The 54,200-nt window shown below is 72.1% G+C and carries 56 protein-coding genes and 1 riboswitch; of the genes, 31 read left to right on the forward strand and 25 right to left on the reverse strand.

All coding sequences use genetic code 11. The annotated features are described in order from the left end of the window. Positions 1–183: 183 nt before the first annotated feature. From ACIPEP_RS04055 to ACIPEP_RS04065, 3 genes are read right to left on the reverse strand one after another with little or no spacing between them, the layout of a single operon-like run. Positions 184–855, reverse strand: a complete 672-nt coding sequence (locus ACIPEP_RS04055; protein ID WP_217642545.1) for a methionine ABC transporter permease — start codon at positions 853–855, stop codon at positions 184–186. Further along, positions 852–1,892, reverse strand: coding sequence for a methionine ABC transporter ATP-binding protein (locus ACIPEP_RS04060; protein WP_071294557.1), 1,041 nt, complete (start codon positions 1,890–1,892; stop codon positions 852–854). The genes ACIPEP_RS04055 and ACIPEP_RS04060 overlap by 4 nt, the downstream gene beginning before the upstream one ends. Further along, entirely contained in the window at positions 1,892–2,842 is a 951-nt protein-coding gene (locus tag ACIPEP_RS04065) for a MetQ/NlpA family ABC transporter substrate-binding protein (RefSeq protein ID WP_402716572.1), read from the reverse strand. Before ACIPEP_RS04065 ends, ACIPEP_RS04060 begins: the two co-directional genes overlap by 1 nt. Positions 2,843–2,985: 143 nt before the next feature. Between ACIPEP_RS04065 and ACIPEP_RS04070 the strand changes: the two genes are divergently transcribed. Continuing rightward, positions 2,986–3,474 (forward strand): 2'-5' RNA ligase family protein, encoded by a 489-nt coding sequence (locus ACIPEP_RS04070; RefSeq protein ID WP_402716573.1) that lies wholly within the window; start codon positions 2,986–2,988, stop codon positions 3,472–3,474. 50 nt (positions 3,475–3,524) lie between these two features. On the opposite strand, the gene ACIPEP_RS04075 is transcribed toward ACIPEP_RS04070, so the two are convergent. The 3 genes from ACIPEP_RS04075 to ACIPEP_RS04085 all read right to left on the reverse strand — a co-directional run bounded on the left by ACIPEP_RS04075 (position 3,525) and on the right by ACIPEP_RS04085 (position 6,686). Then, the gene (locus ACIPEP_RS04075; RefSeq protein ID WP_402716574.1) at positions 3,525–4,772 is read right to left on the reverse strand and encodes a D-arabinono-1,4-lactone oxidase; all 1,248 of its coding nucleotides are present in this window, start codon (positions 4,770–4,772) and stop codon (positions 3,525–3,527) included. Between the two features lie 43 nt (positions 4,773–4,815). Continuing rightward, the gene (locus ACIPEP_RS04080; protein ID WP_402716575.1) at positions 4,816–6,294 is read right to left on the reverse strand and encodes an MDR family MFS transporter; all 1,479 of its coding nucleotides are present in this window, start codon (positions 6,292–6,294) and stop codon (positions 4,816–4,818) included. A gap of 128 nt (positions 6,295–6,422) precedes the next feature. Next, positions 6,423–6,686 carry an acylphosphatase gene (locus ACIPEP_RS04085; RefSeq protein ID WP_083403155.1) on the reverse strand — a complete coding sequence of 88 codons (264 nt, stop codon included), beginning with the start codon at positions 6,684–6,686 and terminating at the stop codon, positions 6,423–6,425. A gap of 122 nt (positions 6,687–6,808) precedes the next feature. On the opposite strand from ACIPEP_RS04085, the gene ACIPEP_RS04090 reads away from it, so the two are divergent. From ACIPEP_RS04090 to ACIPEP_RS04120, 7 genes are all read left to right on the forward strand, one after another. Further along, entirely contained in the window at positions 6,809–7,507 is a 699-nt protein-coding gene (locus ACIPEP_RS04090) for an NrtR DNA-binding winged helix domain-containing protein (RefSeq protein ID WP_070418308.1), read from the forward strand. A 16-nt stretch (positions 7,508–7,523) separates the two neighbouring features. Beyond that, positions 7,524–8,795: a quinolinate synthase NadA gene (gene nadA / locus ACIPEP_RS04095; RefSeq protein WP_071294552.1), complete on the forward strand. Its 1,272-nt coding sequence runs from the start codon at positions 7,524–7,526 to the stop codon at positions 8,793–8,795. Positions 8,796–8,797: 2 nt separating this feature from the next. Beyond that, positions 8,798–10,417 (forward strand): L-aspartate oxidase, encoded by a 1,620-nt coding sequence (nadB, locus tag ACIPEP_RS04100; RefSeq protein WP_402716576.1) that lies wholly within the window; start codon positions 8,798–8,800, stop codon positions 10,415–10,417. Then, a complete protein-coding gene (gene nadC / locus ACIPEP_RS04105) occupies positions 10,414–11,292 on the forward strand; it encodes a carboxylating nicotinate-nucleotide diphosphorylase (RefSeq protein WP_092386263.1) in 879 nt (292 codons plus the stop codon). Before nadB ends, nadC begins: the two co-directional genes overlap by 4 nt. A 1-nt stretch (position 11,293) precedes the next feature. Beyond that, entirely contained in the window at positions 11,294–12,433 is a 1,140-nt protein-coding gene (locus ACIPEP_RS04110) for a cysteine desulfurase family protein (protein ID WP_402716577.1), read from the forward strand. 90 nt (positions 12,434–12,523) lie between these two features. Then, on the forward strand, positions 12,524–12,790 hold the full coding sequence (locus ACIPEP_RS04115) for a hypothetical protein (protein ID WP_070418313.1): 267 nt from the start codon (positions 12,524–12,526) through the stop codon (positions 12,788–12,790). Between the two features lie 245 nt (positions 12,791–13,035). Continuing rightward, positions 13,036–13,326, forward strand: a complete 291-nt coding sequence (locus ACIPEP_RS04120) for a hypothetical protein (RefSeq protein WP_402716578.1) — start codon at positions 13,036–13,038, stop codon at positions 13,324–13,326. Between the two features lie 21 nt (positions 13,327–13,347). Here ACIPEP_RS04120 and ACIPEP_RS04125 read toward each other — a convergent pair whose 3' ends face one another. Next, positions 13,348–13,809 (reverse strand): MSMEG_6728 family protein, encoded by a 462-nt coding sequence (locus tag ACIPEP_RS04125; protein ID WP_071294546.1) that lies wholly within the window; start codon positions 13,807–13,809, stop codon positions 13,348–13,350. An 88-nt stretch (positions 13,810–13,897) separates the two neighbouring features. Between ACIPEP_RS04125 and ACIPEP_RS04130 the strand changes: the two genes are divergently transcribed. Beyond that, the gene (locus ACIPEP_RS04130) at positions 13,898–14,494 is read left to right on the forward strand and encodes an NAD(P)H-dependent oxidoreductase (protein WP_309886340.1); all 597 of its coding nucleotides are present in this window, start codon (positions 13,898–13,900) and stop codon (positions 14,492–14,494) included. Between the two features lie 35 nt (positions 14,495–14,529). On the opposite strand, the gene ACIPEP_RS04135 is transcribed toward ACIPEP_RS04130, so the two are convergent. Further along, on the reverse strand, positions 14,530–15,582 hold the full coding sequence (locus ACIPEP_RS04135) for a Gfo/Idh/MocA family oxidoreductase (RefSeq protein ID WP_402716579.1): 1,053 nt from the start codon (positions 15,580–15,582) through the stop codon (positions 14,530–14,532). A gap of 96 nt (positions 15,583–15,678) precedes the next feature. Beyond that, positions 15,679–16,122, reverse strand: a complete 444-nt coding sequence (aroQ, locus tag ACIPEP_RS04140) for a type II 3-dehydroquinate dehydratase (RefSeq protein ID WP_070418316.1) — start codon at positions 16,120–16,122, stop codon at positions 15,679–15,681. Positions 16,123–16,261: 139 nt separating this feature from the next. On the opposite strand from aroQ, the gene ACIPEP_RS04145 reads away from it, so the two are divergent. Both ACIPEP_RS04145 and ACIPEP_RS04150 read left to right on the forward strand, forming a co-directional pair. After that, a complete protein-coding gene (locus ACIPEP_RS04145; RefSeq protein ID WP_071294544.1) occupies positions 16,262–17,932 on the forward strand; it encodes a sodium:solute symporter family protein in 1,671 nt (556 codons plus the stop codon). A 30-nt stretch (positions 17,933–17,962) separates the two neighbouring features. Continuing rightward, a complete protein-coding gene (locus ACIPEP_RS04150; RefSeq protein ID WP_071294543.1) occupies positions 17,963–18,292 on the forward strand; it encodes a hypothetical protein in 330 nt (109 codons plus the stop codon). A gap of 196 nt (positions 18,293–18,488) precedes the next feature. On the opposite strand, the gene ACIPEP_RS04155 is transcribed toward ACIPEP_RS04150, so the two are convergent. Beyond that, complete coding sequence (locus ACIPEP_RS04155; protein WP_402716580.1) at positions 18,489–19,019, reverse strand: DUF3800 domain-containing protein; 531 nt, start codon at positions 19,017–19,019, stop codon at positions 18,489–18,491. A 96-nt stretch (positions 19,020–19,115) separates the two neighbouring features. Between ACIPEP_RS04155 and ACIPEP_RS04160 the strand changes: the two genes are divergently transcribed. Genes ACIPEP_RS04160 through ACIPEP_RS04170 form a run of 3 tightly spaced genes read left to right on the forward strand, consistent with a single transcriptional unit; the run spans position 19,116 to position 21,050 of the window. Continuing rightward, positions 19,116–19,532, forward strand: coding sequence for a VOC family protein (locus ACIPEP_RS04160; RefSeq protein ID WP_071296396.1), 417 nt, complete (start codon positions 19,116–19,118; stop codon positions 19,530–19,532). A gap of 52 nt (positions 19,533–19,584) precedes the next feature. Next, positions 19,585–20,202, forward strand: a complete 618-nt coding sequence (locus ACIPEP_RS04165) for a DNA-3-methyladenine glycosylase I (RefSeq protein ID WP_402716581.1) — start codon at positions 19,585–19,587, stop codon at positions 20,200–20,202. Between the two features lie 38 nt (positions 20,203–20,240). Continuing rightward, the gene (locus ACIPEP_RS04170) at positions 20,241–21,050 is read left to right on the forward strand and encodes a DJ-1/PfpI family protein (RefSeq protein ID WP_402716582.1); all 810 of its coding nucleotides are present in this window, start codon (positions 20,241–20,243) and stop codon (positions 21,048–21,050) included. Position 21,051: 1 nt separating this feature from the next. On the opposite strand, the gene ACIPEP_RS04175 is transcribed toward ACIPEP_RS04170, so the two are convergent. Both ACIPEP_RS04175 and ACIPEP_RS04180 read right to left on the reverse strand, forming a co-directional pair. Next, positions 21,052–21,522: a GNAT family N-acetyltransferase gene (locus ACIPEP_RS04175; protein ID WP_229086311.1), complete on the reverse strand. Its 471-nt coding sequence runs from the start codon at positions 21,520–21,522 to the stop codon at positions 21,052–21,054. Beyond that, complete coding sequence (locus ACIPEP_RS04180) at positions 21,519–22,280, reverse strand: LysR family transcriptional regulator substrate-binding protein (protein WP_181015095.1); 762 nt, start codon at positions 22,278–22,280, stop codon at positions 21,519–21,521. The genes ACIPEP_RS04175 and ACIPEP_RS04180 overlap by 4 nt, the downstream gene beginning before the upstream one ends. A gap of 33 nt (positions 22,281–22,313) precedes the next feature. On the opposite strand from ACIPEP_RS04180, the gene ACIPEP_RS04185 reads away from it, so the two are divergent. Beyond that, positions 22,314–22,703, forward strand: coding sequence for a DUF5997 family protein (locus ACIPEP_RS04185; RefSeq protein WP_070418322.1), 390 nt, complete (start codon positions 22,314–22,316; stop codon positions 22,701–22,703). A gap of 37 nt (positions 22,704–22,740) precedes the next feature. Next, positions 22,741–23,247, forward strand: coding sequence for a hypothetical protein (locus ACIPEP_RS04190; protein ID WP_071296394.1), 507 nt, complete (start codon positions 22,741–22,743; stop codon positions 23,245–23,247). On the opposite strand, the gene ACIPEP_RS04195 is transcribed toward ACIPEP_RS04190, so the two are convergent. Together ACIPEP_RS04195 and ACIPEP_RS04200 are read right to left on the reverse strand one after the other, a co-directional pair. Then, positions 23,248–23,658 carry a phage holin family protein gene (locus ACIPEP_RS04195; RefSeq protein ID WP_402716583.1) on the reverse strand — a complete coding sequence of 137 codons (411 nt, stop codon included), beginning with the start codon at positions 23,656–23,658 and terminating at the stop codon, positions 23,248–23,250. A 316-nt stretch (positions 23,659–23,974) separates the two neighbouring features. Further along, positions 23,975–25,450, reverse strand: a complete 1,476-nt coding sequence (locus tag ACIPEP_RS04200; RefSeq protein WP_229086316.1) for an MFS transporter — start codon at positions 25,448–25,450, stop codon at positions 23,975–23,977. Between the two features lie 110 nt (positions 25,451–25,560). On the opposite strand from ACIPEP_RS04200, the gene ACIPEP_RS04205 reads away from it, so the two are divergent. Then, positions 25,561–26,127 (forward strand): TetR/AcrR family transcriptional regulator, encoded by a 567-nt coding sequence (locus tag ACIPEP_RS04205; protein WP_071296392.1) that lies wholly within the window; start codon positions 25,561–25,563, stop codon positions 26,125–26,127. Positions 26,128–26,136: 9 nt separating this feature from the next. Continuing rightward, complete coding sequence (locus ACIPEP_RS04210) at positions 26,137–26,664, forward strand: Lrp/AsnC family transcriptional regulator (RefSeq protein WP_070418327.1); 528 nt, start codon at positions 26,137–26,139, stop codon at positions 26,662–26,664. 1 nt (position 26,665) lies between these two features. On the opposite strand, the gene ACIPEP_RS04215 is transcribed toward ACIPEP_RS04210, so the two are convergent. Continuing rightward, positions 26,666–27,097, reverse strand: a complete 432-nt coding sequence (locus ACIPEP_RS04215; protein WP_070418328.1) for a GNAT family N-acetyltransferase — start codon at positions 27,095–27,097, stop codon at positions 26,666–26,668. A 111-nt stretch (positions 27,098–27,208) separates the two neighbouring features. Between ACIPEP_RS04215 and ACIPEP_RS04220 the strand changes: the two genes are divergently transcribed. From ACIPEP_RS04220 to ribH, 7 genes are all read left to right on the forward strand, one after another. Then, positions 27,209–28,555, forward strand: coding sequence for a hypothetical protein (locus ACIPEP_RS04220; RefSeq protein ID WP_402716584.1), 1,347 nt, complete (start codon positions 27,209–27,211; stop codon positions 28,553–28,555). A gap of 90 nt (positions 28,556–28,645) precedes the next feature. After that, positions 28,646–30,262, forward strand: a complete 1,617-nt coding sequence (locus ACIPEP_RS04225; protein ID WP_402716585.1) for a hypothetical protein — start codon at positions 28,646–28,648, stop codon at positions 30,260–30,262. A 185-nt stretch (positions 30,263–30,447) separates the two neighbouring features. Next, positions 30,448–31,761 (forward strand): alpha/beta hydrolase, encoded by a 1,314-nt coding sequence (locus ACIPEP_RS04230; RefSeq protein ID WP_402716586.1) that lies wholly within the window; start codon positions 30,448–30,450, stop codon positions 31,759–31,761. Further along, on the forward strand, positions 31,758–34,181 hold the full coding sequence (locus tag ACIPEP_RS04235; RefSeq protein WP_402716587.1) for a bifunctional lysylphosphatidylglycerol flippase/synthetase MprF: 2,424 nt from the start codon (positions 31,758–31,760) through the stop codon (positions 34,179–34,181). The genes ACIPEP_RS04230 and ACIPEP_RS04235 overlap by 4 nt, the downstream gene beginning before the upstream one ends. Positions 34,182–34,378: 197 nt before the next feature. Then, positions 34,379–34,513: riboswitch (FMN riboswitch) on the forward strand. A 91-nt stretch (positions 34,514–34,604) separates the two neighbouring features. Then, entirely contained in the window at positions 34,605–35,306 is a 702-nt protein-coding gene (locus tag ACIPEP_RS04240; RefSeq protein WP_071303619.1) for a riboflavin synthase, read from the forward strand. After that, a complete protein-coding gene (ribB, locus tag ACIPEP_RS04245; RefSeq protein ID WP_309780060.1) occupies positions 35,306–36,058 on the forward strand; it encodes a 3,4-dihydroxy-2-butanone-4-phosphate synthase in 753 nt (250 codons plus the stop codon). Before ACIPEP_RS04240 ends, ribB begins: the two co-directional genes overlap by 1 nt. Then, positions 36,055–36,534, forward strand: a complete 480-nt coding sequence (gene ribH / locus ACIPEP_RS04250) for a 6,7-dimethyl-8-ribityllumazine synthase (protein ID WP_070418333.1) — start codon at positions 36,055–36,057, stop codon at positions 36,532–36,534. Before ribB ends, ribH begins: the two co-directional genes overlap by 4 nt. A gap of 173 nt (positions 36,535–36,707) precedes the next feature. Here ribH and ACIPEP_RS04255 read toward each other — a convergent pair whose 3' ends face one another. From ACIPEP_RS04255 to ACIPEP_RS04275, 5 genes are all read right to left on the reverse strand, one after another. Then, complete coding sequence (locus ACIPEP_RS04255) at positions 36,708–36,878, reverse strand: hypothetical protein (RefSeq protein WP_156794867.1); 171 nt, start codon at positions 36,876–36,878, stop codon at positions 36,708–36,710. A gap of 66 nt (positions 36,879–36,944) precedes the next feature. Further along, positions 36,945–37,493, reverse strand: coding sequence for a TetR/AcrR family transcriptional regulator (locus ACIPEP_RS04260; protein ID WP_070418334.1), 549 nt, complete (start codon positions 37,491–37,493; stop codon positions 36,945–36,947). Between the two features lie 125 nt (positions 37,494–37,618). Then, positions 37,619–38,542 carry a carbohydrate ABC transporter permease gene (locus ACIPEP_RS04265; protein ID WP_083295259.1) on the reverse strand — a complete coding sequence of 308 codons (924 nt, stop codon included), beginning with the start codon at positions 38,540–38,542 and terminating at the stop codon, positions 37,619–37,621. Then, the gene (locus tag ACIPEP_RS04270; RefSeq protein WP_402716588.1) at positions 38,539–39,579 is read right to left on the reverse strand and encodes a carbohydrate ABC transporter permease; all 1,041 of its coding nucleotides are present in this window, start codon (positions 39,577–39,579) and stop codon (positions 38,539–38,541) included. Before ACIPEP_RS04270 ends, ACIPEP_RS04265 begins: the two co-directional genes overlap by 4 nt. Beyond that, positions 39,576–40,877 (reverse strand): extracellular solute-binding protein, encoded by a 1,302-nt coding sequence (locus ACIPEP_RS04275; RefSeq protein ID WP_402716589.1) that lies wholly within the window; start codon positions 40,875–40,877, stop codon positions 39,576–39,578. Before ACIPEP_RS04275 ends, ACIPEP_RS04270 begins: the two co-directional genes overlap by 4 nt. 183 nt (positions 40,878–41,060) lie before the next feature. Here ACIPEP_RS04275 and ACIPEP_RS04280 point away from each other — a divergent pair, with 183 nt between their 5' ends. The 5 genes from ACIPEP_RS04280 to ACIPEP_RS04300 all read left to right on the forward strand — a co-directional run bounded on the left by ACIPEP_RS04280 (position 41,061) and on the right by ACIPEP_RS04300 (position 47,413). Beyond that, positions 41,061–43,121: an aldo/keto reductase gene (locus ACIPEP_RS04280; RefSeq protein ID WP_402716590.1), complete on the forward strand. Its 2,061-nt coding sequence runs from the start codon at positions 41,061–41,063 to the stop codon at positions 43,119–43,121. Next, entirely contained in the window at positions 43,100–44,122 is a 1,023-nt protein-coding gene (locus ACIPEP_RS04285; RefSeq protein ID WP_402716591.1) for a LacI family DNA-binding transcriptional regulator, read from the forward strand. Before ACIPEP_RS04280 ends, ACIPEP_RS04285 begins: the two co-directional genes overlap by 22 nt. A gap of 220 nt (positions 44,123–44,342) precedes the next feature. After that, positions 44,343–45,866 carry an MFS transporter gene (locus tag ACIPEP_RS04290; RefSeq protein WP_402716592.1) on the forward strand — a complete coding sequence of 508 codons (1,524 nt, stop codon included), beginning with the start codon at positions 44,343–44,345 and terminating at the stop codon, positions 45,864–45,866. A gap of 378 nt (positions 45,867–46,244) precedes the next feature. After that, positions 46,245–46,754, forward strand: coding sequence for a flavin reductase family protein (locus tag ACIPEP_RS04295; protein ID WP_070418339.1), 510 nt, complete (start codon positions 46,245–46,247; stop codon positions 46,752–46,754). Positions 46,755–46,798: 44 nt separating this feature from the next. Further along, positions 46,799–47,413: a superoxide dismutase gene (locus ACIPEP_RS04300; protein ID WP_402716593.1), complete on the forward strand. Its 615-nt coding sequence runs from the start codon at positions 46,799–46,801 to the stop codon at positions 47,411–47,413. Between the two features lie 100 nt (positions 47,414–47,513). Here the strand turns inward: ACIPEP_RS04300 and ACIPEP_RS04305 are convergent, their stop codons facing one another. Continuing rightward, positions 47,514–48,089 (reverse strand): hypothetical protein, encoded by a 576-nt coding sequence (locus ACIPEP_RS04305; protein ID WP_402716594.1) that lies wholly within the window; start codon positions 48,087–48,089, stop codon positions 47,514–47,516. 160 nt (positions 48,090–48,249) lie between these two features. On the opposite strand from ACIPEP_RS04305, the gene ACIPEP_RS04310 reads away from it, so the two are divergent. After that, on the forward strand, positions 48,250–49,224 hold the full coding sequence (locus ACIPEP_RS04310) for a carbohydrate kinase family protein (protein WP_139202090.1): 975 nt from the start codon (positions 48,250–48,252) through the stop codon (positions 49,222–49,224). Positions 49,225–49,275: 51 nt separating this feature from the next. Here the strand turns inward: ACIPEP_RS04310 and ACIPEP_RS04315 are convergent, their stop codons facing one another. The 4 genes from ACIPEP_RS04315 to ACIPEP_RS04330 all read right to left on the reverse strand — a co-directional run bounded on the left by ACIPEP_RS04315 (position 49,276) and on the right by ACIPEP_RS04330 (position 53,659). After that, on the reverse strand, positions 49,276–50,751 hold the full coding sequence (locus ACIPEP_RS04315) for a serine hydrolase domain-containing protein (RefSeq protein ID WP_402716595.1): 1,476 nt from the start codon (positions 50,749–50,751) through the stop codon (positions 49,276–49,278). Next, positions 50,748–52,097, reverse strand: coding sequence for a cryptochrome/photolyase family protein (locus ACIPEP_RS04320; protein ID WP_402716596.1), 1,350 nt, complete (start codon positions 52,095–52,097; stop codon positions 50,748–50,750). The genes ACIPEP_RS04315 and ACIPEP_RS04320 overlap by 4 nt, the downstream gene beginning before the upstream one ends. Continuing rightward, entirely contained in the window at positions 52,094–52,606 is a 513-nt protein-coding gene (locus tag ACIPEP_RS04325; protein WP_229086351.1) for a MarR family winged helix-turn-helix transcriptional regulator, read from the reverse strand. Before ACIPEP_RS04325 ends, ACIPEP_RS04320 begins: the two co-directional genes overlap by 4 nt. Positions 52,607–52,888: 282 nt before the next feature. Next, positions 52,889–53,659 carry a winged helix-turn-helix domain-containing protein gene (locus ACIPEP_RS04330; RefSeq protein ID WP_070418345.1) on the reverse strand — a complete coding sequence of 257 codons (771 nt, stop codon included), beginning with the start codon at positions 53,657–53,659 and terminating at the stop codon, positions 52,889–52,891. Positions 53,660–54,200: the final 541 nt, after the last annotated feature.

Consider the following 54,200-nt stretch of genomic DNA (forward strand, 5'->3'; position numbering starts at 1 on the left):
CGGGGGGGGGGGGGGGGGGCGGCGGGGGCGGGGGGGGGGGCCCCCCCCGCGGGGGGGGGGGGGGGGCCGGGGGGGGGCGCCCCCGGCCCCCGGGGGCCCCCCCGGGGGGGGGGGGGGGGGGGGGGGGGGCCCCCCCCCCCCGCCTCCTGGCGGTCGCCTTCCGGGTGCCCGGACGCGCGCGCGTCAGCGACGCAGGGTCGCCCGCGCCAGCCGGTTGCCGATGAACTGGCCGAGCTGCACGATGATGACGATCGCCGCCACCGACACGTACACGATCCACCAGTCGTACCGCTGCGACCCGTACGTGATCGCGTACTCGCCGAGCCCACCGCCACCGATCAACGCCCCCTGCGCCGTCATGTCGACGATGCCGATGTAGATGAACGTGTAGCCGAGGATGAGCGGTCCGAGGCCCTCGGGGATGAGGACCGTGAGCAGGATCGACAGCGGGTGCGCTCCCGATGCCCGAGCCGCCTCGACGACGCCGGGGTCCACCGACAGCAGGTTCTGCTCGACGATCCGGGACACCGCGAACGACGCCGCGAGCGAGATCGCGAAGGTCACCGCGGGGACGCCGATCGTGGTCTGCACGACCACGCGGGAGAGCGGGGCGATCGCCGCCAGGAAGATCACGAACGGGATCGGCCGGACGAGGTTCACGACCACGTTGATGATCGTGTACGCGGCCCGGTTCCCGAGCAGGTTGCCCGGGCGGGTGGCGTACAGCGCGAGGCCGAGCGCCAGGCCGATGATGCCGGCGATGACGAGCGACACCAGGGACATCACGATCGTGTCGCGGATGGACGCGACGAAGACGTCGAACGTGTCGATCACGCTCTGGAACGAGTTGTTCACGCTGCGCCCTCCTCGTCGGTGGTGATGCGCGCGGCACGGAGGGCCGCGACGGCAGCGTCGATCTCGGACGGACGGGCCGCGGTCAGCTCGTAGGTGAGCGACCCGATCCGGCGTTCCCGGATCTCGCCGACCCCGCCGTAGACGAGCTCGGCGGTCACCCCGGCGGAGCGGAAGACCTGGTCGATGCGGTTCTGCAGCCCGGCCTCGTCGGTGATCTGGACCGTGACGAGGCGACCGGGGTGCCGTTCGCGCAGCCGTGCGACGGTCTCCGCCGAGGGCCGGTCGTGCAGGGCGGTCCGGACGAAGCGCTGGGCCGCGCCGGTCTGCGGGTTCGCGAACACGTCGTAGACGTCCCCGACCTCGACGACGCGCCCCTGCTCCATGACGGCGACGCGGTCGGCGATCTGTCGGACGGCGTCCATCTCGTGCGTGATGACGATGATCGTGACGCCGAGCTCCTTGTTCACCCGGCGGAGGAGCCCGAGGACCTCGGACGTGGTCTCGGGGTCGAGCGCGCTGGTCGCCTCGTCGGCGAGGAGCAGGTCGGGCGACGCCGCGAGCGCCCGGGCGATCCCGACGCGCTGCTTCTGCCCACCGGAGAGCTGCTCGGGGTAGGCGTACGCGCGGTCGAGGAGCCCGACGAAGTCGAGCAGCTCGGCGACCCGGCGGTCCCGTTCCTCCTTCGGCACGCCCGCGACCTTGAGCGGGTACGCGACGTTGCCGGCGATGGTGCGGGACCGGAAGAGGTTGAACTGCTGGAAGATCATCCCGATGTTGCGCCGTGCCGTCCGGCGGTCCCGCTCGGGCAGCGCCGTGAGCTCGTTGCCGGCGACCGTCACCGACCCGGACGAGGGCAGTTCGAGCGCGTTGACGAGCCGGACGAGCGTGGACTTGCCGGCACCGGAGTACCCGATGACGCCGAGGACCTCTCCCTGGTGCACGTCCAGGGAGACGTCCTCGACGGCCACCACGGTCTCGCCGGTGTCGGCGCGGCGGTAGTGCTTCGAGACGCCGCGGAGTTCGACGAGGACCGGCACTACTGCTTGGCCGCCTTCGCGTCCTGCTCGACCTTCGCGAGCTCCTCTTGCAAGGTGGACGCGCTCTCGTCACGGCTGACCGCCTCGGGCAGGTCCTTCTTGAAGACCTTCTGCACGGACTCGTCCTGGAAGAGCTTCGCGAGGTCGAGGTAGGTCGTGTTGTCCTTGTCGGCGTTGCGCACGGCGAAGACGTTGACGTACGGTGCCGCGCTCGCGCTCGAGGGGTCGTCCTGGTAGATCGCGTCGGAGATCGGCAGGCCGGCGGCGGTGGCGTAGTTGTTGTTCACCACGGCGGCCGCGACCGAGCCCTGCTGCAGGGCGTTCGCCGTCTGCGAGGCGTTCAGCGGCTGGACGTCGACCTTCGACGACTCGATGTCGGTGGTCGTCGAGAAGGCCGACCCGCCGTCCTTGAGCGTGACGAGCTTCGCCGCCTGCAGGATGAGCAGCGCGCGGGCCTGGTTGATCGAGTCGTCCGGGATCGCGACCTTGGCGCCCTCGGGCAGGTCGGCGACGTCGTCGTACTTCGTCGCGTAGAGCGGCAGCGGGTAGACGGCCGTCGAGCCGATCGGCTGCAGGTCGTCGTTCGAGGTGACGTTGTAGTCGGCGAGGTACTGGATGTGCTGGAACTGGTTGAGGTCCAGCTGCTTGTCCTTGAGCGCCGGGTTCGGCAGCGAGTAGTCCGAGAAGTTCGTCAGCTTGACCGTCACGTTGAGCTTCGACTTCGCGAGCTTCGTGTAGGTGCTCCAGTAGGAGAGCGACTTGTCCGCGACGCCGATCGTGACGGTCTTCGGCGAACCACCGGCGGCAGCGCCGTCGTCGGACCCGCCGGAGCGGACGGCGCCGACGATGAGGGCGACGACGATCGCGACGACGACCACCGCGGCGGCGATGATCCAGCCGATCGGGCGCTTGCCCTTCGGCTTCTCGGGCAGAGCGGGTGCAGCGGACATGACGGAGCTCCTCGTGGGCAGTGCTGTGGGGGTCCGCGGTGGTCCGCGGCGTGCAGTCGAGTGTGACGGGCAGCCCGGCACGGTGCGAGTTCCGTTCCGCCGTGTTACATCCCTGTCACACGGTTCATTGGTTCACTCGGTACGTGCGCAGTCTCGAACTCGTCCTCGATCCGTCGTCGGACGCCGCCGTGCGCGCCGCGTGGGACGCGCTGGTCCGTGCGGACCTGCCGAGCCTCGGACGGTCGGACACCAACAGCCCCCACGTCACGCTGGCCGCGGGCGACGACCTCCGGATCCCGAGCGGGTTCGACGTGCCGGTGCCGTCGCGGCTCCGGCTCGGTGGCGTCCTGCTGTTCCCCGCGGGACCCGGGCGCTCGGTGCTCGCCCGCGCGGTGGTCGTCGACCCAGCGCTCGCCGCGTTCCACGAGGCGGTGCACCGGGCGTCCCCGGGGGGCGTCGAGACCACGTCGCCGGGCGCGTGGTCGCCGCACCTGACGTTCGCGCGACGGGTCCGGGACGAGGACCTCGGTGCGGCCGTCGCGGCGCTCCGCGGGACTCCGCTCCCCGATCTCGTGGTCGGTGGCGTGCGGTTCTGGGACGGAGAGTCCAGGACCGTCACGTCGATCGGGTGACGCGGGCACGGCTCACGTCCGCGTCGTGACTATGGCCCAGGAGGCGCGGCTCACGTCCCCAGGACCCGCTCGCCGAACGACGACGCGAACGTCCGCTCCGGGTCGGCCGCCGCGACCAGGTCGCGGAAGTCGGCCAGCCGCGGGTACAGCCCGGCGATGGCGGCCGCGTCGAGGGAGCTCATCTTGCCCCAGTGCGGTCGTCCGTCGAACGGTGCGAGGAGCGCCTCGAGGTCCGGGAGCAACGCGGCCACCTCGACCGGGTGCTTCTGCCACGTGAACGCGATGCAGAGCACGTCCTCGCCCTGCGTCGGGCTCAACCAGAACGGGTCCGCCGCCATCGTGCGGAGCTCGCAGACGTGCAGGTGCGGCTGGATGCGGGCGGCCATGGTCCGGACGGCGTCGAGCGCCGCACCCGCGTGCCGGAGCGGGACGAAGTGCTCGCTCTGCACCTCGGAGCCGTGGCTCGGCACGGAGTCGATCGGGAAGTGCGGCAGCCGGTCCCACCACGGCCCGACCGAGCCGTCCCGGGCGGTGTGGTGTCCGTCGCCGGGCGAGCCGGGCAGCCGGGGCGCGCCGAACAGCTCGTCCGGGACGGCCACGTCGTCGTCGCCGTCCGGCACGCGCGACTTCAGCAGGACCTCGCTCACCGTGTCGCCGAACACCGTGTACGAGCAGACGGACGTCGCAGCGGCGTGGACCTCGGCGACGTGGGCGGTGAAGGTGTCCCACGGGATCGGCCCGTAGGTGTCCTGGCGCATCCGGTAGCTCGGCTCGACGTCGAGCGTGACCCGGGTGAGGACGCCGAGCAGGCCGAGGTGGAGCACGGCGCCGTCGAACGCCGGGTCGTCGCGGTCGATCGTCCGTGCGGACCCGTCGGGCCCGAGCACCTCGAACGACCGGACCGCGGTGCTCAGCGACCCGAGTGCGGTGCCGGAACCGTGTGTACCGGTCGCGATGGCGCCGGCGATCGAGATGTGGGGGAGCGACCCCGTGTTGTGCAGCGCGAACCCGGCGCGGTCGATCTCGGGCGCGACGACGCCGTAGCGGGTACCGGCGCCCATCGTGACCGTCCGCCGCACGGCGTCGACTGCGAGGTCGGTCGGGATCCCGGTGAGGTCGAGCAGCACGCCGGGGGCGTCCGGCGCGTCGTTGAACGAGTGCCGGGTGCCGAGACCGTGCACCCGGGGGGACCGGGCGACGATCTCGGCGGCCTCGTCGATCGACGACGGGCGGAGGACCCGTTCGGCCGTGTATGTGACCGTGCCGGACCAGTTCAGCTCGCTCGTCGTCGACCGCATGACGCCCACGATGCCACGCGCGCCCCGGCGCGTGCGGTTCCGGTCAGTGCATCGACGGTGCGGGGGCACCGTCCGGGGTCGCCGGGCGACGCACGAGGGAGCACATCACGATCCCGAACAGCGAGATCACCGCGCCGACGAGGAACGCCGTCCGCACGCCGGAGGCCGTGGCCTCGGCGAGGCCCGCGGCGCCGCTGCCGGCCGCCGCACCCGAGGCACCGATGGTGAGGAGCGTGACGAACAGCGCCGTGCCGGCGGCTCCGGCCAGCTGCTGCGCCGTGCCGAGGACCGCGCTGCCGTGCGAGTAGAGCTTCGGGGGCAGCCCGCCGAGCGCCGCGGTGAACAGCGGCGTGAAGGTGAGGGCGAGCCCGATGCTCAGGACGACGTGGGCGCCGAGCACGAACCACACGCTGGTGTCGACGCCGACGGTCGAGAGCGCCCAGAGGACGGCGCTGACGATGATCGAGCCCGGGATGAGCAGCACCCGCGGACCACGGCGGTCGTAGACGCGACCGACGATCGGGGACAGCAGGCCCATGATGAGGCCGCCGGGCAGCAGGAGCAGGCCCACGTTCAGGACGTCGAGCCCGAGGACCCGCTCGAGGTAGATCGGCAGCAGGATCAGCGTGCCGAACATCGCCATGAAGCTCAGGCCCATCGCGACGATCGGGACGGTGAAGCCCTTCGTCTGGAAGGTGCGGAGGTCGAGCAGGGCGCGGTCCGCACGCTGCAGCCAGGTCTGCCGGAACACGAACAGGGCGAGGGCGAGGGCGCCGACGACGAGGGAGACGATCGGCACGAGCGGCCCGGTGGTGCCGGCCTCGCCGATGCTCGAGAGGCCGTAGACGATGCCGCCGAACGCGAAGGCGGACAGCACGACCGAGAGCACGTCGAGCGGGGCCTTGCGGGGCGTCGACACGTTGCGGACCTTGACCATGCCGAGGATCAGCGCGGCGATGGCGATGGGCAGCACGAAGCCGAAGAGCCAGCGCCACGAGAAGGCGTTGAGGATGAGGCCGGAGATGGTCGGACCGATCGCCGGGGCGACGGAGATGACGATCGAGATGTTGCCCATCACACGGCCTCGGTGCGCCGGTTCGATGAGCGTGAGGACCGTCGTCATGAGCAGCGGCATCATGATCGCCGTCCCGCTGGCCTGCACGATGCGCCCGAGCAGCAGCATCGAGAACCCGGGCGCGAGCAGCGCGATCAGGGTGCCGGCCGAGAACAGGCTCATCGCCCAGACGAACACCGGCCGGGTGTTGAAGCGCTGGAGCAGGAACCCGGTGATCGGGATGACGACCGCCATGGTGAGCAGGAAGCCCGTGGTGAGCCACTGCCCGGTCGCGGCGCTGATGTCGAGGTCGTCCATGAGCCGCGGGAGCGCGACACCCATGATCGTCTCGTTGAGGATCACGACGAACGCCGAGACGAGCAGCAGCCCGATCACGAGTCGGGTCTCGCCGGCGGAGGGCTGCGCGACGCTCCCGGTGCGGGGTGCGGAATCGACGGCCTGGGTCATGCGGGGCTCCTGGTGGATCACGACTGGTGGAACGAGGGGGCGCCATGGGCGCAGACAGGGCAACCGCCTGAGTGGATTCGATTATTCCGCTTCGGTCCGACATCCGTCGACGTCGGGCGGCGACCGGGTCAGTGCAGGATCGCGAAGCCGTCGACGTCGCCGTGCGGCACCACCGCGCGGCAGGTCACGTCCGTGACCTCGGCAGACGGCGGGCCGGTCCGGATGAACGTCATCAGGGCGTCGACCGCGGGGGCCGGACCCTCGGCCTCGACCTCCACCGTGCCGTCGAACAGGTTCCGGGCGTACCCGGCGAGCTCGAGCCCGTCGGCCTTCCGTGCGGTCCAGTACCGGAAACCGACCCCCTGGACCGTCCCCGACACGACGGCGTGCATCCTCGTCACCGTAGTCATGCGGCTCAATGTAGGCGCGCGGTCCGACCAGGAGTTTTCGACGCTGTTTCCGTCTCGTGAAACCCGGTGATAGTGTCATCCCAACCCGAACACTTCGAGTCATCATGACACTTACTCCCGAGCTCCCCATCCGCGTCGCGGTCTCCACCGTGATCGTGGCGCTGCGCCCGCACCCGGACACCGGGGCACCGGCGCTGTGGATGCCGCTCGTGCGTCGGGTTGCCGAACCGTACGAGGGGGCGTGGGCGCTCCCGGGCGGTTGGGTGCGGCCGGACGAGGGGCTCGAGGACTCCGCCGCGGCCCGCCTCCGCGAGACCACGAACGTGCAGCCGCGCTACCTCGAGCAGCTCTACGCCTTCGGCGACGTCGACCGCTCGCCGAGCCGCGTCGTGTCGATCGTGTACTGGGCACTCGTCCACCCGGACGAGGCGAGTTCGGTCCCCGACGACTGGAACGTGCGGTGGTTCCTCGCCGACGAACACCCGCCGCTCGCCTTCGACCACGACCGGATCGTCGCGTACGCGCTCTGGCGGCTCCGCAACAAGATGTCGTACTCCCGGATCGCCCAGGCGTTCCTGGGGGACCGGTTCACCCTCGCCGAACTCCGCGGGGTGTACGAGGCGGTGCTCGGGCGTGCGCTCGACCCCGCGAACTTCCGTCGCCAGGTCGAGAAGACCGACGCGATCCTGCCGACGGACGAGACCACGAGCGGGGACCGGCACCGGCCGGCCCGGCTGTACCGCTCGAACCCCGACCTGGCCTACGCGGACAACGGTCCGCTGCAGCAGGGCAAGAAGCCGTAGAACCGAAGGAACACCCGTGTCCATCGCCACCACCATCGAACTGATCTCCAACGGTCAGGCCGCCGGCAGCACCTGCACGCCCGACCTGGCGATGCCGACGTGGGACTTCGACTCCCGGCCCGGCTACGGCCCCGGCTCGTCGATGTCGGACGTCATCCCGACCTCGGCGCCCCGGCAGGGCGTCATCCCGGACGAGTACCGGAACGCCCCGGACGACGAGCTGCACGAACGCATCGAGCGGGCGAAGGCCACCCTCGGCGACCGCGTCGTGGTCCTCGGGCACTTCTACCAGCGCGACGAGGTCGTGCGGCACGCGGACTTCCTCGGCGACTCGTTCCAGCTCGCGAACGCCGCGCTGACGAAGCCCGACGCCGAGGCCATCGTGTTCTGCGGCGTGCACTTCATGGCCGAGACCGCGGACATCCTCGCCCGCGACGACCAGCGCGTGATCCTGCCGAACCTCGCCGCGGGCTGCTCGATGGCCGACATGGCCGACATCGACAGCGTCGAGGCGGCGTGGGCCGAGCTCGAGCAGGTCTACGGCACCGAGCCCGACGCCGACGGCCGCGTGCCGGTCATCCCCGTCACGTACATGAACTCCGCCGCCGACCTCAAGGCGTTCTGCGGGCGGCACGGCGGCATCGTGTGCACGTCGTCGAACGCCGCGACCGTCCTCGAGTGGGCGTTCGAGCGGGGGCAGCGCGTGCTCTTCTTCCCCGATCAGCACCTCGGCCGGAACACCGCCAAGGCGATGGGCATCAGCACCGACCTCATGCCGATGTGGAACCCGCGGAAGCCCCTCGGCGGCAACGACGAGCAGACCCTGCAGGACGCCAGGGTCGTCCTCTGGCACGGCTTCTGCTCGGTGCACCGCCGCTTCACCGTCGACCAGATCGACCAGGCCCGTCGCGAGCACCCCGGCGTGCAGGTCATCGTGCACCCCGAGTGCCCGATGGCCGTCGTCGACGCCGCCGACCACGCCGGCAGCACCGACCTCATCCGGAAGACCGTCGCGGCCGCCACCGAACCGACCACGTTCGCGATCGGCACCGAGATCAACATGGTGAACCGGCTCGCCGCCGAGTACCCGCAGCACACGATCTTCTGCCTCGACCCCGTGGTGTGCCCCTGCTCGACGATGTACCGGATCCACCCCGGCTACCTCGCCTGGGTCCTCGAGGCGCTCGTGCGCGGCGAGGTCCTCAACGAGATCGTCGTGCCGGCCGACGTCCAGGCCGACGCCAAGGTCGCCCTTGAACGCATGCTCGCCGCCCGACCCACGGTCTGACCGTGCACGTCGTCATCGTCGGCTCCGGCATCGCCGGACTCACCGCAGCGATCCGCGCGAGTGCCCGTCACGACGTCACCCTGGTGACGAAGGGCGCGCTCGCCGACGGCGCGACGGCGTACGCGCAGGGAGGCGTCGCCGTCGCGCTCGGCGCCGACGACTCCGCCTCGCTCCACCAGGCGGACACCCACGTGGCGGCAGCGGGCAGCGCCGACGCCCGCGCCGTCGAGGTGCTCTGCACCGACGGCCCCGCGCGGGTGCGGGACCTGCTGTCGCTCGGCGTCCCCTTCGACCGCACCACCGACCCGACGAGCCTAGACCGGTACGGCGACGACCTGGCCCGCGGGCGCGAGGCAGCGCACGGCCGGTGGCGCGTCGTGCACGCCGACGGCGACGCGACCGGGGCCGCCATCGAGCGCACCCTCATCGCCGCCCTGCACCGCCGGCACGTCACCATCCTCGAACGGACCTGCCTCGTCGACCTCGTGGTCCGGGACGGCTCGGTCGTCGGGGTCGACGTCCTCGACCTCCTCGGCGAACCCCGGCGGATCGACGCGGACGCCGTCGTGCTCGCGTCCGGTGGCGCCGGACACCTGTTCCGCGAGACCACCAACCCGCTCGTCGCGACGGGCGACGGGCAGGCAGCCGCCTGGCGTGCCGGTGCCGTGCTGGCCGACCTCGAGTTCGTGCAGTTCCACCCGACCCGCCTCGCGGTCCCCGGCGGCGGGCTCGTCTCCGAGGCGGTCCGCGGCGAGGGAGCGGTGCTCCGTGACGCACGAGGGCACCGCTTCATGGTGGACGTCCACCCCGACGCCGAGCTCGCCCCCCGCGACGTCGTCGCCCGGGGCATCGCGGCCGCCGTCCGGGAGCAGGACGGAGGGCCCGTGCTCCTCGACGCGACCGGCCTCGACCCCGCCTTCCTCGTCCGGCGCTTCCCCGGGCTCACCCGCGCCACCCGGTCCGCCGGCTTCGACTGGACCCGCGAGGGCGTCCCCGTCTCCCCGGCCGCGCACTACTCGATGGGCGGGGTCGCCACCGACGCCGAGGGACGGACGAGCCTGCCCGGCCTCCTCGCGATCGGCGAGGTCGCCTGCACGGGCGTCCACGGCGCCAACCGGCTCGCGTCGAACTCGCTGCTCGAAGGACTCGTCTTCGCGGTCCGCGCAGCGGACGCGCTCGACGTGCCGCGACCCGGCAGACTCCGCCTGCGCGGCGACGCGGGTCTCCCCGTCACCAGCGTGCCGAGTGCGACCGACGTGATCCGCGCCTCCCGTCCCCTGCTGCCAGGAGGCGCGGCTCGACCCACCGACGCCGCCGACGTCCGCCAGGCGGTCCAGTCCGTCATGACGGACCGGGTCGGGCTCCTCCGCGACGCGAGTGGTCTCGCGAGCGCACGACGTGACCTGGCCGCCCTCGTCGCGCCCGAGCCGACCGGCGTCCGCGACCTCGAGGACCGGGCACTGCTCGACCTCGCCCGGGTCACGGTGCTCGCCGCCGAGGCCCGGACCGAGTCCCGTGGGGCCCACGCCCGCACCGACCACCCCGACACCGATCCAGCAGCCCCCGCGTCGACCGCGTGGGTCGCCCAGCACGCCACCGTCCCGCAGGAGGTACCCGCATGACCGTCGACCCCGGAACGATCCCCCCGCACGCCCTCCGACGCGTCATCGACACCGCGCTCGAGGAGGACGCCCCCTGGGGCGACGTCACGAGCGAGACGCTCATCCCCGCAGACGCCACGGCGACCGCGACCCTGGCGGCGCGCGAGCCCGGCGTCCTCAGCGGGGGCGACGTGTTCGTCGCCGTGATGCACGCGGTCGACCCGACGATCGACGCGGTCCTGCACGTGCCGGACGGCAGCCGGTTCACCGCGGGCGACGTCCTCGCGACCGTGAGCGGTCCCGCCCGGTCGGTCCTCCGTGCCGAGCGGGTCGCACTGAACCTCGCCCAGCGGATGTCCGGCATCGCCACGGCGACCGCGACCTACGTGGCGGCCGTCGCCGGCACCCGTGCCCGGATCGTCGACACCCGCAAGACCACGCCCGGTCTGCGGGCACTGGAGCGGTACGCCGTGCGGTGCGGCGGCGGGCACAACCACCGGACCTCGCTGTCCGACGCCGTGCTCGCGAAGGACAACCACCTCGCCGTGCTCCTCGCCGGCGGTATCGGCATCGGGGACGCGATCGCCGCGGCCCGCGAGCGGCTCGGGCACACCGTCCACCTCGAGGTCGAGGTGGACCGCATCGACCAGATCGAGCCCGTCGTGGCGGCCGGCGTCGACACGATCATGCTCGACAACTTCACCACCGACCAGCTCGAGGCCGGCATCCAGGTCGTCGCCGGGCGAGCCCTCGTCGAGGCCTCCGGCGGGGTGTCCCTCGACACCGTCGCCGCGATCGCCGCCACCGGTGTCGACGTGATCTCCGTCGGGGCGCTCACCCACTCGGCGCGGGCGCTCGACCTCGGGCTCGACGTCGACGTGGCCGTCGGCGTCTGACGTGTTCTACCTGGACCGCGCGGCCACGACGCCCGTGCGCCGCGAGGTGCTCGAGGCGATGTGGCCGTACCTCACCGGGACCTTCGGCAACCCGTCCTCCACGCACGGGGTCGGCGACGCCGCAGCCCGGGGCCTCGCCGACGCCCGCGCCACCGTCGCCGCGGTGCTCGGGTGCCGCCCGGCCGAGGTCGTGTTCACCACCGGCGGGACCGAGGGTGCGAACACCGCCGTGAAGGGCATCGCCCTGGCGTCCCCGCGCGGTCGCCACGTCGTCACCAGCGCGATCGAACACGAGGCGGTGCTCGAGAGCTGCCGGTACCTCGAACGGTTCCACGGGTTCGACGTCACGGTCCTGCCGGTCGACCGCGACGGTGTCGTCGCCCCGGACGTCCTCGCGGCAGCAGTCCGACCCGACACCACCCTCGTCTCGATCGCGCACGCCGACAACGAGATCGGGACGGTGCAGGACGTGCCGGCGCTCGCCGCGGTCGCCCACGCCGTCGGGGCCCGGTTCCACACCGACGCCGTCCAGTCGGCGCCGTGGCTCCCGGTCGGGCTCGACGTGCTCGGCGTCGACGCGGTGTCGGTGTCCGGGCACAAGCTCGGCGCACCGAAGGGCACCGGCGTGCTCGCCGTCCGGTCCGGCGTGGCGCTCGAACCGCTGCTGCACGGTGGGGGACAGGAGCGGGGGAGACGCTCCGGCACCGAGGACGTCGCGGGTGCCGTCGGCGTCGCCACGGCCTTCGCGCTCGTCGCCGCGGGCCGGGACGACGCGGCCCGGACCGCGACCGCCACCCGGGACGCCGTGCTCGACGGGGTGCTCCGGTCGGTGCCCGGGGCGTTCGTCACCGGGTCGCGGACGTCGCGGCTGCCCGGCCACGCGTCGTTCTGCTTCCCCGGGGTGAACGGCGAGACGGTCCTGCTCGAGCTCGAGGAGCGCGACGTCGTGTCGTCGTCCGGGAGCGCCTGCGCTGCCGGCAGCACCGAGGCCTCGCACGTGCTCACGGCGCTCGGCCTGTCCGACGAGGTCGCCCGGACGGCGCTGCGCCTGACGTTCGACGCCGGCCTGACCGCGGCGGACGTCCCGGTGGTCGTCGATGCCGTCGCCGCAGCCGTCGCGACCGTCCGCGCCCTCGCCTGACGTCTGACAAGGGTGTACTAGACGTTCTACTCCATGAGTGGGGTCGTGTCCCCCCTTTTGCGGACCGGCGAAGTGCGCCAGAGTGTTCACATGGCAAACGCGATGACGACTCGGGTCCGGCAGGAGGACCACTTCCGGGCGGTCCAGCTCCTCCCTGCACCCGCGACCGTCCTCGCGCTCGTCCTGGCCGCGCAGCACGACCTCGGCACCGCCCCGCTCGGGCTCATCGCCGTCGTCGGAGCACTGGCGACCATCGGGAGTGCCCTGCTCCCCATGGTCCGACCCGCCGCGGCCCGACGGTCGATGCCCGCACCGACCGAGACGGACCGGTACCGAGAGGACACCGAACACCCTTGAGGACCAGCACCGTCGAGTCCGACCCCTGCGGACTCGCCGGTGCGACGAGCCGGACCAGGTTCCCTGACCTGCGTCCGGCGCGGGGCACGACACCCCCTGATTCGTCGTGCTCCGCAGCACCTGTGACCCGTCGTGGGCGCGGGCGTCGCTTCCCCTGTGCGATGCCCGAACCCCCTGTGCCCACGGCGGGTCCCGGTGCGCTGCTCCGCGCCCACGAGCCCGGGCCCTCGCACTAGCGTGGGACCGTGCCCTCCTACCGTGTGACCCTCGCCGTCGGAGCGCTCGCAACCGGCACCGCCCCGGACGCCGTGCTCCCCGAGGCCGCCCGGCTCGTCGCCGAGCTCGTGGTGGTCGAGGCGCGGGACGTCCGGCTGCTGCGCGGGGTCCCGTGCGCAGTGGTCCGGTTCGAGTCGCCGTCGGACGACGTGGCCGATGCCGTCGCCGAGCACGCGGCCACCGGGCTGCGAGCGACGGCCGAGGTGCTGTCCGTCGTCGTCACCCGCCGTGACGGCGGTCGCTGGACCCCGATCGCCTGAGGCGACGAGGAGGACGCGTCGTCAGCGCGGCACCGGCGCGACGGTCCCCGGCCAGACGTAGTCGAGGTCGTCCGGCACGTCGGGGAACAGCGGCCGGTAGTGCTCCGGCGCCTTCTGCACGAGCTTCGACCGGTGCGAGCGGTGCACGGCGGGGTCCGCGTTCCACGACGGCACCGGGTAGTCGGCCCGCTCGTACGCGTCGAGGTCCTCGGGGACGAGCGCGAGGTCGGCGAGGGTCTTCTCCAGACAGGTGTCGGCGTACCCGCGGTCGGTCCACGCGCGGCACGTGGCCTGCTGGTACGCCATCAGCGCCGGTCGGTACCCACGCCACATCGCCACGACGGGGTGGTGCTGCCAGCCGTAGTCCGGCAGCGTCAGTGCCCGCATCACCTGCAGCGTCTCGACCCGTTGCTTGCCGAGCCGCCGGTCGTCGAGCACCTCGGCCGAGGCGCGGAAGTCCGGGTAGGGCAAGAACGTCTGCATGGCGCGGACGGTACGCGGCGGCGCTGGAACCCGACACATGCCGTCACACGCCGACCGACGGGAGTCCCGGCGTGTGAGCATCGAGCACATGAGCGGAGAACTCGTCGTCGGCGTCAGTGGCAGCCCCTCGGACCCCTCGCGGACGTCTACCCTGGTGGCTGCGACGGTGGCGCGCCTCGGGCAGGAGATCGACGACGCCCGCACCGAGACCGTCGAGATCGGGCCGCTGCTCGCCGACCTCGGCGCGGCACCGTCCCGCGAGGCGATGTCGGACCGCACGCGACGCGCACTCGAGACGGTCGAGGCGGCGGACGTCCTCGTCGTCGGCAGCCCGGCGTTCCGCGCCGCGTACTCCGGTGCGTTCAAGCTCTTCTTCGACTGGATCGGGCAGTACGACCTCGTCGACACCCCGGTGCTGCTCACCGCGACCGGCGGGAGCGATCGGCACGCCCTGCTCGTCGAGCACCAGATGCGGCCGCTGTTCGGCTTCTTCCAGTCGACGACGCTGCCGATCGGCGTCTTCGGCAACGAGCGGGACTTCGCCAAGCGCGAGGGCGGCTACGACATCGCGAACGTCGACCTCGAGCTCCGCATCGACCAGGCCGTGCAGCGGGCGCTCCCGATCATCCGCGGGGGCTTCGCCACCGCTGCCACCACCGAGGTCCGGCGCCCCGCCGACTTCTGATCCGGAGCCCGCCGTGCGGCGGCGCAGCGCACGCGTCAGGGCGCGGGGACCGCGATCGTCTCGCCCGATGCCGCCGAGCGACGCGCTGCGTCGAGGACGTCCACCACGTGCACGGCGTCATCCGCGGGCACCGGCACCGGCCCGAGTCCCCGGACCGCACGCGCGAACCGCTCGTAGTAGTCCGTGTACGAGCTCTGCGACGACGGGACCTCGACCGACCCCGCCGCCGTCGTGAGCGTCCCGCCGGCCGGCTCGACGCCCCACCCGGGACGGTCGTCGGCCGGTGCGTGCCCCGCGACCGCGGCCTGCGCCTGCACGTCGGTGCTCGAGGCCTCGTACGTCCCGTCGACCCCGTCCACGCGCAGGCGACGAGCGCCCAGCCAGCCCGCCTTGTTCGACGTCAGGACGGACTCCACGCCGGAGCCGTGCGTCGCCGTCAGGGTGAACCCGGCATCGATGTCGCCGTCCTGGTCGCGTCCGAGCGCGCGGGCGTCCCGGACGTCGAGCGTGCACGACACCAGCACGATCGATCCGAACAGCGACACCGCCTGGTCGACCAGGTGCGACCCGATGTCCGAGAGCACGCCGCCCCCGACGTCGGTCGCGATGCCCTCGCGTTCGACCAGGTCGAACCGCGACCAGAACCGCAGCGGCGTGCCGACCCGTCCGTCCTCGAGGACCCCGCGCAGCGTCACGAGGTCGGTGTCCCACCGGCGGTTGTGGAAGGGCGCGATGACGACCCCGGCCTGCGCGGCGGCGTCGCGGAGCTCGCGTGCGGTCGACGGATCGGGTGCGAACGGCTTGTCCGCGACCACGGCGACGCCGGCCGCGACCGCTTCGAGCACGAGGCCGCGCCGGGTCGACGGGGGAGTGGTGATCACGACGGCGTCGACCCCGGCCGCCAGCAGGTCGCCGAGCGAGTCGTGCACGGGGACGCCGGGCAGGTCGGACGCGAGCTGTTCCCGCTTGTCGGACGAGCGGGCCACGACGCCCACCAGGTCGGTCCCCTCGGCGTCCGTCAGGAACGGCCGGTGGAAGGCCCGCCCGCCGATGCCGTAGCCGACGAGCCCGATGCGCACTTTGTCCATACATAAGAACATAGCGCGCGATGCCCACGGACGGAACGTTCCAGCGCTCGGACAGGAGGCGCGGTGCAGGCCCGACCCGCGCCTCCTGGACCCGACTCAGCCGAGCAGGGACGCGACGTGCGCGACCGCCAGGCGGTAGCCGTCCGCACCGGCGCCGGCGATGACGGCCGTCGCGGCCGTCGCGACGTGGTCGACGTGCCGGAACGGCTCCCGCTTCCACGTGTTCGAGAGGTGCACCTCGACGACCGGCACCGACAGCGCCTCGACCGCGTCGTGCAGCGCGACCGAGGTGTGGGCGTACGCGGCGGGGTTGATCACCACGCCCACGAAGTCGTCGAGTGCCTCGTGCAGCCACTCGACGAGCTCGCCCTCGCGGTTCGTCTGCCGGAAGTCCGCCTCGAGCTCGTGCACCGCGGCCTCGGTGTGCACGATCGCCTCGATCTCGGCGAGCGTCACCGTGCCGTACTGGTCCGGGTCGCGCCGTCCGAGGATGTCGAGGTTCGGGCCGTTGAGGACGAGGATGCGCGGCTGCTCGGTCATGGCAGGAGCCTACCGAGCGCCCGCAGTCGCATTGCGGGTGCGATGCATACCTCGGCTATGTGAACGGTCACAAATCGGTGTAACGTTCCCGTCCGGGTCGGCGGAGTTGTCGATCGCAACACACTGACGTGGAGTTTGAATGGTTCTCGCTGCAGCGAACAACGGGATCCGGCTCGATCTGGGCTGGGTCGACTACCTGATGATCATCGTGTACTTCGCGGTCGTCATCGGGATCGGTTTCACCGCCCGGAAGCAGGTCCGGACGAGCATGGACTTCTTCCTGTCGGGCCGCTCGATGCCCGCGTGGATCACGGGCCTCGCGTTCGTGTCCGCGAACCTCGGTGCGACCGAGATCCTCGGCATGGCCGCCAACGGTGCCCAGATCGGCATGGCGACCCTGCACTACTACCTGGTCGGTGCCGTACCGGCCATGGTGTTCCTCGGGCTCGTGATGATGCCCTTCTACTACGGGTCCAAGGTCCGCAGCGTGCCGGAGTTCATGCTCCGCCGCTTCGGCAAGGCCCCGCACCTGGTGAACTCGATCGCGTTCGCGGTGTCGAACGTGCTCATCGCCGGCATCAACCTCTACGCCATGGCCATCGTCATCGAGGCGATGCTCGGCTGGCCGGAGTGGCTCGCGATCATCGTGTCCGCGGGCTTCGTGCTCGTCTACATCACCCTCGGCGGGCTCTCCAGCGCGATCTACAACGAGGTCATGCAGTTCTTCGTGATCATCGCCGGCCTCATCCCGCTGACGATCGTCGGTCTGCACCGCGTCGGGGGCTGGAGCGGCCTCTCGAAGGCAATCACCGAGACCCAGGGCGTGCAGCACCTGCAGGCGTGGGCCGGCACCGGCTTCGGCGACGTCACGAACCCGATCGGTGCGAACTGGCTCGCGATCGTGCTCGGCCTCGGGTTCGTCCTCGGCTTCGGCTACTGGACGACGAACTTCACCGAGGTGCAGCGCGCGTTCTCGGCGAAGAACATGTCCGCCGCCCGCCGCACCCCGCTCATCGCCGCGATCCCGAAGCTCTTCATCCCCGCGATCGTCGTCATCCCCGGCCTCATCGCCGCCGCCGTCGTGGGCAACCAGTTCGCCTCGGGTGCCCTCGACTACAACGACGCGATCCCGAAGCTCATCCAGATGTACCTGCCGACCGGTGTGCTCGGCGTCGCGGTCACGGGCCTGCTCGCCTCGTTCATGGCGGGTATGGCGGCGAACGTGTCGTCGTTCAACACCGTCTTCACGTACGACATCTGGCAGCGCTACATCAAGCCGAACATGCCCGACGTGCACTACCTGAAGACCGGGCGCTGGGTCACCGTCGTCGGCGTGCTCGTCGGCATCGCGACCGCGTTCATCGCCGCGCAGGCGTCGAACATCATGACGTACATGCAGACGCTGTTCTCGTTCTTCAACGCGCCGCTGTTCGCCGTGTTCATCCTCGGGCTGCTCTGGAAGCGGATGACCACCGCCGGTGCGCTGTGGGGCTACATCCTCGGCATCGTGACGCCGACGATCACGTGGATCGCGTACCTCGTCAACCCGGACCTGTTCGCCACCGCGACCGCCGAGACGCTCTACGGCGCGATCATCTCGTTCGTCACCGTGCTCGTCGTCGGGTTCGTCGTGTCGATGGTCACGAAGCCGAAGGACGAGAAGGAGCTCGGCGGGCTGGTGTACGGCGTCGGCAAGATCGACCTGCACAGCGACTCCGTCGCGACCGACACCGCCTGGTACCGCTCCCCGGCGCTGCTCGGCACCGTCGCACTGATCCTGTGCGTCGTCCTGTACCTCCCGTTCCTCTAGGCCCGCGAAGACCCGCGAAGGAGATCTCCCATGAGCGACACCAACACCGCCATGACCGAGGAGCAGAAGGCCGCCCTCGTCCGCTCCACCCGCCGACTCGACCTGCGTCGCATCCTCGGTGGCCTGTTCGTCCTGTACGGCGTCATCGTGACCATCGTCGGCATCGTGCACTGGAACACCGACCCCGAGAAGACCGGTGGCATCCACATCAACCTGTGGGTCGGGCTGTCGATGCTCGTCGGCGGGCTGCTCTTCTTCCTCTGGGACCGGCTGAACCCCGTCCCGGCGGAGGACATCATCGGCCAGGCCGAGGCCGAGGAGCACCAGAAGGCGGCCGGCGAGGGCCGCGAGCTCGCGTGACCAGCTGAACTGACCGACGGACGGGAGGCGCGGTGCCGGCTGGCACCGCGCCTCCCGTCCGTCTCGGTGCCGGTTGACGGCAGTTCGGCGGTGGTCCTAGTATTGATATGTCGACCGCGTGCTGCTCGGTCGGAAGTGAGCCCCGGAGCATCCTGCAGCCAGCGCGGGACCGGGGTTTTGCGCTGTCCGGCTCGGGTCACGGCACGCGGACGACCGATCCGTCGAACTCGTGGTCGAGCGCGGCGACGTGTGCGCCGCACGCCAGGTCGGCCAGCGCGACCAGCGGCTCGTCGTCCGGGCGCACGTGCTCGTGGCGGACCGAGCGCCCGACCCCTCGACGTCGGAGCGCATCGAACATCGATCGGTCGGCGTCGTCGTGGGCCCGTCCGCGGGACTCGATGACGATCTCCCCGACCCCGCGTTGTTCGAGTTCCCACACCAGTCGTTCGAGACAGTGGCGCCGTCGGCGTTCGACGCGCGCGGCCGCCCCGTCGTAGCGGACGACGACGACCGCGACCGCGCGACGCAGGAGTTCGAGCCACGAGATCCGCTGCGCGTGCAGCGCTTCGTACCAGTGCAGCTTGCGCATCCGACGGGGCGTCGCGGCTCGGATCCCGGCGCGGACGTCGTCGCGCTCCCGGTCGTGCACGACCACCGCGGCCATCACGTACGCGGTGTGGTCGAGTCCGCCGCCGGGCTCGGACTCGTCGACGTACGCGCGGTGCATCGAGCCAGTATATTGCGTACCGGTTGCTTCGCCGATGAAACGGTTGCGCTCCGACCCCGGGCGCGCCAGGTTGAGCACGACGAAAGGATCCTCCCCATGGACACGATGGTCTTCATCAACCTGCCCGTCGCCGACCTCGAGCGCTCGAAGGCGTTCTACGAGGCCCTCGGCTACTCGATCAACCCGGCGTTCAGTGACGACACCGCGGCGTGCGTCGTGGTGAGCGACACGATCTACGTCATGGTGCTCACCCACGCCAAGTTCGCGGAGTTCACCACGAAGACCATCGCCGACGCCGACACGATCGAGGTCATCAACTCGCTCAGCGCCGACTCCAAGGACGAGGTTCACCGGATCGTCGACGCAGCGGTCGCCGCCGGTGGCTCCGAGGACCGCCCCGAGATGGACCTCGGGTTCATGTACCAGCGGAGCTTCGTCGACCCCGACGGGCACCGCTGGGAGTACGTGTGGATGGACCCGCAGGCAGCGCAGGACGGTCCGCCCGCCGAGTGATCGACGACGGGTGTCGGCGGCGGGTGTCGGCGGCGACGGCCAGGATGGTGCCATGAGCTCCGAGCCCGTCGCCGCTGTCCCGTCCGACCTCGTCGTGGGAGACGACGGCCTCGCCCGGCCCGTGTGGGCGTCGAGTGACGAGCTGTTGCGGAACTACTACGACACCGAGTGGGGCATGCCGGTGCGCGACGAGCGCGGGGTGTTCGAACGCCTGTCGCTCGAGGCGTTCCAGTCCGGGCTGTCGTGGCGGACGATCCTCGCGAAGCGTCCGGCGTTCCGGGCAGCGTTCGCGGACTTCGACGCCGACACGGTCCAGGCGTTCGGCGAGGACGACGTCGCGCGGCTCATGGCCGACGCCGGCATCGTGCGGAACCGCGCGAAGATCCTCGCGACGATCACCAACGCGAGCGCCACGATCGCCCTGCGCGGGGACGGCGGCCTGTCCGACTTCGTGTGGTCGTTCCGGCCGGCGACGACGCCCGAGCCGCTCACGTACGCCGACGTCCCGACGAAGTCGGACGAGTCCGTCGCACTGTCGAAGGCGCTCCGGAAGCGGGGTTTCGCCTTCGTCGGGCCCACCACGATGTACGCGCTGATGGAGGCGCTCGGCATCGTCGACACGCACCTCGTCGGCAGCCACCGCCGGGGGACCTCCGGCGTCTGGAGCTGACCCCGACGGTGCCGACGGTGCAGGGCTAGGGTCGCGGCATGAGCTCCGAGAACCCGCGCGTCCGCCCCGTCCACCCGGTCGAGGCCGAGGTGGTGGAGGTGCCCCTCGACGCCGAGGTGCCGACGCCCGAGCCGTCCGACGACCCCGGTGCCGGCACCCCCGAGCACGACCCGGCCGAGATCCGGATCGCGTTCCTGTTGTTCCCCGGCCTGACGCAGCTCGACCTGACCGGGCCGGCGCAGGTGTTGTGCCGCGTCCCGGGAGCCCGCGTCGAGTACGTCGCGGCGACGCTCGACCCGGTACCGAGCGACTGCCTGCTGTCCCTCGTGCCGACCACGACCATCGCTGATGCCAGCCCGGCCGACGTGCTCGTCGTCCCCGGCGGCGACGGCGCCTTCGACGCGATGCTCGACCCCGCGGTGGTCGCGTTCGTCCGGCGCGAGGCCGAGCGCGCCACCTGGGTGACCTCGGTGTGCACCGGCGCGTTCGTCATCGGCGCGGCGGGGTTGCTCGCCGGCAAGCGCGCGACGACGCACTGGGCATCGAAGCCGATGCTCGCGGCGTTCGGCGCGCAGCCGGTCGACGACCGTGTCGTGGACGACGGGGCAGTCGTCACCGCGGCCGGGGTGAGCGCCGGCATCGACATGGCGCTCTGGCTCGCGGCCGAACTGGCCGGGCAGCCTGCAGCCGAGGCCATCCAGCTCCAGATCGAGTACGACCCGCAGCCCCCGTTCGACGCGGGTTCGGCCGTCCGGGCGGACACCCGGATCGTGACCGAGGCGCGTGCCGCAGCGGAAGCGGCACGTGGTGACCGGGTGGCGCGGGCGGCTGCGGCCGTGATGCGCTGAGTCAGTCGAGCGGGAGCTGCATCTGCGTCGCGGTGACGCCGTAGCCGAGTCGCTCGTAGAGGTCCTGCGCGCCCGTGTTGTACCCGAACACGTTCAGGCCGATGGTCCGGGCACCGTTCGCGCGGGCGACCTCGTGCGCCTGCTCGAGTGCTCGGCGGGCGTGCCCCCTGCGTCGGTTCGGCTCGTCGATCTCGACGTCGAACACCCACCAGTCGGTGCTGCCCGGTGCGAACGGGCCGATCCAGAGGTACCCGACCACGGCGTCGGCGTCGTCGAGGACGTCCCAGACGAAGTGCTCGGGCAGCGGCGTTCCGTCGGGGAACCACTTGTCGAGGGACTGCTGCTTGTTCGCCTCGGCGCGCTCCCGCGTCTCGCCCGCCCGGATGCGTGACTCGACGTACTCCGCCATCGTGCGGTCGAGCCACCCGGGCAGTCGCTCGGCCGGCATCGCGACGAGGTGCGTGTCCGTCACCGGTTGCCCTTCGACCCGCGCTTCGGCTTGCCCTTCATGCCGCGCTGCACACGCCCGCGACCGGTCGAGTTCTTCCCGCCGCCGCTCTTGCCACCGGTGCCCTTGGTGGCGCCGCGCTTGGCGACCGTCTTCGCGTTCGACGGTGCGGCCTTGCCGCCGCCCTTCGCCGGACGCGACCCGTCCTTCGGGTCGGGAGCCGCGCCTCCTGGCTGGTCCTGGTCACCCCGCGAACTGTTCGCGGTGCGCCCGCGGACCACGCCGATGAACTCCTCTGTGGTCTCGGTGGCGTCCTCGGAACGCCAGACGAGCACGATCCGGGTGCCGGGCGAGCCCGCGAGCGTGCGGCTGACGAGCTCCTTGCGGCTCGCGGCACGGAAGAGGGACTGGGGGAGGACGGCCACGCCGACGTTCGCCTCGACCAGGTCGAGCGTGGCGTCGACGTCCTCCGGGACCGGGCCGGGGTCGACGACGTGCACGTCGGTCGCGGCGAGGTCGACCTCGGCGAGGTCCGCGAGCGGGGAGTCCTTCGGCATCGCGACGACGGCGGTCTCGGTCCAGAGCGGGATGGCGTTGTGCGCGTCGGAGACGGGGACCCGGGCGAACACCATGTCGGCCTCGCCGGCGAGTGCGTCGTCGACCTCGTCCGCTCCGATCGGGCGGAGTCGGAGCTCGGTCGTGGGGAAGCGCTCGCGCCAGACGCGGGCCCACTTCGCGGGGGACACCCCCGGCACGAAGGCGATGGTGAGTGCCGCGGTCATGCAACCGAGCATAGGGGCCGTACCCTTGTGTCCATGGCGCAGGAACAGACCATGAAGCCCGAGACGGCCGCGAAGAAGCTCGGCATCCTGCTGGCGGCCGCCCCGGAGACCTTCCGGGACGCGCCGATCAGCCGGACCGCGTTCGACGAACTCCGTACGGAACCCCCGACCTGGCTCGAGGACCTCCGTCGCGACGGACCGCACCCGCGACCCGTCGTGGCGCAGAAGCTCGGCGTGTCGATCTCGGGGCTGACCCGTGCGGGCATCGACGAACCGCTCACGACGGCGGAGATCAAGACGCTGCTCGAGCAGAAGCCCGAGTGGCTCGTCCGCGAGCGCGCGACCCAGGCCGCGGTGCACGCCGAGAACGCCCGCGTGAAGCAGGAGCGTGCCGCGAAGGCCGCTGGCCGCACCGAGGACTGACCCCGACCCGCACCACCCCGCCGCCCGAGGACACCCCGTGCACGAGACCGTCGCCGACGCCATGCTCGTCGTGCCGCAGTTCGCGTCGGTGTGCTGCATCGTGGGGGACCGGTACCGGCCCCGCCCGGGCGTGATCGTCCCCGCGGCGGTGATGCTCGTCGCGATGCTCATGCCCGTCGTGCACGCCGGAGCGGTGTGGACGCTCCTCGCCGCCACCGTGCTCCTCCTCCTCGCACCGCTGCCCGTCATGCGGCGGCGCCGCGCCGACGGTCGCCGCGCTGAGCCGATGGACGTCCACCGGGCGCTGTCCGCGGTCGTGATGTCCGGGATGCTCCTGATGGGGCACGCCACGGGCATCGCCGACGGACACGCGGGCCACGGCATCGCCCTGACCGCGGTGCTCGGCGCCGGAGTGATCGGCTACGCCGCGTTCAGCGGGTGGCTGCTCCGCCACGAGTGGGCACGAGAGGACCGGCGTGCCGTCCGGAGCGGCGAGGTCTTCGCGATGACGGTCGCCGTCGTCGGCATGACGCTCGCGATGTAGTCAGCGGTTCGCCACGCGCTCCTGCACCTCGTGGATCGTGTCGGACGGCACCGGCGGCACACCCCGACGGATGCCGGCGATGCCGACGACCGCGAGGACCGCGGTGACGACGCCGAACACGACAAGCGTGATGCCGGTCGCGGCCCAGAGCGGGAGCACGAGCGCGAGCAGCACCACCACGAACCCGGCGAGCAGGACGAGGGTCGTCAGCGCGAACGCCACCGCGACACCGGTGAGCACGAGGCCCGTCTTCGCGCCGCTGACGCGGTCGCCGATCTCGCGTCGTGCGGAGGCGACCTCGTCGCGGACGGCGCGGAGCACCGGCTCGAGCGCCTTCTGCACGAGCCCGGCGGTGACGGTGTCACGGAAGGACAGCTTGCCGGTCGTGGTGTCGTCGTGGTCGGTGCTCATGGTGTCTCCTGTTCCTCGGGCGCGGTCGTCCGCACCCACCAGGGTGACGCGTCGGGGACAGGAGTCGTCACGCCTGCGACGCGCATGCTCGGCGGGTTCCCAGGACCGCCGGCGACGAGCAGGTTCCATCCGGCGCGTGACCGTTCTGGTTCGCGGAAGCCGGGGATCGCGAACCGGAACGGTCACGCGCCGAGAAGAACACGGGCTTCGGCGCGTCCGCCGCGGGGACGAGCGGGTGACGGACTGGAGGCCCGGCTCGCGTCGTCGACGCAGGCCGGGCCTCCGGAGACGGTCGGGTCTCGACCGCCGTGGTGCGCTAGGACGCGATCTCGTCCAGGTCGTCGATCCCGCGTGCGGCGGCAGCGGCCCGCCGCGCCCGCATCGACGGTGCTGCGACGGCGGCGAGGACCGCGAGGACGGCCACGCCCGTGCACGCCCAGAACCCGATCGTGAACGCGTCGTCGGTCGGCAGCCCCTGCGCGGTGGTGTGCGACGTGATCAGCGCCGCGATGACCGCGGTGCCGACGCTGGAGCCGATCGTGCGGACGACGGTGTTGGCGCTGATGGCCTCGCCGGTCTGGTTCGCGGGGACGCTCTCGATGATCGCGTTCGAGCACGCGGCGAGGGCGAGGCCGATGCCGATGCCCGTCAGGACGCCGGACACGACGACCTCGGCGATCGCGGCGTGCGAGATCGCGGGGATGAGGAACGCAGCGACGATGGCGACCCCACCGAGCAGCATCGGCGGCTTCGGGCCGACCTTGCGGACGAGGATGCCGGCGATCGGTCCGGCGATGATCATCATGACGACGGTCGGGAGCAGGAAGAGCCCGGCTTCGGTCACGTCCTTGCCGAACCCGTACCCGACGGCGGTCGGGAGCTGGAGGAGCGTCGGGACGAGGACGAACGTGCCGAACATCGCGAAGCCGAAGACGAGCGCGACCACGTGGGCTGTCCAGACGCCGCGGACCGCGAACAGCCGGACGTCGATGAGCGGTTCGGCGACGCGGAGCTCGACGAGCACGAAGGCGACGAGTGCGACCGCGCCGAGGATCAGCAGACCGACGGTCTTGCCGTCGCCCCAGCCCCAGGTCTCGCCCTCGCTGATCGCCAGCAGGATCGCGACCAGGGAGACCGCGAGCACACCGGTGCCGAGCATGTCCAGGCGACCGGGCTTCCGGACCGGGGACTCGGGCATGCCGAAGACCGCGCCGAGCAGAGCGATGACGACGAGCACGGCGGGGAGCCAGAACAGCCAGTGCCACGAGAGGTGTTCGACGATCGGGCCCGCGGCGACGATCCCGACGCCCGCGCCGATGCCGAAGATGGCCGACAGCAGGCCGATCGTGACGCTGACCTTCTCCTTCGGGAGCTCGTCGCGGACGATGCCGATCGACAGCGGCATCACGGCACCGGCGGCACCCTGGAGCGCGCGACCGACGATCAGCGTGCCGAGGTTCGGTGCGAGAGCGGCGAGGACGGCGCCGACGAGGAGGATCGACAGGACGACGATGAGCACCTTGCGCTTGCCGACCATGTCCCCGAGCCGTCCGAGGATCGGCGTGAGCACCGACGCTGAGAGCAGGTACGCCGTGAGCACCCAGCTCGTCGCGCTCGTGGAGGCGCCGAGGTCCTGTCCGATGGTCGACAGCGCCGGTGCGACGAGCGACTGCAGGACGGCGAAGGACAGGCCGCCGAGCGACAGGTAGACGATGATCGCCGTGCTGTTCGGTCGGCGCGCACCGGTGGTGGGGTGGGACCCGGTCCGCGGGGTCTCCATGGTCTCGGTCATCGTGCTCCGTAGGCTCGGATGTAAACAGTTGCTGACTTGACGAGGGTACGCGGTTCCGGGCTGATGTCAACATTTGCTTACATCGGTCCCCGAACCGCTACGCTCGGAGCATGAGCAAGGACGCCGAGGCAACCCGCCGACTGCTCGTGCAGGCCGCGCGACGTCGGTTCGCCTTCGACGGCTACCGGGCCACCACCGTGCGCGACATCGCCGCGGACGCCGGCGTGAACGTCGCCCTGATCAACCGGTACTTCGTGTCGAAGGAGGGGCTCTTCCGGGAGTGTCTCGACCGCGTCGCCCGCGACCTCGGCGCCGAGGAGCGGCCCGTGCCGGACCTCGAGCGGTCCCTCGCCGGCATGATCGAGCACGCCGTCCGGTCCCCGACCGACGACGACTCGCTCCAGCTCATGCTGCTGCTGCGCTCCTCGGGGGACGACGGCGCGGACGCCATCCGCCGCGAGACACTGCGCCGCTACGCCGAACGACTCGCCGGGGCCGTCCACGACGAGGTCACCGACGACCTGCTCCTCCGCGCCGAGATCGCCCTGGCGGTGGTGCTCGGCATGACGATGCTCCGGACGTCCACGAAGGTCGAGCCGCTCGCGTCGGCCGACCACCAGGCGGTCTCGGACGCGCTCACCGGGGTCCTGCGGCAGCTCCTCGCCGGGCCGCGGTAGCGTCGAGCCGTGTCCGATCGCCACGTCCGTCGCCCCGATCCCGCGCCGCGCCTCGACGAGGTCGACGAGCGGATCCTCTGGACCCTCGCCGCTGACGCCCGGATCCCGAACAACCGCCTCGCCGCTGCGGTCGGCATCGCCCCGTCGACGTGCCTGACGCGCGTCCGCGCACTCGAGGACGCCGGGGTCATCCGTGGCTACCGGGCCGACGTGGACGTCGCACGGCTCGGCTTCGCGATCGAGGCGATGGTCTCGGTCCGGGTGCACGCCGCAGCGCGCCACGAGCTCCGCGACTTCGCGAAGCGGCTGCTCCGGGTGCCCGTCGTGCAGGACGTGTCGTTCCTGGCCGGCGACAAGGACTTCCTCGTGCACATCGCGTGCACGTCCACCGAGCAACTCCGCGACTTCGTGGCCGACGAGCTCAGCGGCGACCCCTCGGTGGCGACGACGCAGACGAACATCGTGTTCGAACGGCTCGTCGCCGACCGTGCACAGCAGGGGCGGTCGTTCGACGAGCTCCGGCGCTGGCGGGCCTGACTCAGCGCGTGCGGGTCATCGGGAGGTGGGGGATCCCGTCCTCGTTGAAGTCCTCGCCCGAGCGCACGAACCCGAACCGGGCGTACCACTGCTCGAGGTGCGCCTGGGCGTCGATCGCGATGCGCGGGGAGCGTGCCTCGGCGATCGCGGCCTCCATCAGCAGCGACGACAGCCCCTGCCCCCTGGCGGCCTTCGCCGTGGCGACGCGGCCGATGCGCTCGGTGCCGTCGTCCTCGCGGAGGAGCCGGAGCGTGGCGTCGACCGAGCCCTGCCCCGCCCAGAACTGCAGCGTGCCGGGCTCGAGGTCGCGCCCGTCGATGTCCGGGTAGGCGGCTGCCTGCTCGACCACGAACACGTCCTGCCGGAGTCGCAGGATCTCGTGCAGGGTGACGACGTCCAGGTTGCGCGTCGGGGCGTTGAAGATCGAGACCAAGACCGGCCTTTCCTGACGATTTCTTCCGAAACAGGGTGCGTTCCGGAACGGAGCGGCGTACATTGCCGGACAACCACTCTACGTGCGCAGCCGAGATCAGGAGGTGAGCGCATGGACCAGCCGTTGCGCGCACCCTGGCGCGTGATGATCCGGTACGTCGTGTTCGGCGTCGGCATCGCCGCTGCCCTCGTGCTGCTCTCGTTGGTGCTCGGCGCTCGTCCGGCCGCGGCGGCCCCCGCGCCCGCCCAGCAGACGCTGCAGACCCACCCGTCGCAGCAGCGCGGGCTGGTCGGCGGGGTCGTCGACGGCCTCGGCGACACCGTCCAGGGCGTCGCCGGTGGGGTCGGGCACGTCGTCGACGGCGTCGTCGCCCCGGTCCGGAAGGCCGTCGTCCCCGCCGCTCCGGCAGCTCCGGCCGCGCCCGCACCGAGCGCCCCGGCAGCGCACCCGGCACCGGCGGCCCCGGCGGCGCCGGCACCCGCAGCTCCGGCACCGACCCACTCGTCGAGCGCCGCTCCGGCCCACACGCAGCCGTCGAGCGCCGCTCCGGCACCGTCCACACCGGCACACGCCGCGCCCGCCCCGGCTGCACCCGCAGCACCGGCAGCGCAGCCCGCGACCGCCCCCGCGGCGGCACCCGCAGCGACCAGCGCGACCCCCGCAGCATCGCAGGCCGGACCGGCGGAGGCGAGCAGCGCCTCCAGGCCCGTCACCGGCACGGTCGCGACCGTCCTCCGTCCCGCCACCGGCGCCGTCCAGACCCTCACCGACGCTCGCCCGGTGACCACCGTCGTGCACTCGCTCGACCAGGTGGTCGGCGGCCTCCCGGTCGTCGGCACGGTCCTCGGCGACGACACCCTCGGCACCGTGACCGACCCGGTCAGCGGGCTGGTGGACGACACCCTCGGCGGCGTCGGCACGGTCGTCGGATCGGTGCCGGACGTGCTCACCGGCCTGCCTCCGACGGTCGGCGGCGTCCTGCCAGGAGGCACGGATCCCGTCGTCGGACTCCCCACCGCTCCGGTGGGCAGCACGTCCACGGCCCCGGTCGCGTCGACACCGTCGCTCACGTCCCCGGGCGCCGCCAGCGCTGTCGCGCCGGCCGCCGTGGCGCCGGGGAGCGCTGCCGAGCGGACGGACTCCGTCGCCACCGCGCGGGCCTCCGTGCTCGCCGGAGGGGCGAGCGCCGCCGCTGCACCGGGCGTGCAGGACGCGACGTTCGGCGGCCGGGCACTCCTCGTCCCCGAGGGCCACGGCGTCACGTTCGGCGGCCCCGCGGACGGTTCCGCCACCGGTGCCCTCGGCGGCAGCGCTGCCGGTTCCGCCGGGTCGGCAGCAGCCGCCGGCATCGTCGGTTCCGACGACCAGGTCTCCCTCGCCGCGGGGTCACGCGGAACCATCGCCGACGACGCGGTCCCCGCGTCCATCGTCGGCGAGCACGACGTCGCCCCTGACTGAGATCGGTGCGCCTGTCCGACACGGCAGGCACGCACCACCGGCCGCAATCGCGGTCGGTCCACATCTCATCTCGATCAGGGAGCAACGATCATGAACAAGTACGTCTCGAGAGGGCTCTGGTTCGCCCTCTTCGTCGGCGGTCTGACGCTTGGGGGTGCGGTCGCGGCGAACGCGGCGACGACCTCCGGAGCGGACGGCACCGCCTCGGGCACACAGGTGGCGCCGTCGATCGACGCGCCGGTGTCCGCGACCGGCAACGCACTCGGGGTCCTCGGCGACGCGGTGTCGTCGGTCACCCGTCCCGCAGCGCCCGCGGCCCCGGCCGCACCGTCGTCGTCGGCTCCGGCCGCGACACCGTCCACGTCGGGTGCCGACGGCATCGCCTCGGGGACGCAGGTCGTACCCGACGTCGCGGCGCCCGTGCAGGTCTCGGGCAACGCGATCGCGGTCGGTGGCGACGCTGCCGCGGCATCCGCTCCGGCTGCTCCGGCGGCCCCTGCTGCTGCGCCCGCTGCGGCGCCGACGACCTCCGGGTCGGATGGCATCGCCTCGGGGACCCAGGTCGCCGGTGCGGTGACCGCGCCGGTGTCCGCCACGGGCAACGCGGTGGCGGTCGGCGGCGACGCCGTGTCCGCTGCCGCCAGTCCTGCCGCGACGGCGCCCGCTGCCTCGACGCCCGCTGCTCCGGCGGCGGCGCCGACGACCTCGGGGTCGGACGGCGTGGCCTCGGGCACGCAGGTCGCGCCCGTGGTGTCCGTGCCCGTGACGGTGTCGGGCAACGGTATCGGGCTGCTCGGTGACGGTGCCAGCTCGGGGTCGACGGCCCCGGCGACCGGTACCACGACGCCGGCCGCGGGTGGTTCGACCTCCGGTTCGGACGGCACGGCCTCGGGCACGCAGGTCGCGCCCGTGGTGTCCGTCCCGGTGACGGTGTCGGGCAACGGCATCGGGCTGCTCGGTGACGGCACCTCGGCGGGGGCAGCTGCCCCGACGGCCGGCACCACGACGCCGGCCGCGGGTGGTTCGACCTCGGGGTCGGACGGCACGGCCTCGGGCACGCAGGTGTCCCCGGTGGTGTCGGTTCCGGTGACGATCGGTGGGAACGGCATCGGCCTCGTCGGTGACGGCACGAGCACTGGTTCCACGGCCCCGGCGACCGGGACCACGACGCCCACCACGGGCGGATCCACCTCGGGTGACGGGGGACTGCTCTCGGGCAGCCAGATCACACCCGTGATCAGCCTCCCGATCACCATCGGCGGCAACGGGATCGGCATCGTCGGCGACGGCACCAGCTCGACGACGACGCCCGGTGGCGGCACCACTCCCGGTGACGGCACCGACCCCGGCGACGGCACGGACCCGGGCGACGGCACCACCCCCGGTGACGGCACCACCCCTGGTGACGGCACCGACCCCGGCGACGGGAACGGCGCCGGCGACGGCACCACGCCCGTCTCGGTGACCACCTCGGCCACCGGGGCCGGCGCGGCCGTGGCGACCAGCGCCTCCCGGCCCGCGACGGTCGTCGCGACGACCGCCGGTGCCTCGACGGTCGTCCAGGCCGCCGTCCGCACGGTGGCTGCGTCGAGCAGCCAGCCGGCCCTCGCCTACACGGGAGCGTCCTCGCCGGTCGTCCCCGCCGGCATCGCCCTGCTGCTGCTCCTCGCCGGAGCGGGGACCCTGGTGCTGCGCAAGCGGCACTGACGTCCGACGGCTCGAGGGGCACCGCGCCGCGGTGCCCCTCGCACCCGTGCCCAGCATCCGCGTCCGCGGTCCGCCGTCCGCTGGACGAACGCCGAAGGCTCTCTGGGAGCCGACCATGGCGAACCTGTGCGGAGCAGAAGCGCCTCCGAGGCCGCCCGGCAGCAGGGCAGCGCCACGATGAGAGCGTGCTCCACGACCTCCTGCGCATCCCCATCACGGGCTCGACCGTCCTCGTACCGGTCGACGTGCTCGCCCCCGTCCTCGTCGTGTGGGCGCTCCTCGCCCGGCCGCGATCGCTCGGCCGCGTCCTCGTCCGGATCGCCGCCCTCGGCGTCGGTGCGGTCGCCGGGCTGGCGCTCGTCTGGTGGTTCGGCGACGTCCAGGACGCGTTCGGTGTCGCGTTCACCTCGGTGACCCGGATGTGGGTCGCCCTGGCGTGCGCCGGGATCCTGCTGCTGGTCGTGCTGCTCGTGCAGGGCGGCTGGACGGGCCGGGTGGTCGCCGGGGCCGCCGCCGCGAGCCTGCTGCTCGCAGCGGGTCTCGGCATCAACGTCGACTTCGGCTTCTACAAGAACGTCGAGCAGGCCATCGCCACGAACCCCTACAAGACGCGGACCCTGGCGGAACGGGATCCGGCGGTCGAGCGGCTCGTCGACCTGCACGACTGGCACGCCCCGGCGGACATGCCGAAGGCGGGCGAGACGTTCAGCGTGACGATCCCCGGCACGATCTCGCACTTCCACGCCCGGAAGGCCGTGGTGTGGCTCCCGCCGGCCGCGCAGGTCCGGAACGCGCCGGCGCTGCCCGTGCTCGTCGCACTCTCCGGGCAACCCGGCGAGCCGGCCGACCTCTTCCAGACCGGCGACATCGGCCACTACCTTGACCGGTATGCAGCAGCGCACGACGGCCTCGCCCCGATCGTCGTCGCCCCGGACCAGCTCGGCGCCCCGAACCGCAACCCGATGTGCGTGGACTCCCGGCGGCTCGGGCGCAGCGAGACCTACGTCATGACGGACACCGTCGACTGGATCCGGAAGCACCTCGCGGTCGCCACGGCACCGACGGGCTGGGGCGTGGTCGGCTTCTCCGAGGGGGCCACCTGTGCGATGCAGTTCTCGTCCGCCCACCCCGACGTCTTCGGGTCCGCGCTGGCGATCTCGAGCGAGATCGCCCCGAAGAACGGCAGTCTGCAGCACACCATCGCCGTCGGCTTCGGCGGTTCCCGCGCCGCCTACGACGCCGCGACGCCGGTCGCCGAGATGCGTGCCCACGGCCGGTACGCCGACCACCTCGTCGTGTTCGGGGTGGGCGGGGACGACGCCCCGTACAAGGCGTCCACCGCCACGCTCCGTGCGGCGGCCGCGCGGGAGGGCATCGCCACGCAGCTGGTCGTCTCCCCGGGGTCGGCGCACGACTGGAACACCGTCCGCTACGTGCTCGCACACGGCCTCCCACCGGTGCTCGACCACCTCGGGCTCCCCGCGAGCGGACCGCTGTGAGCGGCGTCGCATCGGCACTGACGACCGCCCGCCGGGTGGTCGTCACCCGCCCGGTCACCACGGCGATCGTCGTGCTCGTGCTGGCGACCTCGACGCTCGCGTTCGTGCTCCGGCTGGAACACGGAGCGCACGCGACCGTGTTCGGTCCGTTCCGGGTCTTCGCGGCGTCGACCGGCGTGCTCGCCCTGCTGCTGACGCTCGCCGGGGTGGTCGTGCTCGTCGGGGCGTCGGAGCGGCTCATGGGGTCCTGGCGCACGGCACTGGCGTTCGTGGTCACGACCGTCGTCGGCACGGGCATCGCCGCGTTCGCCGTGCTCGTCGACCTCGATGGCAAGGGCGCCGTGCCGATGGTGCTCGGCCGGGCGACGAGCTTCGACCCCTGGACCGCCATCGTCGGCACGGTCGTCACCGCCAGCGCCTTCGCGGGGACGCTGTGGCGGCGACGGATCCGGGTGAACGCCCTCGCCGTGGTCGCCGCCCTCCTGCTCTACGCCGGGCACGTCTCCGACCTGTCCGCCGTGCTCGCCGCGGCCGCCGGGTGGCTGCTCGGCGAACTCCTGCGCCGCACACCGAAGCGGCAGGGCTGGGTGCGCAGCTCGCACCGCGAGATCCGGGTGCTGCTCGGCACCGCGGTGCTGGTGTCCGCCGTCGGCCCCGTCATCGCGCTGGTGTCCCGCGCGCGGGTGGGACTCCTCGCACCGATCGCCGCGGTCGTCGGCGCCGGCCCCGTCACCCCTGTGCGGGGCTGCCGTGCGGACGCGGTCGCGGGGGAGTGCCTCCGCGGGCTCCTGTCCTTCCGTGCGACCGACCCGTGGACCCTCGTGCTCGCCGTCGCGCCCCTGCTCGTGCTCGTCGTCGGTGGACTCGGACTCTTCCGCGGCAGTCGCTTCGCGGTGTGGCTCGTGGTCGTCGTCGACACGGTGACGGCCATCGCCGCCGCGATCACCTACGGCCTCGTCCCGGGGCGCGTCGTCGCGCAGCACGGCCTCGAGGACCAGTTCGTCACCGACGTGTCCATCGTCGCGTCGATCGTCGTCCCGCTCGGGACCGCGGTTGTCCTCGTCGTGCTGCGGCGCTCCTTCACGGTCCTCACCAGCCGGCGCCGCGTCGTCGCCTTCGCGGTCACCGTCGGTGCGGCCGCGGTCGGCATCGTCGTCGTGGTGCTGGTCGTCGCCGCGTCCTCGGCGCACCACGTCGAGGACCCCCTGCGGCTGGCGCTCGCCGCCCTCGGCCCGCTCGCACCGGTGAGCTTCTGGGACCGGCTCCCGTCGCTCGACCACGCGCTCCGGCTCGTGCTCGGGCTGAGCGGACCGGTGCTCTGGCTGGTCGTGGCGATCGCCGCCGTCCGACCGACCGGGGCCGTCGAACCCGACACCGACGCCGACGCTGCACACGCCGACCGCGAGCGCGCCCGCGCCCTGCTCGTCGCCGGTGGCGGGGACGCGTTCGGCTGGATGACGACCTGGCAGGGCAACGCCTACTGGTTCGCCGAGGACGGTCGCGCCGGCGTCGCCTTCCGCCGCAACAGCCGCGTCGCGGTGACGGTCGGCGGGCCCTTCGGCTGGCCCGACGCCCGCACGGCGGCGATGACCGCGTTCGCCCGGTGGTGCGACGACAACGGCTGGACGGCGGTCTTCTACGGCATCGGCGCGGAGACCGCCGGGGTGCTCACCGCGCAGGGCTGGGCGACGCTCCCGGTGGCCGAGGACGCCGACTTCGACCCCCGGACGTGGACGACGAGCGGGAAGAAGAAGCAGGACGTCCGGACGTCGGTGAACAAGGCGGCGCGCGAGGGCCTCACCGCGACCTGGTCGAGCTGGCAGCAGCTGCCCGCGTCCACCACCCGGCAGATCGAGGCGATCTCCGAGGAGTGGGTCGCCGAGCGCGAGCTGCCCGAGATGGGGTTCACCCTGGGCGGGGTCGACGAGATGCGCGACCCCGCGGTGCGCACCCTCGTCGCGCAGGACCCCGAGGGCACGGTGCTCGCGGTCACCAGCTGGTTGCCGGGGTACCGGGACGGCCGGGTCGTCGCCTGGACGCTCGACGTCATGCGACGCACACCCGCGGCACCGAACGGCGTGATGGAGTTCCTCGTCGCGAGTGCGGCCGACCGGATGCGCGAGGACGGCGTCGAGCGGCTCAGCCTGTCCGCGGCCCCGCTCGCGCAGGCCGCCGAGGGCCCGCAGGCGAACGACGGCGTGCAGAGCCTGCTGGACCTGGTCGGCGGGGTCCTCGAGCCGGTGTACGGGTTCCGGTCGCTGCTGCGGTTCAAGCAGAAGTTCGGCCCCGAGCTGCACCCGCTGGTGCTCGCCTACCCGGACCCGGTCGCGCTGCCGGCGATCGGGATCGCGGTGGTGCGCGCGTACCTGCCGGACCTGTCGCTCCGTCAGGCGGTGGCGTTGGCGCGCGGGCGCGGCTGAGCAGACGGACCGACGGACGGTTCGGGAGGCGCGGCGCACGTCCGCCCCGCGGCCAGCGGGACCGGGCGGCGGACGCGGGTCGCGGGGTCGGCCGCACCGCGCCTCCTGGACCGCAGCGCGGTCACGCGACGTCCGGTTACGCCCACGGAACCGGCGCAACGTGTCCGTCACCTGCGTGGGGTATCGTTCCCGGTACGCAAGCGCTCCGGGGTCGGTGCAAGTCCGAACCGGTGGTGACAGTCCACGAACTGATGACGGGTGCGAACCCGGCAGAGGTTGACCCGGTGGAACTCCGGGACCGACGGTGAAAGTCCGGATGGGAGGCGCGCTGGCGGACGAGACGTCCCACGATCCGTGGGTGCGACCCGTCCGTCGATGCCGACGATCGTCGAACGCCCCCGGAGTCCCGTTGAGAGGACACCAGTGTTCACCGGCATCATCGAGGAACTCGGCACCGTCACCGCCGTCGAGCAGCACGGCGACTCCGTCGCGCTCACCGTCCGCGGGCCCGTCGTCGTGCAGGACGCCCGGCACGGCGACTCCATCGCGACGAGCGGCGTCTGCCTGACCGTCGTCGAGCAGACCCCGGAGACCTTCACGGCCTTCGTCATGAAGCAGACGCTCGACATGAGCGCGCACGGGTCGCTCGCGGTCGGCGACCGGCTCAACCTCGAACGCGCGGCCTCGGTCGGCGACCGGCTCGGCGGGCACATCGTCCAGGGCCACGTCGACGGCACCGCCACCGTGCTCGAGACCGCGGACGGCGACGGCTGGCGGCGCGTCCGGTTCTCGCTCGCGCCGGACCTCAGCCCCCTGGTCGTCGACAAGGGCTCGATCGCGATCGACGGCGTCTCGCTGACGGTCAGCGCCGTGTCCTCCGAGGAGACCCCGGCCGCGGACTCCTGGTTCGAGGTGAGCCTCATCCCCGAGACGCTCGAGGCCACCACGCTCGGCGCCCGTGTGCCGGGGGACCGGGTGAACATCGAGACCGACGTCCTGGCCCGGCACGTCCGGCGGATGCTGCGGCTCGACGCGGCGGTGCGGCCGCTCGAGGGTGCCACGGGTCCGCTCGAGGGCGACGCGCGTCCGCTCGCGGGTGCCACGCTCGGCCAGGAGGCACGGTGATGGTCGCCGGGGCACGTCCCGCCGCGCAGGCGGGTGCCTCCGGTGTGGTTGCTGCGTCCGGTGCGGTCGCCGGGTCCGGTGTGGTCGGCCCGGGATCGCTCGGGTTGTCGAGCGTCGACGAGGCCATCGCCGCCATCGCCGCCGGCCGCCCGGTGATCGTCGCCGACGACGAGGACCGCGAGAACGAGGGCGACGTCATCCTCTCCGCCGAACTCGCCACCCCCGAGTGGATCGCCTGGACGGTGGCGCACTCGTCGGGGTTCATCTGCGCACCGGTGAGCGTCGAGATCGCCGACGCACTCGACCTCCCGCCGATGGTCGCCCACAACGAGGACGTCCGCGGGACGGCCTACACCGTGACCGTCGACGCCGCCGTCGGGGTCACCACCGGCATCAGCGCCCACGACCGAGCGCACACGTTGCGGGTCCTCGCCGACCCGGCGTCCGTGCGCGACGACCTGCACCGGCCCGGACACGTCGTGCCCCTGCGGGCCCGTCCGGGCGGGGTCCGCGAGCGTGCGGGCCACACCGAAGCCGCGATCGACCTGGTCACCGCCGCAGGGCTCCGGCCCGCTGCGGCGATCTGCGAGATCGTCGACGAGGACGGCGGCATGATGCGTCTGCCGGGACTCCTCGGACTCGGGGCACGCGCCGGCGTGCCCGTCATCACCATCGCCGCGCTCGCCGAGTGGCTCGACGCGGCAGACCGGGCAGCGGCGGAGTCCGCGCCCACGGAAGGAACGGCACGATGAGCGGAGCAGGCGCGGCGGACCGCGACCACGTCGACGGCAGCGGCATCCGGGTGGCGATCGTCGCCGGGCAGTGGCACGACGAGATCGCCGGGGGCCTCCTCGCCGGGGCGCAGCGCGAGGTCGAGCGGCTCGGTGCCACGGCGGAGGTCATCCCCGTCCCCGGGAGCTTCGAGCTGCCCGTGGTCGCGAAGGCCGCGCTCGAGGCCGGGTTCGACGCGGCGGTCGCCCTCGGCGTGATCATCCGCGGTGGGACCCCGCACTTCGAGTACGTCTCGGACGCGGCGACGAGCGGCCTCACCCGGGTCGCGATCGACGCCGGCAAGCCCGTCGGCTTCGGCGTGCTCACCCTGGACGACGAGCAGCAGGGCCTCGACCGTGCCGGGCTGCCCGGTTCGAAGGAGGACAAGGGGGCCGAGGCCGTGCACGCCGCCGTGTCGACCGTGGTGACCCTGCGCCGGCTGCGGGTGCTCGCGTAGGGCGACCCGCGCCTCCTGGCCCGCTGCGCGTCAGCGCGTCCGCGCGTCGCTCCTACGTTCGCACAACCGAAGTCACCCCGCGCCACGCGATCACGTGGTGCGGGGTGACTTCCGTTGTGCGAACGGCCCCGCACCTCTTCGGGTGCGGGGCCGTTCGTGTGCGGTGGTGCTGACTACCGCTTGCCGAACACGTGGATCGGCAGGAAGAAGGAGAGGCACATGAGCACGAGACCGCCCATGAAGATGAACGCCTGACCCGAGCTCACCTGGAACGCGAAGCCGAACAGGTACATCGAGACCAGCAGCAGCAGGATCGAGAAAACAGCGGCGATGACGCGGCCCACAGTGGTACCTCCGGAATCAGGCGGGTGGATCGGACCCAGTCTATCCCCAGGAGCGACGAACTCGGTTCACGCGCCGGGGCGGGTGGCGATCAACCGGTCGACCACGGCGAGGAGCGGCTCCATGTCGACCGAGGCGCGGTCCGGTCGGACCTCGCTGGCCGCGCCGAGGGACGCCGCGTGGTACAGCCCGTCGCCCATGAGCTTGATCGCCTGCGCGGTGGGGACGTCCCCGAGCGAGTCGACGAGCGTGGCCAGCCAGGCGTTCTCGGTCTCGTCGAGGGTGCGGCCCGCCTCTTCGTACCCGGCCTGCTGCAGTCGGCTCGCGGCGAGGAGGGCGAGGTCGAGCTCGCTGCCCACGAACTGGCAGTTCCGCACGAAGTAGCGGGCGGCGCCGTCCTCGGCGTCACGCATGCGCTCGACGTCGATGGCGGAGAGGTCGGACAGGCGTTCGCAGAGTCCCTCGACCAGGGCGGCCTTCGAGCCGAAGTGGTAGAGCAGTCCGCCCTTGGACACCCCGGCCCGAGCGGCCACGGCGTCGAGGGTCGCCGGACGCTCTCCTTCCTCGCACACGATGGCGACGAAGCTGTCCAGGACACGATCGCGGGCGCTTGCCATGCCGGAAGTCTGCCATGGGACGCGGGCGTGCCGCGTCCGGCGGGCGCAGCGCAGGCGCGGAGCGGGCGCGAAGCGGGCGCAGCGCAGGCGCCGTGGGCCATCCTCCACGGCGCCTGCGGGTCCGGTCAGCCCTTCAGCGCCCCCGCCGCGATGTTCGCGATGAAGTGCCTCGAGCCGATGATGAACACCCCGATGAGCGGGAACACGCTGATCACCGCGCCGGCCATCACCGAGCCGAGGTCGGTCGCGTTCACCGAGCTGAGCGAGGCGAGTGCCACCTGGAGCGTCTGCCCCTTCGGGTCGATCAGCACGATCAACGGCCACACGTAGTCGTTCCACGCCGTGATGAAGGTGAAGATGCCGAGGAACGCGAGGCCTCCGCGGAGCATCGGGACCGCGATCGACCACCAGGTGCGGAAGAACCCGGCGCCGTCCACGCGCGCGGAGTCGATGACCTCGTTCGGGATCGACCCGGTGGCGAACTGCCGCAGGAGGAAGATGCCGAACGCGTTCGCCGCCCCGGGGACGATGAGCGCCTGGAGTCCACCGATCCACCCGAGGTGCGCCATGAGCACGAAGCTCGGCACGAGCGACAGGCTGCCGGGGACGAGGAACGTCGCCAGCATGACGGTGAACAGCGAGCGCTTGAACGGGAACTCGTACTTGGCGAAGGCGAACGCGGCCAGCGAGTCGAACAGCATGACCAGGACCGCGGTGCCGCCGGCGACGATGACGGTGTTGCCGAGCGCCCGCAGCATGTCTACGCTGCTGAACACCGTGGCGAGGTTCTGCATGGTGTGGTCGCTGAACCACAGCGACGGCGGGTAGCCGAAGATCTGCGCGTTCGACGACGTCGACATGACGAGCAGCCAGTAGAACGGGAAGATCGACAGCACGACGCCGACGATGAGGCACAGGTGCGTGACGAGCCGTCCGACCCAGCCGTGCCTGAACCCCCGGCGGTGGTCGTCGGGCCCGTCGGTGACGGCGTTCGGCCGTCCGAGTGCGGCGGCGGTGTTCGTGGTGCGGGGTGCGGTGTCGGCGCTCATGCGCGGGGTCCCTTCGTGCTGGTCGTGACGGTGCGCGGGGTGCGCAGTCGCCGTGGGGTCTTGAGCCCGTCGCGCTCGCTGAGCAGTCGCCAGTTGATGATCGCGAAGACCACGGAGAAGAAGAACAGCACCCAGGCGATCGCCGAGCCGTACCCGAAGTCGAACTGGTTGAACGCCTGGTCGTACTGGTAGAGCACGATCGTCATGCCGGCCTCGTCGGGGCCACCGATCGCCTGCCCGTTGAACAGGATCTGCGGCTCGGTGAAGAGCCCGAGACCACCGATCGTCGACGTGATGAGGGTGAACAGGATGACCGGCCGCAGCATCGGGATCGTGATCCGCGTGAAGATCTGCCAGGTGTTCGCGCCGTCCACCTTCGCCGCGTCGTACAGCTCGGTCGAGATCGACTGCAGGCCGGCGAGGTAGATGATCGCGTTGTACCCGGTCCAGCGCCAGATGACCATCACCGCGATCGTGACCTTGATGCCCCAGTACGACGAGAGCCAGCCGACCGGGTCGGCACCGACGGCTCGGAGCGCGGCGTTGACGAGCCCGAACCCGTCCGAGAACACCGAGCCGAACACGATCGCCATCGCGACCATGCTCGTCACGTTCGGGATGAAGAACGCGACCCGGTAGAACCCCTTCGCCCGGATGTTGCCGTGCAGCAGGAACGCGAGCACGAGGGCGAGGAACAGCATCGGGACGGTCGCGATGATCCAGATGATGAAGGTGTTCGAGACGGCGTTCCAGAACCGCGGGTCGGTCAGCAGGTACTGGTACTGCGCGAGGCCGACGAACGCGGGGGAGCCGACCCCGTCCCAGTCGGTGAACGACAGCACGATCGAGAAGACGATCGGGAACAGCCCGAACACGAGGAACAGCACGTAGAACGGCGCGATCGCCACGTACTGCGGCCAGAACCGGCGGAGGCTGAAGCGGTGCCCGGTCGCCGCGGTGGAGATCGAGGCCGTGGGGGCGCCCCCGACGACGGGGTTCGCGGTGGTGGCGGTCTTCTCGCGGATCGGCGCGCTCATGCCGACACCCCGCGCTTCGCCAGGACGCGGTCGGTCTGGTCGATGGCGTCCTGCCAGGCGCGCTCCGGGTCCTTGCCGCCGGACTCCACGTTCGTGATCTCGGTCGCGAAGGCGCCGATGAACCGCTCCGAGTTCGAGATGTACGTCACGGGGACCTCCGGTGCGGCCTTGCTGAAGAAGTCGAGCGGGTTCTGGTCCCCGAAGAAGTCGCCGGGGTTGCGCATGATGCCGTTCTCGAACGACGCGGGTGTCGACGGGAAGAGCTGGATGTCGTTGTAGGTGTGGGACTGCACGTCCGCGCCGGTGATCCACTTGGCGAACGCCACCGCGGCCTCGGGGTCCTTCGACGTCTTGGGCACGGCCAGGAACGAGCCGCCGCTGTTGCCCGGTCGCTCGGGCTGCCGGGCGATCCGCCACTTCCCGGACAGGTCCGGAGCCGTGTCGTGGATGATCTGCGTCCACCACGCCCCCTCGATCTGCCCGGCGACCCGACCCGCGACCCACCCGGCGTTCTGGTCGGTCCCGGACTGCAGGTTGCCGGTGATCCCGGCGTGGATCGACTCGACCGCGTTCTCCCAGGCCTTCCGGATCGAGCTGTCGTCGTGGTGGTAGAGCGGCTGGTCGTCACGGTCGAAGTACCGCGTGGGGCTCGCGGAGACGAACTGGTTGAAGAGCTGCGTCGCGGTGATGATCGTCGCGGCACCGGTCTTCTGCTTGATCTGCTTGCCGAAGGTCCGGAAATCCGCCCAGGTCTGGATCGCCGCGCTCACCTCGTCCGGGTCGGTGGGGAGGTCGGCCTTCTGCAGGACGTCCTGGTTGTAGAAGAAGCCGGTGGGGCCGGTGTCGACGGGCCAGAAGCACTGCCGCCCGGACGGGGTCCGGCCGAGCGAGAGCTTCCAGTCGTAGTAGGCGGACTTCTCGGTGGCGGAGGGATCGAAGTCGGTGAAGAGGTCCTCGTCGGGGAAGTAGAGCCAGCAGTTCGAGTTCACCATGAGGACGTCGGGGATGAACGCGTTCCCGGCGAGGGCGGTCCGGAACTTGGTGTCGTACGACGCCCCGCCGATGAGGTCCGGCCGCAGCCGCATCGGTTCGTGGCCGCTGATGCCCCCGGCCGCCTGCTTCAGGAACTTCGGGTCGAGGGACCGGTTCCAGTACCAGAGGACGAGTTCGTCCGGGTCCTTGGAGATCGCGGTACCGGTGGAACACCCGGCGAGGAGGGCCGTGGTGGCGAGTGCGCCGAGGGCGCCTGCGCCGGCGAGGAACCCCCGCCGGCTGAGACTGTGCGTTGCTGCTGTCACTGGAGTGCCTGCTCTCGTCGTTGAGATGCGGAACCGATGAGCGCTCGACCGTGAACGCTCACGAAGTGGTCAGAGCATGCCCCGGCCGACACGCCGTGTCAAGCATCTGCATCGTTGCAGGTGCGGAGACGGACGGGTACGGTCGTCGGGACCGTGAAGGTTCACGACACGATAGGGATCCGCATGTCAGCGCAGACCGCGACCACCGCCAGCAGCACCTCCTCGACGGGGCACGACACCCCCGGTTGGGCCGTCCTCGGCCCCGGTGGGATCGCCCGCCGCTTCCTCTCACAGCTGCCCTCGAGCGGGGTCGGGGCGACCCTCGTCGCCGCCGGCAGCTCGTCGGCGGAGCGAGCGGGAGCGTTCGCTGCCGAGGCGGCCGAGCACGGGTTCGCCGACGTCGCCGCGGCCACCTACGACGAGGTGCTCGCCGACCCGCGCGTCGACGCCGTCTACGTCTCGACGGTCCACACCGGGCACGCGGCGCTCGTCCTCGCGGCGCTCGCGGCGGGCAAGGCGGTCCTCTGCGAGAAGCCGCTCTCGCCGAACCACGGCACGTCCATGGCGCTCGCCGACGCCGCACGCCAGGCCGGCCTGCCCCTCGTCGAGGCGTACATGTACCGCTTCCACCCGCAGACCGCGGCCCTGCTCGACCTCGTCCGGCAGGGTGCGATCGGTACCGTCACGCACGTCGACGCCTCGTTCGCGTTCCGGGCGGGCAGCCGGTCCGGCCGGCTCTTCGACGTCGACACGGCCGGCGGCGGGATCCTCGACGTGGGCGGCTACCCGGTGACCATGACGGCCGCGATCGTGCAGGCCGTGACCGGCGTGGCCGTCGCCGAGCCCACCGAGCTCACCGCCACCGGGACCGTCGGCCCGACCGGCGTCGACGAGTGGACGGTGGCACAGCTCAGCTACACCGGCGGGATCACCGCGAACCTCCGCACGGGCGTCCGAGTGCAGGACGACAACGCCGTGGTCGTCCACGGCACCACGGGGAAGATCACGCTCACCGACCCGTGGACCCTCGGCGACGACCCCACGATCGAGATCAGCACGGTGGACGAGGACCCGCGCACGCTGTCCTTCGCCGGCGCGCACCCCTACGCCCTCGAGGCCGACGCCACCACGGCGGCCCTCGCGGCCGGTCGTGTCGACGCCCCCGAGTTCACCCTCGACGAGTCGCTCGCCACCGCGCGGACGCTCGACAAGTGGCGTGCCGCGATCGGTCTGCGCTTCCCGTTCGAGGCCGAGAACGCCGACATCCCGACCGTCAGCGGCCGACCCCTCACGGTCGCCGCGCACGAGCCGGACCGTGCCGACAACCCGATGCGCTACGGCGAGGTCGCGGGTGTCGGCAAGCGCATGTCCCGACTGGTGATGGGCGTCGACAACCAGCCCGACCTGGCGCACGCGAGCGCGATCTTCGACCTGTTCGTGGAGCAGGGCGGCAACGTGTTCGACACCGGCTACATCTACGGCGGGGGCGTGCTCGAGGGCCGGCTCGGCAAGTGGATCCAGAACCGCGGCGTCCGCGAGGACGTGGTCGTGATCACCAAGGGCGCACACACGCCGTACTGCGACCCGGAGTCCCTCACCCGGCAGCTGCTCGAGAGCCTCGAGCGCCAGGGCACCGACTACGCGGACATCTACATGATGCACCGCGACAACACGGACATCCCGGTGGGGGAGTTCGTCGACGTCCTCGACGAGCACCGTCGTGCCGGCCGCATCCGCGTGTACGGCGGCTCGAACTGGACCCCTGCCCGGTTCGACGAGGCGAACGCCTACGCCCGCGCGAACGGCAAGCACGAGTTCGAGGTGCTGAGCAACCACTTCGGTCTGGCCGAGGCGTACGACGTGCCGTGGGCCGGCTGCGAGCACGCCACCGACGCGGCGTCGAAGCAGTGGCTCGAGGAGCGCCAGGTGCCCCTGCTGCCCTGGTCCTCGCAGGCGCGTGGGTTCTTCACCGGCCGGGCCAAGCCGGAGGACACGAGCGACGCCGAACTCGTGCGCTGCTACTACAGCGACGAGAACTTCGAGCGGCTGCGCCGTGCGTCGGAGCTCGGCGAGCGGTTCGGCGTCCCCGCGACGGCGATCGCCCTGGCCTACGTGCTGCACCAGCCGTTCCCGACGTTCCCGCTCTTCGGACCGCGTACGATCGCGGAAGCCCGGTCGTCCATGACCGGCCTCTCCGTCGACCTCACTCCGGAACAGGTGGCATGGCTGGACCTCCGCGACTGACCGAACCCGTTCCCGCACCCGGCGGCCGGGCGACGATCATCGACGTCGCCGCGGCCGCCGGGGTGTCCCGGCAGACCGTCACCCGGGCGATGAACGGCATGTCCGGCATCAGCGCGGCGACGAAGGAACGGGTCCTCGCCGCCGCGGAGCGCCTCGACTACCGGCCGTCGCGCTTCGGCCGCGGGCTCGTCACGGGTGGCGACCACCAGCTCGGCCTCGTCGTGAACGACCTGCGCAACCCCTACACGCCGCAGCTGGCCTCGGCCGTCTTCCGACTCGCCGCCGAGCAGGGCTGGAACGTCATGCTCGCCGACGTCGACCTCGCGAGCGACGCCGACCGGATGGTGCAGGCGCTCGGGTCGCAGACGGACGTCGTCATCGGGTACCTCGGCTCCCGTCGCGACCGGTGGCGCGAGCTCCTCGGCACCGTGCCGATGGTCGAGCTCGACCCGTACTCGGAGCCACCGACCGCAGCCGTCTGGATCGACCCCGCCGACGCGATCGAGGTCCTCGCCGACCACCTCGTCGCCACCGGGGTCCGGCACCCGGTCGTGCTCGACAACTCCTCGCCGGAGCACACGAGTGTCCGTGGCATCCTCATGATGGACGCCCTCCAGCGGCGCGGGTACCTGCCCGAGCTCGTGCACGCGGAGCACGGCACGGCGGAGTGCGGCGCCGAGGAGACGACACAGATCCTCCGGCGACGCCGACGGCAGGACGCGATCCTCGCCTTCAACGACGTGATGGCGCTCGGTGTCCTGCAGGCCTGTCGGCGGGCGGGCGTCGACGTCCCGCGGGAGCTCCGGGTCGTCGGCGTCGACGGCCTGCCGCTCGGCTCGCTCGTCTCGCCGACGCTCACCACGTTGGCGGTGGACCTCGACGAGGTCGCGCGTGAAGCGCTCGACCTCGCCCTCGGCATGCTCGCCGGCGAGCTGCCGCGGCAGGGTGACGCGGTGCAGCGCACGGTGCGGCACCGCCTGCTCCTGCGCGAGTCGGCCTGACGACGCGGCCCACGAGAGAGCGCGACCGGACGACGGACGGGAGGCGCGGTGCGGGCCCGCACCGCGCCTCCCGTCCGTCTTCAGTTGCATTTGCAACCATTACCGTCCAGACGGTACACTAACGGAGTCCTGACGGGATGCGTGCACACCCCGCGTCCCGTCCGGTCCGTTCGTCAGTTCCGCCGTCGACCTGGTCCGGCTCGAAGTCCCTGGAGTCACCGTGTCCGCCCTGCTCACCAGCCCGATCCCCACTGCCGCCACCGGCAGCCGTGCCCGCCGGTTCGCCGCCCTCGCGGTGCTCATGCTGCCCGTCCTCCTCATCTCGGTGGACAACACCGTCCTGAGCTTCGCGCTGCCGTCGATCTCGCGCGCGCTGAACCCGGACGCCACCACGCAGCTCTGGATCGTCGACGCGTACCCGCTCGTCCTCGCCGGACTCCTCGTCGTGATGGGCAGCATCGGTGACCGCATCGGCCGCCGTCGGATCCTCGTCGTCGGTGCCACCGGCTTCGCGCTCTTCTCCGTCGCCGCGGCCTTCGCCACCGACGCCTGGATGCTCGTCGCTGCACGGATCGTCATGGGCGTGTTCGGCGCGATGCTCATGCCGGCGACCCTCTCGATCATCCGCAACGTCTTCGTCCACGCGGGGGAGCGGCGGATGGCGCTCGCCGTCTGGTCCACCATGTTCGCGGCGGGCAACGCACTCGGGCCACTCGTCGGCGGCGTGCTGCTCGCGCACTTCCACTGGGGCGCGGTGTTCCTCGTCGCGGTGCCGATCCTCGTCGTGATGCTCGTCGCCGTGCCGTTCTGCGTGCCGGAGTCCCGTGACCCGAACCCGGGGCCGGTCGATGTGCCGAGCATGTTCCTGTCGCTCGGCGCCCTCGCCCCGATCGCGTGGGCGATCAAGTCCGTCGTGCACCCCGAGGAGCGCGGCTTCGCGATCGCGATGCTCGCCGTCGGCGTCCTGTGCGGCATCGCGTTCGTCCGTCGGCAGCTCCGCTCGCGGACCCCGATGCTCGACCTCCGGCTGTTCCGGAGCACGGCGTTCACCGGCAGCGTGCTCATGAACATGGCGGCGATGTTCTCGCTGACCGGGTTCCTGTTCTTCATCGCACAGCACCTGCAGCTCGTCGCCGGCCTCGACCCCTTCGCGTCCGGCATGGTGCTGGTGCCGGGGTCGGTCCTCACGATCGTGGCGGGGCTCGTCGTCGTGCCGATCGTCGCCCGGGTCGCTCCGCGCTGGGTCGTCGCCGTGTCGCTGCTGTTCTCGGCGGCCGCCTACGCGATGGTCGCGGTCCTCGGGCACCATGCCTCGATCGTGGCGCTGGCGTTCGCGTTCGTGCTGCTCGGGATCGGGATCGGTGCCTCGGAGACGGTGACGAACGACCTCATCATCTCGACGGCGCCGGCGGACAAGGCCGGTGCGGCGTCGGCGATGTCCGAGACGGCGTACGAGATCGGTGCCGTGCTGGGCACCGCGGTGCTCGGGACGATCCTGGCCACGGCCTACCGGGCGCACGTCGTGGTGCCGGACGGGCTGTCCTCGTCGGCGCACACCGCTGCCCAGGAGACCCTCGGCGGAGCGGTGTCGGCGGCGTCGTCCCTCGGCGGGTCGGCGGGGCAGGTGCTGCTCGAGTCGGCGCGGGCCGCGTTCGACTCCGGCGTCACGGTGACGGCGGGGGTGGCCGCGCTCCTGATGGTGGTCGCGGCCGCCGGCGCCGTCGTCATGCTCAAGCGCCGGTAGCGCCCCGCGCCGCGCCGCCGCGCGCCGCGCCGCCGCGCGCCGCGCCGCCGCGCGCCGCGCCGCCGCGCGCCGCGCCGCGCCGCCGCGCGCCGCGCCGCGCCGCGCCGCCGCGCGCCGCGCCGCGCCGCGCCCCGCGCGCGCCGCGCCGCCGCGCCGCGCTTGGTGAGCAGAAATGGTCGAGTCGCCGCGAGCGACCCGACCATTTCTGCTCACGAAGTCGGGCCCGCACCGCCGCACCCCACGTCACACGGGGTCACACGGCACGCCCGGGATCGACCGAACCTGGGAATCGTTGACCTCAACCATGGTTCAGGTCATACGTTGGGACATGGCCGCGGAGCCGCGGCCCTCCCCATCGAAGGAACGACCACGACTCCCATGCCCGACGCAGCACCGGCGAACATCGCGGACGCCTACAAGGCCGCCTTCCGTGGACACCCGGCCGGTGTCGCCGTCATCACCGCCGAAGGCCCCGACGGTCCGACCGGCCTCACCGCATCGAGCGTAGCGAGCGTGGCGATCGACCCGCCCGTGCTCGTGTTCTCGCTGTCCACGAACTCCGGGTCAGCCGGGGTCGTGCTCGGCGCCCCGATCTTCGTGGTGCACCTCGTCGACTCGCTCGGCGTCGCCCTCGCCCGTCGCTTCGCCTCCACCGGCAGCCCCGCCGCGGACGACCCGATCTGGGGCACCCTGCCGTCGGGTGACCGTTACCTGCCGAGTGCCGCGAGCGCCCTGCGCTGCCGGCCCCTCTCGACCACGCCGATCGGCTCGTCGACCGTCGTCGTCGCCGAGGTCCTCGACATCGTCGTCGGCCTCGAACGGGGCGAGCCGCTGGTCTACCACAACCGGGAATTCCACTCCCTCACCGATCGTTCCCGGCTCTCGTGAGCCGCGGAGCACCATCCGCACACCACTGATCGAAAGGAACTCACATGGCTGAGTACACCCTGCCGGAGCTGCCGTACGACTACGCCGCACTCGAGCCGCACATCAGCGGCAAGATCATGCAGCTGCACCACGACAAGCACCACCAGACCTACGTGACGGGTGCGAACACCGCGCTCGAGCAGCTCGCCGAGGCCCGTGAGTCCGGCAACCTGACGAACGTCAACAAGCTCGAGAAGGACCTCGCGTTCAACCTCGGTGGCCACGTCAACCACTCGATCTTCTGGACCAACCTCGGCCCGGACACGAAGGTCCCCGAGGGCGAGCTCGCCGCGGCGATCGACGAGTTCTTCGGCTCGTTCGAGAAGTTCCAGGCCCAGTTCACCGCCGTCGCCACGGGCATCCAGGGCTCCGGCTGGTCCGTCCTCGCCTGGGACACCGTCGGCCAGAAGCTGACCACGTTCCAGCTGTTCGACCAGCAGGCCAACGTGCCGTTCGGTCTCGTGCCGATCTTCATGCTCGACATGTGGGAGCACGCCTTCTACCTCGACTACCTCAACGTCAAGGCGGACTACGTCAAGGCCGTGTGGAACATCGTCGACTGGGAGAACGTCGCCGCGCGCTTCGCGAACGCGAAGTCGCAGAGCTTCGTCACCCTCTGAGACGGGCGCCGCGGGTCACGGTGGTGACCCGGTGAACGACGGGAGGCGCGGTGCCGGCTGGCACCGCGCCTCCCGTCGTTCGTCGGTGCGCGTCGACCGCTCAGGCCGACTGGAAGTGGGCCCCGGCGACCAGCTTGTGCGCGATCGCGCGCAGCGCGGCGTCGGGCGTCGTCCGCTCGCGGTCGACGATCGTGCCCCACTGCACGCCCCGAGCCGCGAGGACGGCACCGCGGGCCGCCCGTTCGGCGTCCACCGCGCCGTAGCCGTGTTCGACGCACCAGGCGGCGATCGCGCTCACCTGCGCGCGGTGGAAGGTGCGCTCGCGATCACGGCCGTCGAGCGACTCGACCGATCCGAGCTCGAAGGTGAGCCGGGCGGCGAGGGAGCGCTCGGGGTCGTCGAGCCCGCCGAACACCGCGATGAGGTAGTCGGTCAGCCCGAGGTCGTCGGCGCCGGGGTCGAGCGTGACGTCGGAGACGGATTCCGCCAGGTGGTCCACCACGGCGTCGATCAGGGCTTCGCGCGTGCCGAAGTGGTACACGATCGGGTACGCGCTCGTCCCGAGCACCCGGCCGAGGCTGCGGACGGAGACGTCCTCGAGCTTGGTGTCCTGCAGGTGCTCGGCCACCTTCGCGATGATCGCCGGCTTGAGTGTCGGGTCGGGCTTGCGGGGCATGGCGTCTCCAACGAGCGTGATGGGCAGTACGCGACCGTTCACATACGATCACAGAGTATATTACTGGCGATCGCCGGGAAACAGCCGGGAATCCATAACGGGTGCAAGGGATTTGTGGCGAGAAGCGGAGTTTTACTCGATTCCACGTAGGATGGGGCCGATGTCCATGCCTCCAGAGCGCCCTGTGGCCCCGTCGCGCCCCGAGGCACCCCGTGCCGGGCGGGCGGTCGCCGGACGCCGTCGCGGGGCGGGGAAGCGCTTCCTCGTCGTCGGCGACGTCCTGGACGGGGTGCTCGTGCACACCACGGCCGCGAGCATGGGTGCACACGACCCGGCCGCGGTCATCCGGCACCGACCGGTCGGCGCCGCAGGCAACACCGCGACGTGGCTCGGCTGGCTCGGCGCCGACGTGGACCTGGTGGGTCGGGTCGGCGTCGACGACGTCTACCGGCACGAGCGATCGCTCGCCGACGCCGGCGTCCGCGCGCACATCCGCTACGACGCCCGGACCGCGACCGGCGCCGTCGTGTCCGTGCGGAACGGGAACGGTCGGACCGCGATGTCCGATCCCGCAGCGAGCGGGGTGCTGTCGGCGGAGGACCTACCGGTCGACCTCGTGGCGCGTGCGGACATCGTGCACCTGACCGGCTCGGCGATGCTCGGCGGAGGCGGCCCGGACCGCATCGCGGCACTCGTCGCCCAGGCCCGGTCCGGTTCCGCCCGGGTGTCTCTCGACCCCTCGTCCGCCGCGGTGGTGCGTGCGGTCGGTGCGTCGGAGTTCCTCGAGGCGCTCTCCGGCCTCGATGCCCTCTTCCCGAGCGAGGACGAGGCGCTCGCGCTGACCGGAGCACCCACCGTCACCGAGGCGATCGAGTCGCTCGCCGACCGCGTGCCCCTGGTCGTGGTGACCATGGGGACCGAGGGCGTCCTGCTCGGGCGGCGTGGTCGGACGCCGCAGCGGGTGCCGATCACGCCTGCGACGGTGGTGGACACGCTCGGCGCCGGGGACGCGTTCGCCGCGGGGTTCCTCCGTGCGTGGGCGACCGATCCGGTGCGGGTCGCGGCGGCTGCGCGCGAGGGCACGCGGGTCGCGGCGCGGGCGCTCGGGTTCGTGGGCGGGCGTCCGCCGGTCTGACGCTCGCGCGTCAGCGCTCGCTGGGTTCGGCCCGGACCACCGGCCGCGCTGTCAGCGCTCGCTGGGTTCGGCCCGGACCACCAGGGTCTGCACGAGGCCGGCCGCGAGCGGCGCCAACCGGATCTCGACGCGCAGCCGACCGGCCGTCCCCGGCAGCCACCAGCGCAGGTGCGACGGGGCCTGGGACTCCTCGGCCACCGGTTCCGCCCCGAGGTCGGCACCGACGGCCGCCACCGCCTCCGCGACGGCCCGGCGGCGTCGTTCGTACGGCACGTCCATCGCCACGTTCGGCGTGCAGATCGCATCGGCGAGGTCGTCGTCCCAGCGGGCCAGGAGGCGCGTCACGGCCGCCTGCGCCGCCCGCGTCGCGTCCACGGTCGGCCCGGTGCCGGATGCTCGGTCCGCCAGCGCGCGGCCCGCGGGTGCACGGTCCGCCGCGGCGGTCGCGCGGGCGGTCAGCACGAGGTCGAGCGCCCGGTCCGCCGCCGCCGAGACCTTCGCCTGCGTGGCGTTCTCGAAGGCGACGACGCCGAGGCCGTCCCGGACCGACCACCGCATGTGCGCCGAGAACCCCGGGTAGCCGCCGGAGTGCGAGACGAGCTCGCCGAACGCCGGGTCCTGCTCGACGAAGAGCCCGAAGCCGTACGCCGTCGGGCGACTCGAGGTCGGCACCACCGCTGCGGGCACGATCCGCATCGCCTGCTGCATGAGTCGGCGGTCGGCGGGGGAGACCGGTCCGGGCTCGGGCGTCCCGGTGAACGCCGACGCGAGGTGCCGACCCCAGCGGGCCAGGTCGGTGACCGTCGAGAACAGCCCACCGATCGACGAGAACGCGCCGGGACCGGACATCGGCAGCGGCTCCCACGTCCCGACGCCCGCCCCGTCAGCGGCGGGACGCACGCCCGTGACCACGTGACCGCGGGCGTCGTCGGCGCGGAAGACGGTGTCGCGCAGGCCGAGGGGGCCGAGGACGAGTTCGGTCGCGACCTCGGGGAAGGGACGACCGGCCACGACGGCGATCGCCCGGCCGAGCAACGCGTACCCGGTGTTCGAGTAGGCGAACCGGGTCCCTGGGACCGAGTCGAACAGGAGCCCGGCGCGCAGGACGTCGTCGAACTCGGCGTCCGAGATCGATTCCTGCCGGTCGGCCCACGGATCGTCGGTCGGGAAGCCGCCGGCCATGGTGAGGAGCATGCGGAGCGTCGGCACGGGGGAGTCGGCGGTGGGCAGTACGACGTCCGCGAAGGCGGGCACGAAGTCCGTGATCGGGGAGTCCAGCCGGACACGGTCGTCCGCGACGAGGGCGAGCAGGGTGGCCGCCGTCACGCTCTTCGTGCAGGAGGCGATCCGGTACACGGTGTCGGCGTCGGGAGCGACGCCGTCGCCGCGGTCGCCGTGCCCGCCCGAGGCGACGAGCCCGGTGCGGTCGAAGACGCCCCAGACGCTGCTCGGAGCGACGCCGCGTTCGACACGTTCGCGGAACAGCGCGTCGACGTCCGTGATCACCTGCGGATCGATGCCGCTCACGACCGGCGCATCCGGTCGTACGCGTCGAGTGCCCGCTGCCGGGTCTCCTTGAGGTCGAGCATGGGCTCCGGACGGTCTTCGTCGGCGGGGACCCAGCGGTGCACGTACTCGCGGTGCGGGTCGAACCGCTCGAGCTGCCGGTCCGGGTTGAACACCCGGAAGTACGGCGCCGCGTCGAACCCGGAGCCGGCGACCCACTGCCAGTTCGCCGCGTTGTTGGCGGAGTCGGCGTCGACGAGGGTGTCCCAGAACCACTGCTCGCCCACGCGCCAGTCGACGAGCATGTTCTTCACGAGGAAGCTGGCCGTCGCGAGCCGGACCCGGTTGTGCATCGCACCCGAGTGCCAGAGTTCCCGCATGCCCGCGTCGACGAGGTCGAACCCGGTCGTCCCCGTCCGCCAGCGGTCGATCTCGGCGTCGGGGACGTCCCGCCAGGGGAAGGCGTCGAACTCGCGCCGGACGTTCACCGTGGTGATGTCCTCGCAGTGGAAGTACTCGTTCCAGTTGAACTCGCGCCAGGCCAGCTGCCGGAGGAACGCCGAGGCGTTCTTGCGCTGCTCGGGCTCGAGTTGGCCGTGCAGGCGGTGCCAGACCTGGTACGGGCTGACCTCGCCCCACCGCAGGTGCGGGGAGAGGTCGCTCGTGGCGGCCATCGCGGGTTCGTCGCGCTGGTCGTAGTCCTCGAGCGCGTGGTGCACGAAGTGTTCGAGCCGCCGGTGTGCGCCCTGCTCGCCGGGTTCCCAGGCGTCCCGGAGACCGCCGGCCCAGTCGGGGTGCGTCGGCAGCAGGTCCCAGTCGTCGAGGTCGTCGCTCGCGACCCGGGGCGCCGCGGGGAGGTCACGCGGCTTGGGCAGCGGGTGGCGGGGCTCGGGCATCGCCTGGGCGGCACGCCAGAACGGCGTGAACACCTTGTACGGCTCGCCCTGCCCGGTGAGGACGGTCCACGGTTCCCAGAGCAGGCTCGCGGCGAAGCTGTGCGCCTCGGTCCCGCCGTCGGTGAGGGTCGACTTGATGCCGGCGTCGAGGTCCCGCTCGGCACGGCCGTACCGGCGGTTCCAGAACACCGCGTCGGCGCCGGTGTCGGACACGAGCGCGTCGACCGCCTCGGCAGCGGGCCCGCGGCGGAGGACCAGTCGGGACCCGCGTTCTCGGAGTTCACCGTCGAGCGCGGCGAGCGAGTGGTGCAGCCACCACCGTGCCGCAGCCCCGATCGGGCGGATGCCGGGGGACTGCTCGTCGAGGACGTACGCGATCGTGACGTCGCCGCCGTGGTCGATCGCTGCTCGGAGTGCCGGGTTGTCCGCGAGACGGAGGTCGTCGCGGAGCCAGACCAGGGCGCCGGTCACACCGCTGCCGCGTCGACGTCGGACGCCGCCCGGGTCGCGCCACGTCGGGGTGACGCCGCACCGGCCGCGGTCCGGAGCTTCGTGCAGAGTTCGGTGAGCGTGCGCAGCTCGGCGTCGTCGAGGCCGGCACCGACCTGGTCGGCGATGGTCTGCGCGTGCTGGACGGCGACGGCGCGGTAGACGTCGAAGCCGTGCGCGGTGAGGGCCACGATCACGCCGCGGGCGTCGGTGGGGTCCGGCTGCTTCTCGACGATGCCGCGCGCGGTGAGCCGGTCGACCAGGCGGCTGACGCTCGGCTGCGTCAGGAGCAGGTGGCCGGTCAGTTCGCGCATCCGGCAGCGGCGGCCGGGCTGCGTGGAGAGGTTGAAGCAGACGTCGTACTCGTTGAACGAGATCTCGCCGCCCGGGAAGTCGGCGTTGAGCGCGCGCATCACCGTGACCTGGGCGCGGAAGAGCGCTTCCCAGGCAGCGACGGCGGTCGCCTTCTCGCTGCGGCGTGGCTCGTTCACGGTCGCGCTCCCTCTGGTCGTACGGTCATGCCACACTACCGACGGCCTCGGACACGCGATGCTGCTGACGCGCAGCCGTGTCCCCCGGGACGCAACGAGGGCCGGTCATCACGGGGATGACCGGCCCTCTCCCTTGCACCAAGAGTGTCCTGCAATCACATTCCACAGGCGGTGCCACAGCAAACACCGTCTGCACGCACGACTGTATAACGAACGGGTAACGGCGCGCTACCGGACGCGGCGGTCGTTCGCTGCGAGTTCACCAAGAACGACCGATCAGGATCAGAAGAGGTCCGGCGACGGCGTCGAGGCGTAGCGCACGGCGACGTCGGCGTGGCGGTCGAAGCGGTAGCCGACACCGCGCACGGTGCGGACGATCTCCTCGAAGGCGCCGAGCTTCGAGCGGAGGCGACGGACGTGGACGTCGATCGTGCGCTCGTTCGGGGTCTCGTCCTCGCCGTCCGACCACAGGCCGTCGATGATCGCCGAGCGGTCGACGGTCTGGCCCTCGCGGAGGACGAGGAACTGCAGGAGCTCGAACTCCTTGTACGTCAGGGGAGCGGCTTCGCCGTCGAGCGTGACGCGCTTCCGGGAGATGTCGATGACGACCCCGGTCTCCTCCGGCTCGGGCTTCTCGGCCTGCTTGCGGGCGGCCACGGCGGAGCGGTCCTGCAGGGCGAGCCGGACGACGTCGACGTCACGGCCGCCGGAGCCCTCGGCGGCGACGGCCACCGCGGCGTAGGTCTCCGAGGTCGGGACGAGCTGCGCGGTCAGGGCCTTGAGCTGCTCGACGACCGCAGCGAGGGTCGTGCCCGCCGCCGCTGCCTTCGCCTCGTCGATGCCGACGTAGAGGGCGAAGCCGCGTGCCTCGGTGCCCTCGGGCAGGGCGCGGTTGCGCTGCGGGGCGACGACCGGGCTGGTCGGCACGCCGGTGGCGACGGGCGGGGCGACGGGCTCGCGACGCGGACGGATCGGGGTCACGGTGCCGAGGTCGGTCGGCGCGGGTGCGGCGGTGCGGAGGGCGGTGCGGGGCTGAGCGATGGTGAGCGACATGGCGGTTCTCCGGGCGATGTGGCTGCGGTGTCGAGGTGTGCCGCGGCCGTGTCGAATGCGTCGGTCCGGGTACGGCGAGTGCCGTGGGCCCTGCGGTCCTGCTGCGGACCGGGGCCGACCCGGGGGTACGGGGGACAGACCTCGTGACGTGGTGCGCGTCGTCGACGTGGTCGTCACCCGGGGATCACGCTCGCGCGACGGGGGTGGTGTCGCGGGGGATCCGGCTGGAACGGGTGCCGATCAGGCACACATTCGACAACGCATGACGGCCGTGGCCGGCATCATCATGCCGGCGGTCCCCTGGGCCTCGGAGAGGACGCGGGTGGACACGGTTGCAGTCATGGGACGAGTATCGGTGGGATACCAACGTCGTGTCAACCGTCCGCACGGACGGTGCGTTCTGCGAACGCACCGTCATGACGGACAGGAGGGGGGGGGGGGGGGGGGGGCCCCCCCCCCCCCCCCCCGGGGGGGGGGGGTGCGGGGCCGGGGGGGGCGCACCGGGCCACCCCCCCCCCCCGCGCCCCCCCCAGGATGCAGA

Origin of the sequence: Curtobacterium sp. NPDC087082 (assembly GCF_044745045.1) — a bacterium.
Taxonomy (GTDB): Bacteria; Actinomycetota; Actinomycetes; order Actinomycetales; family Microbacteriaceae; genus Curtobacterium.

Bases quoted from the DNA above. Each gene is read 5' to 3' on its own strand.
- ACIPEP_RS04195 (WP_402716583.1), bottom strand. From the start codon at position 23,658: ATGAGCACCGACCACGACGACACCACGACCGGCAAGCTGTCCTTCCGT.
- ACIPEP_RS04170 (WP_402716582.1), top strand. From the start codon at position 20,241: ATGAGCTCCGAGAACCCGCGCGTCCGCCCCGTCCACCCGGTCGAGGCC.
- ACIPEP_RS04150 (WP_071294543.1), top strand. From the start codon at position 17,963: ATGAGCGACACCAACACCGCCATGACCGAGGAGCAGAAGGCCGCCCTC.
- ACIPEP_RS04270 (WP_402716588.1), bottom strand. From the start codon at position 39,579: ATGAGCGCGCCGATCCGCGAGAAGACCGCCACCACCGCGAACCCCGTC.
- ACIPEP_RS04260 (WP_070418334.1), bottom strand. From the start codon at position 37,493: ATGGCAAGCGCCCGCGATCGTGTCCTGGACAGCTTCGTCGCCATCGTG.
- ACIPEP_RS04075 (WP_402716574.1), bottom strand. From the start codon at position 4,772: ATGCGGTCGACGACGAGCGAGCTGAACTGGTCCGGCACGGTCACATAC.
- ACIPEP_RS04200 (WP_229086316.1), bottom strand. From the start codon at position 25,450: ATGACCGAGACCATGGAGACCCCGCGGACCGGGTCCCACCCCACCACC.
- nadC (WP_092386263.1), top strand. From the start codon at position 10,414: ATGACCGTCGACCCCGGAACGATCCCCCCGCACGCCCTCCGACGCGTC.
- ACIPEP_RS04305 (WP_402716594.1), bottom strand. From the start codon at position 48,089: ATGCCCCGCAAGCCCGACCCGACACTCAAGCCGGCGATCATCGCGAAG.
- ACIPEP_RS04145 (WP_071294544.1), top strand. From the start codon at position 16,262: ATGGTTCTCGCTGCAGCGAACAACGGGATCCGGCTCGATCTGGGCTGG.
- ACIPEP_RS04125 (WP_071294546.1), bottom strand. From the start codon at position 13,809: ATGCAGACGTTCTTGCCCTACCCGGACTTCCGCGCCTCGGCCGAGGTG.
- ACIPEP_RS04065 (WP_402716572.1), bottom strand. From the start codon at position 2,842: ATGTCCGCTGCACCCGCTCTGCCCGAGAAGCCGAAGGGCAAGCGCCCG.
- ACIPEP_RS04090 (WP_070418308.1), top strand. From the start codon at position 6,809: ATGACACTTACTCCCGAGCTCCCCATCCGCGTCGCGGTCTCCACCGTG.
- ACIPEP_RS04285 (WP_402716591.1), top strand. From the start codon at position 43,100: ATGGCTGGACCTCCGCGACTGACCGAACCCGTTCCCGCACCCGGCGGC.
- ACIPEP_RS04165 (WP_402716581.1), top strand. From the start codon at position 19,585: ATGAGCTCCGAGCCCGTCGCCGCTGTCCCGTCCGACCTCGTCGTGGGA.
- ACIPEP_RS04295 (WP_070418339.1), top strand. From the start codon at position 46,245: ATGCCCGACGCAGCACCGGCGAACATCGCGGACGCCTACAAGGCCGCC.
- ACIPEP_RS04115 (WP_070418313.1), top strand. From the start codon at position 12,524: ATGGCAAACGCGATGACGACTCGGGTCCGGCAGGAGGACCACTTCCGG.
- ACIPEP_RS04300 (WP_402716593.1), top strand. From the start codon at position 46,799: ATGGCTGAGTACACCCTGCCGGAGCTGCCGTACGACTACGCCGCACTC.
- ACIPEP_RS04280 (WP_402716590.1), top strand. From the start codon at position 41,061: ATGTCAGCGCAGACCGCGACCACCGCCAGCAGCACCTCCTCGACGGGG.
- ACIPEP_RS04180 (WP_181015095.1), bottom strand. From the start codon at position 22,280: ATGACCGCGGCACTCACCATCGCCTTCGTGCCGGGGGTGTCCCCCGCG.
- ACIPEP_RS04085 (WP_083403155.1), bottom strand. From the start codon at position 6,686: ATGCACGCCGTCGTGTCGGGGACGGTCCAGGGGGTCGGTTTCCGGTAC.
- ACIPEP_RS04135 (WP_402716579.1), bottom strand. From the start codon at position 15,582: ATGGACAAAGTGCGCATCGGGCTCGTCGGCTACGGCATCGGCGGGCGG.
- ribB (WP_309780060.1), top strand. From the start codon at position 35,306: ATGGTCGCCGGGGCACGTCCCGCCGCGCAGGCGGGTGCCTCCGGTGTG.
- ACIPEP_RS04160 (WP_071296396.1), top strand. From the start codon at position 19,116: ATGGACACGATGGTCTTCATCAACCTGCCCGTCGCCGACCTCGAGCGC.
- ACIPEP_RS04185 (WP_070418322.1), top strand. From the start codon at position 22,314: ATGGCGCAGGAACAGACCATGAAGCCCGAGACGGCCGCGAAGAAGCTC.
- ACIPEP_RS04225 (WP_402716585.1), top strand. From the start codon at position 28,646: ATGAACAAGTACGTCTCGAGAGGGCTCTGGTTCGCCCTCTTCGTCGGC.
- ACIPEP_RS04265 (WP_083295259.1), bottom strand. From the start codon at position 38,542: ATGAGCGCCGACACCGCACCCCGCACCACGAACACCGCCGCCGCACTC.
- ribH (WP_070418333.1), top strand. From the start codon at position 36,055: ATGAGCGGAGCAGGCGCGGCGGACCGCGACCACGTCGACGGCAGCGGC.
- ACIPEP_RS04220 (WP_402716584.1), top strand. From the start codon at position 27,209: ATGGACCAGCCGTTGCGCGCACCCTGGCGCGTGATGATCCGGTACGTC.
- ACIPEP_RS04155 (WP_402716580.1), bottom strand. From the start codon at position 19,019: ATGCACCGCGCGTACGTCGACGAGTCCGAGCCCGGCGGCGGACTCGAC.
- ACIPEP_RS04310 (WP_139202090.1), top strand. From the start codon at position 48,250: ATGTCCATGCCTCCAGAGCGCCCTGTGGCCCCGTCGCGCCCCGAGGCA.
- ACIPEP_RS04080 (WP_402716575.1), bottom strand. From the start codon at position 6,294: ATGACCCAGGCCGTCGATTCCGCACCCCGCACCGGGAGCGTCGCGCAG.
- ACIPEP_RS04330 (WP_070418345.1), bottom strand. From the start codon at position 53,659: ATGTCGCTCACCATCGCTCAGCCCCGCACCGCCCTCCGCACCGCCGCA.
- ACIPEP_RS04130 (WP_309886340.1), top strand. From the start codon at position 13,898: ATGAGCGGAGAACTCGTCGTCGGCGTCAGTGGCAGCCCCTCGGACCCC.
- aroQ (WP_070418316.1), bottom strand. From the start codon at position 16,122: ATGACCGAGCAGCCGCGCATCCTCGTCCTCAACGGCCCGAACCTCGAC.
- ACIPEP_RS04205 (WP_071296392.1), top strand. From the start codon at position 25,561: ATGAGCAAGGACGCCGAGGCAACCCGCCGACTGCTCGTGCAGGCCGCG.